The organism is Peribacillus sp. FSL E2-0159 (assembly GCF_038643155.1).
In the GTDB taxonomy this organism is placed as follows: Bacteria; Bacillota; Bacilli; order Bacillales; family DSM-1321; genus Peribacillus; species Peribacillus simplex.
Window position 1 is genome coordinate 1,474,289 of sequence record NZ_CP152053.1, and the last position, 57,671, is coordinate 1,531,959.

51 protein-coding genes and 2 riboswitches are annotated in these 57,671 nt (G+C 39.6%); of the genes, 32 read left to right on the forward strand and 19 right to left on the reverse strand.

Going from position 1 to position 57,671, the window contains the following annotated elements; translation table 11 throughout:
- The first annotated feature begins 861 nt into the window (after positions 1-861).
- Positions 862-1,101 carry a hypothetical protein gene (locus NYE63_RS07340; protein WP_342604646.1) on the forward strand — a complete coding sequence of 80 codons (240 nt, stop codon included), beginning with the start codon at positions 862-864 and terminating at the stop codon, positions 1,099-1,101.
- A gap of 80 nt (positions 1,102-1,181) precedes the next feature.
- Positions 1,182-3,482, forward strand: coding sequence for a PBP1A family penicillin-binding protein (locus NYE63_RS07345; RefSeq protein WP_342604647.1), 2,301 nt, complete (start codon positions 1,182-1,184; stop codon positions 3,480-3,482).
- Between the two features lie 225 nt (positions 3,483-3,707).
- On the opposite strand, the gene NYE63_RS07350 is transcribed toward NYE63_RS07345, so the two are convergent.
- From NYE63_RS07350 to NYE63_RS07365, 4 genes are all read right to left on the reverse strand, one after another.
- The gene (locus NYE63_RS07350; protein ID WP_260287446.1) at positions 3,708-3,986 is read right to left on the reverse strand and encodes a hypothetical protein; all 279 of its coding nucleotides are present in this window, start codon (positions 3,984-3,986) and stop codon (positions 3,708-3,710) included.
- Between the two features lie 5 nt (positions 3,987-3,991).
- Positions 3,992-4,939 (reverse strand): IS110 family transposase, encoded by a 948-nt coding sequence (locus NYE63_RS07355; protein WP_342604648.1) that lies wholly within the window; start codon positions 4,937-4,939, stop codon positions 3,992-3,994.
- 501 nt (positions 4,940-5,440) lie between these two features.
- Positions 5,441-6,673, reverse strand: coding sequence for an aminopeptidase (locus NYE63_RS07360; protein ID WP_342604649.1), 1,233 nt, complete (start codon positions 6,671-6,673; stop codon positions 5,441-5,443).
- A gap of 385 nt (positions 6,674-7,058) precedes the next feature.
- A complete protein-coding gene (locus NYE63_RS07365; protein ID WP_063232085.1) occupies positions 7,059-8,546 on the reverse strand; it encodes an aldehyde dehydrogenase family protein in 1,488 nt (495 codons plus the stop codon).
- A gap of 271 nt (positions 8,547-8,817) precedes the next feature.
- Between NYE63_RS07365 and NYE63_RS07370 the strand changes: the two genes are divergently transcribed.
- Entirely contained in the window at positions 8,818-10,023 is a 1,206-nt protein-coding gene (locus NYE63_RS07370; RefSeq protein WP_342604650.1) for an MFS transporter, read from the forward strand.
- A gap of 40 nt (positions 10,024-10,063) precedes the next feature.
- On the opposite strand, the gene thiE is transcribed toward NYE63_RS07370, so the two are convergent.
- From thiE to tenA, 5 genes are read right to left on the reverse strand one after another with little or no spacing between them, the layout of a single operon-like run.
- Positions 10,064-10,696, reverse strand: a complete 633-nt coding sequence (gene thiE / locus NYE63_RS07375) for a thiamine phosphate synthase (protein WP_342604651.1) — start codon at positions 10,694-10,696, stop codon at positions 10,064-10,066.
- Positions 10,677-11,492 carry a hydroxyethylthiazole kinase gene (thiM, locus tag NYE63_RS07380; RefSeq protein ID WP_342604652.1) on the reverse strand — a complete coding sequence of 272 codons (816 nt, stop codon included), beginning with the start codon at positions 11,490-11,492 and terminating at the stop codon, positions 10,677-10,679. Before thiM ends, thiE begins: the two co-directional genes overlap by 20 nt.
- Positions 11,489-12,295: a bifunctional hydroxymethylpyrimidine kinase/phosphomethylpyrimidine kinase gene (gene thiD, locus NYE63_RS07385; protein ID WP_342604653.1), complete on the reverse strand. Its 807-nt coding sequence runs from the start codon at positions 12,293-12,295 to the stop codon at positions 11,489-11,491. The genes thiM and thiD overlap by 4 nt, the downstream gene beginning before the upstream one ends.
- A complete protein-coding gene (thiW, locus tag NYE63_RS07390; RefSeq protein ID WP_342605701.1) occupies positions 12,264-12,785 on the reverse strand; it encodes an energy coupling factor transporter S component ThiW in 522 nt (173 codons plus the stop codon). Before thiW ends, thiD begins: the two co-directional genes overlap by 32 nt.
- Before the next feature lie 15 nt (positions 12,786-12,800).
- Entirely contained in the window at positions 12,801-13,490 is a 690-nt protein-coding gene (gene tenA, locus NYE63_RS07395; protein WP_063232080.1) for a thiaminase II, read from the reverse strand.
- Positions 13,491-13,580: 90 nt separating this feature from the next.
- A riboswitch (TPP riboswitch) is annotated at positions 13,581-13,685 on the reverse strand.
- 158 nt (positions 13,686-13,843) lie between these two features.
- A riboswitch (SAM riboswitch) is annotated at positions 13,844-13,948 on the forward strand.
- Positions 13,949-14,124: 176 nt separating this feature from the next.
- Between tenA and NYE63_RS07400 the strand changes: the two genes are divergently transcribed.
- Both NYE63_RS07400 and NYE63_RS07405 read left to right on the forward strand, forming a co-directional pair.
- Entirely contained in the window at positions 14,125-14,313 is a 189-nt protein-coding gene (locus NYE63_RS07400; protein WP_034314291.1) for a Fur-regulated basic protein FbpA, read from the forward strand.
- A gap of 254 nt (positions 14,314-14,567) precedes the next feature.
- On the forward strand, positions 14,568-14,762 hold the full coding sequence (locus NYE63_RS07405; protein ID WP_342604654.1) for an aspartyl-phosphate phosphatase Spo0E family protein: 195 nt from the start codon (positions 14,568-14,570) through the stop codon (positions 14,760-14,762).
- A 68-nt stretch (positions 14,763-14,830) separates the two neighbouring features.
- Here NYE63_RS07405 and NYE63_RS07410 read toward each other — a convergent pair whose 3' ends face one another.
- Positions 14,831-15,337 (reverse strand): N-acetyltransferase family protein, encoded by a 507-nt coding sequence (locus NYE63_RS07410; RefSeq protein WP_342604655.1) that lies wholly within the window; start codon positions 15,335-15,337, stop codon positions 14,831-14,833.
- Positions 15,338-15,555: 218 nt separating this feature from the next.
- Between NYE63_RS07410 and NYE63_RS07415 the strand changes: the two genes are divergently transcribed.
- Positions 15,556-16,257: a GDSL-type esterase/lipase family protein gene (locus NYE63_RS07415; protein ID WP_342604656.1), complete on the forward strand. Its 702-nt coding sequence runs from the start codon at positions 15,556-15,558 to the stop codon at positions 16,255-16,257.
- A 50-nt stretch (positions 16,258-16,307) separates the two neighbouring features.
- Here NYE63_RS07415 and NYE63_RS07420 read toward each other — a convergent pair whose 3' ends face one another.
- Positions 16,308-18,125, reverse strand: a complete 1,818-nt coding sequence (locus NYE63_RS07420) for an ABC transporter ATP-binding protein (RefSeq protein WP_342604657.1) — start codon at positions 18,123-18,125, stop codon at positions 16,308-16,310.
- A 213-nt stretch (positions 18,126-18,338) separates the two neighbouring features.
- Here NYE63_RS07420 and NYE63_RS07425 point away from each other — a divergent pair, with 213 nt between their 5' ends.
- The 3 genes from NYE63_RS07425 (at position 18,339) to NYE63_RS07435 (ending at position 20,109) form a co-directional block, all read left to right on the forward strand.
- Positions 18,339-18,821, forward strand: a complete 483-nt coding sequence (locus NYE63_RS07425; RefSeq protein WP_342604658.1) for a DinB family protein — start codon at positions 18,339-18,341, stop codon at positions 18,819-18,821.
- Between the two features lie 137 nt (positions 18,822-18,958).
- Positions 18,959-19,435, forward strand: a complete 477-nt coding sequence (locus NYE63_RS07430) for a M15 family metallopeptidase (RefSeq protein WP_342605702.1) — start codon at positions 18,959-18,961, stop codon at positions 19,433-19,435.
- Positions 19,436-19,566: 131 nt separating this feature from the next.
- On the forward strand, positions 19,567-20,109 hold the full coding sequence (locus tag NYE63_RS07435) for an acyl-CoA thioesterase (RefSeq protein ID WP_063232074.1): 543 nt from the start codon (positions 19,567-19,569) through the stop codon (positions 20,107-20,109).
- Between the two features lie 200 nt (positions 20,110-20,309).
- Here the strand turns inward: NYE63_RS07435 and NYE63_RS07440 are convergent, their stop codons facing one another.
- On the reverse strand, positions 20,310-20,945 hold the full coding sequence (locus tag NYE63_RS07440; RefSeq protein ID WP_342604659.1) for a Bax inhibitor-1/YccA family protein: 636 nt from the start codon (positions 20,943-20,945) through the stop codon (positions 20,310-20,312).
- A 494-nt stretch (positions 20,946-21,439) separates the two neighbouring features.
- Here NYE63_RS07440 and NYE63_RS07445 point away from each other — a divergent pair, with 494 nt between their 5' ends.
- From NYE63_RS07445 to NYE63_RS07480, 8 genes are all read left to right on the forward strand, one after another.
- Positions 21,440-22,465, forward strand: a complete 1,026-nt coding sequence (locus tag NYE63_RS07445) for an ABC transporter ATP-binding protein (protein WP_098371216.1) — start codon at positions 21,440-21,442, stop codon at positions 22,463-22,465.
- A complete protein-coding gene (locus NYE63_RS07450; protein WP_053534228.1) occupies positions 22,443-23,369 on the forward strand; it encodes an ATP-binding cassette domain-containing protein in 927 nt (308 codons plus the stop codon). Before NYE63_RS07445 ends, NYE63_RS07450 begins: the two co-directional genes overlap by 23 nt.
- Before the next feature lie 15 nt (positions 23,370-23,384).
- A complete protein-coding gene (gene opp4B, locus NYE63_RS07455) occupies positions 23,385-24,350 on the forward strand; it encodes an oligopeptide ABC transporter permease (protein WP_342604660.1) in 966 nt (321 codons plus the stop codon).
- Positions 24,351-24,366: 16 nt separating this feature from the next.
- On the forward strand, positions 24,367-25,272 hold the full coding sequence (locus tag NYE63_RS07460) for an ABC transporter permease (RefSeq protein WP_342604661.1): 906 nt from the start codon (positions 24,367-24,369) through the stop codon (positions 25,270-25,272).
- Between the two features lie 18 nt (positions 25,273-25,290).
- A complete protein-coding gene (gene opp4A, locus NYE63_RS07465; protein WP_342604662.1) occupies positions 25,291-27,054 on the forward strand; it encodes an oligopeptide ABC transporter substrate-binding protein in 1,764 nt (587 codons plus the stop codon).
- A 112-nt stretch (positions 27,055-27,166) separates the two neighbouring features.
- Positions 27,167-27,355, forward strand: coding sequence for a hypothetical protein (locus tag NYE63_RS07470; protein ID WP_034314269.1), 189 nt, complete (start codon positions 27,167-27,169; stop codon positions 27,353-27,355).
- Between the two features lie 31 nt (positions 27,356-27,386).
- Complete coding sequence (locus tag NYE63_RS07475) at positions 27,387-27,524, forward strand: hypothetical protein (protein WP_283901668.1); 138 nt, start codon at positions 27,387-27,389, stop codon at positions 27,522-27,524.
- A gap of 92 nt (positions 27,525-27,616) precedes the next feature.
- Positions 27,617-28,663, forward strand: coding sequence for a M42 family metallopeptidase (locus NYE63_RS07480; protein WP_342604663.1), 1,047 nt, complete (start codon positions 27,617-27,619; stop codon positions 28,661-28,663).
- Positions 28,664-28,799: 136 nt separating this feature from the next.
- On the opposite strand, the gene NYE63_RS07485 is transcribed toward NYE63_RS07480, so the two are convergent.
- Positions 28,800-29,222, reverse strand: coding sequence for a pyridoxamine 5'-phosphate oxidase family protein (locus NYE63_RS07485; protein WP_342604664.1), 423 nt, complete (start codon positions 29,220-29,222; stop codon positions 28,800-28,802).
- 184 nt (positions 29,223-29,406) lie between these two features.
- Here NYE63_RS07485 and NYE63_RS07490 point away from each other — a divergent pair, with 184 nt between their 5' ends.
- Together NYE63_RS07490 and cphA are read left to right on the forward strand one after the other, a co-directional pair.
- The gene (locus NYE63_RS07490) at positions 29,407-30,219 is read left to right on the forward strand and encodes a cyanophycinase (protein WP_342604665.1); all 813 of its coding nucleotides are present in this window, start codon (positions 29,407-29,409) and stop codon (positions 30,217-30,219) included.
- Complete coding sequence (cphA, locus tag NYE63_RS07495; RefSeq protein WP_342604666.1) at positions 30,216-32,837, forward strand: cyanophycin synthetase; 2,622 nt, start codon at positions 30,216-30,218, stop codon at positions 32,835-32,837. Before NYE63_RS07490 ends, cphA begins: the two co-directional genes overlap by 4 nt.
- Positions 32,838-32,952: 115 nt before the next feature.
- Here the strand turns inward: cphA and yidC are convergent, their stop codons facing one another.
- A complete protein-coding gene (yidC, locus tag NYE63_RS07500) occupies positions 32,953-33,738 on the reverse strand; it encodes a membrane protein insertase YidC (RefSeq protein WP_230160119.1) in 786 nt (261 codons plus the stop codon).
- 28 nt (positions 33,739-33,766) lie between these two features.
- The gene (locus tag NYE63_RS07505; protein WP_342604667.1) at positions 33,767-34,054 is read right to left on the reverse strand and encodes a hypothetical protein; all 288 of its coding nucleotides are present in this window, start codon (positions 34,052-34,054) and stop codon (positions 33,767-33,769) included.
- Positions 34,055-34,473: 419 nt separating this feature from the next.
- Between NYE63_RS07505 and NYE63_RS07510 the strand changes: the two genes are divergently transcribed.
- Entirely contained in the window at positions 34,474-34,899 is a 426-nt protein-coding gene (locus NYE63_RS07510) for a hypothetical protein (protein WP_342604668.1), read from the forward strand.
- Here the strand turns inward: NYE63_RS07510 and NYE63_RS07515 are convergent.
- Entirely contained in the window at positions 34,865-35,686 is an 822-nt protein-coding gene (locus tag NYE63_RS07515; protein WP_342604669.1) for a glycerophosphodiester phosphodiesterase family protein, read from the reverse strand. The two genes, NYE63_RS07510 and NYE63_RS07515, sit on opposite strands and share 35 nt — an antisense overlap.
- Positions 35,687-35,906: 220 nt before the next feature.
- Between NYE63_RS07515 and NYE63_RS07520 the strand changes: the two genes are divergently transcribed.
- Positions 35,907-37,223, forward strand: a complete 1,317-nt coding sequence (locus NYE63_RS07520; RefSeq protein WP_342604670.1) for an MFS transporter — start codon at positions 35,907-35,909, stop codon at positions 37,221-37,223.
- Positions 37,224-37,275: 52 nt separating this feature from the next.
- Here the strand turns inward: NYE63_RS07520 and NYE63_RS07525 are convergent, their stop codons facing one another.
- A complete protein-coding gene (locus NYE63_RS07525) occupies positions 37,276-37,692 on the reverse strand; it encodes an organic hydroperoxide resistance protein (RefSeq protein ID WP_063232059.1) in 417 nt (138 codons plus the stop codon).
- A gap of 191 nt (positions 37,693-37,883) precedes the next feature.
- Here NYE63_RS07525 and NYE63_RS07530 point away from each other — a divergent pair, with 191 nt between their 5' ends.
- From NYE63_RS07530 to NYE63_RS07540, 3 genes are read left to right on the forward strand one after another with little or no spacing between them, the layout of a single operon-like run.
- Positions 37,884-38,267: a GntR family transcriptional regulator gene (locus NYE63_RS07530; protein ID WP_342604671.1), complete on the forward strand. Its 384-nt coding sequence runs from the start codon at positions 37,884-37,886 to the stop codon at positions 38,265-38,267.
- Positions 38,264-39,163: an ABC transporter ATP-binding protein gene (locus NYE63_RS07535; RefSeq protein WP_342604672.1), complete on the forward strand. Its 900-nt coding sequence runs from the start codon at positions 38,264-38,266 to the stop codon at positions 39,161-39,163. The genes NYE63_RS07530 and NYE63_RS07535 overlap by 4 nt, the downstream gene beginning before the upstream one ends.
- On the forward strand, positions 39,138-41,111 hold the full coding sequence (locus NYE63_RS07540; protein ID WP_342604673.1) for a DUF6449 domain-containing protein: 1,974 nt from the start codon (positions 39,138-39,140) through the stop codon (positions 41,109-41,111). Before NYE63_RS07535 ends, NYE63_RS07540 begins: the two co-directional genes overlap by 26 nt.
- 88 nt (positions 41,112-41,199) lie before the next feature.
- Here NYE63_RS07540 and NYE63_RS07545 read toward each other — a convergent pair whose 3' ends face one another.
- Positions 41,200-41,403 (reverse strand): cold-shock protein, encoded by a 204-nt coding sequence (locus NYE63_RS07545; protein ID WP_061462203.1) that lies wholly within the window; start codon positions 41,401-41,403, stop codon positions 41,200-41,202.
- A gap of 895 nt (positions 41,404-42,298) precedes the next feature.
- Here NYE63_RS07545 and NYE63_RS07550 point away from each other — a divergent pair.
- The 6 genes from NYE63_RS07550 (at position 42,299) to nhaC (ending at position 52,606) form a co-directional block, all read left to right on the forward strand.
- Entirely contained in the window at positions 42,299-43,873 is a 1,575-nt protein-coding gene (locus NYE63_RS07550; protein ID WP_342604674.1) for a peptide chain release factor 3, read from the forward strand.
- Between the two features lie 1,195 nt (positions 43,874-45,068).
- The gene (dcuS, locus tag NYE63_RS07555; protein WP_342604675.1) at positions 45,069-46,670 is read left to right on the forward strand and encodes a DcuS/MalK family sensor histidine kinase; all 1,602 of its coding nucleotides are present in this window, start codon (positions 45,069-45,071) and stop codon (positions 46,668-46,670) included.
- Positions 46,667-47,374, forward strand: coding sequence for a response regulator (locus NYE63_RS07560; RefSeq protein WP_289324227.1), 708 nt, complete (start codon positions 46,667-46,669; stop codon positions 47,372-47,374). Before dcuS ends, NYE63_RS07560 begins: the two co-directional genes overlap by 4 nt.
- A 297-nt stretch (positions 47,375-47,671) precedes the next feature.
- Positions 47,672-49,366 (forward strand): NAD-dependent malic enzyme, encoded by a 1,695-nt coding sequence (locus NYE63_RS07565; protein ID WP_342604676.1) that lies wholly within the window; start codon positions 47,672-47,674, stop codon positions 49,364-49,366.
- A 121-nt stretch (positions 49,367-49,487) separates the two neighbouring features.
- Entirely contained in the window at positions 49,488-50,435 is a 948-nt protein-coding gene (locus NYE63_RS07570) for an AEC family transporter (RefSeq protein WP_342604677.1), read from the forward strand.
- Positions 50,436-51,226: 791 nt separating this feature from the next.
- Positions 51,227-52,606 (forward strand): Na+/H+ antiporter NhaC, encoded by a 1,380-nt coding sequence (gene nhaC / locus NYE63_RS07575; RefSeq protein WP_342604678.1) that lies wholly within the window; start codon positions 51,227-51,229, stop codon positions 52,604-52,606.
- A gap of 115 nt (positions 52,607-52,721) precedes the next feature.
- Here nhaC and NYE63_RS07580 read toward each other — a convergent pair whose 3' ends face one another.
- Complete coding sequence (locus NYE63_RS07580; RefSeq protein WP_342604679.1) at positions 52,722-53,915, reverse strand: FtsW/RodA/SpoVE family cell cycle protein; 1,194 nt, start codon at positions 53,913-53,915, stop codon at positions 52,722-52,724.
- An 805-nt stretch (positions 53,916-54,720) separates the two neighbouring features.
- Between NYE63_RS07580 and NYE63_RS07585 the strand changes: the two genes are divergently transcribed.
- Positions 54,721-56,280: an aldehyde dehydrogenase family protein gene (locus NYE63_RS07585; RefSeq protein ID WP_342604680.1), complete on the forward strand. Its 1,560-nt coding sequence runs from the start codon at positions 54,721-54,723 to the stop codon at positions 56,278-56,280.
- Between the two features lie 259 nt (positions 56,281-56,539).
- Positions 56,540-57,322: a TerC family protein gene (locus tag NYE63_RS07590; protein ID WP_342604681.1), complete on the forward strand. Its 783-nt coding sequence runs from the start codon at positions 56,540-56,542 to the stop codon at positions 57,320-57,322.
- Positions 57,323-57,671 lie beyond the last annotated feature (349 nt).

The following is a 57,671-nucleotide window of genomic DNA, read 5'->3' on the forward strand; positions in this document are numbered from 1 at the left end:
AGGCGATATATATTATAGTGTGCCTTCTTATGGTCCTTTTGTTTTCTATTGGTTTATGGGAAGTATCAAAGGTTTAGATAGGCAACTTACAGGTACTTTACTTCAATAAGGGAGGTTGCTGCGGCAACCTTTTTCTTACGGAACTAAGGGCCAGGTTAGTGCAATAAGACGGGTTGAAAATCCAGCTCTCTTTTAAGTCGCTCTTGAGACATATTATTCAGCTAAGAAAAGTAAAAAATAAAAATCCATCCCTGAAAAGCTTCAAGGATGGATTCAGACAAACACCAAGATCCTTAGGTTGTCTCTTGGATAATTCTAATTATGGCCTATAGATAGGTAAGTTATCCAGGTTATTACGTAAAACGAACATAATAAATAGAAAAAGAGAATGTGCTTAAACGGGAACAAAAGTCGAAGATCCAGCTGCCATAATTGGTGTTTTTTTTTTTGACTAAAGTGCAGATTTGGTCTTTATATAGAGGGAGGAATCGAGGATTAAATATTTTTGCCCCCTTAATACTAAGGTTCCTTTCGAATTAATATAAATGGACTGTGTAATGGACTGAAAAAAATGAAATTTTCTATACACGCTTTGATATATATCTTTTTAGACTGTATCTATGGTATTCATGAAATATTTATAGGTGGTACACAAAGGTATTTTTCAAAAATAGTATGAATGCTATCCATCATTTTATCAACATGGGTATTTGCTTCATATATAACGTCTTTGAAAGACAAAGCTGGTCGATAATTGCATTCTTATTCAGTATATAAATTTTAAGACTATTCGCTTCAAATAAGTAGACGTTTTTCCCTACTTAAGACAATCAGAGGTTGTTCTCGAAAGGGGGATTTAATTTGAAGAAATTTATTGTTTGTTATACCTTGGATAATGATATTAAACGAGAAAAAATATTAAAAGGGCCAGATGTAAAGAAGGAAGACGTTCTACAAGATGCATTAGATAAGATAGTACGAAGTGATTACTTTATTGCGAAAACCGACCAAGGAGAGTATAGGATAAATTCTTCCTTAATTCGTTATATACAGGTTTTGCATGAAATGCATTGTTTTAAATACCATACTGATCATCAATGACTAGTGAGTAAATAAAGGTTATTTCTTTGCATAGTTTTCTTAAATTTTGTTGAATAACTTGAATATGGGAGAGAAGATTAATGTCAGAAACGTATCGTTCTCGTCAGGAACGAAAACAAGTGGAAAAAACAAAACAAGATCAAAAAAAAGATAAAAATCCCCCTAAAAGAAGGTCTTTCTTGAATAAAGTTTTACTTTGGTTTTTACTGTTAGGTGTTGTTTCAATTGGAATAGGGGCAGTTACGGTTGCAGCAATGATTAAGGATGCCCCTAAAATAGATGCTTCAAAACTAGTCGATCCGCTTTCTACCAAATTATACGATAAAAACGGGAATTTCCTTTACGAATATGGTAAAGAAAAGCGGACAAAAATTGAATATTCTCAAGTTCCAAAAATGTTGGAGCATGCTTTCATTGCCACGGAGGATGCACATTTTTATGAACACAATGGCATTGATATAAAAGGAACTGCGAGAGCAATCTTCAAGAACCTAAAAGGGGATTTCGGATCTCAAGGTGGAAGTACGATTACACAGCAGGTCATTAAAAACTCCTTTTTGTCACCTCAGAAAACAATAAAGCGGAAGGTACAGGAATGGAGCTTGGCCTATCAGCTTGAGCAAAAGTATTCCAAACATCAAATCTTAATGATGTATTTAAATAAGATATACCTTGGAGACGGGACATATGGTGTAGCAGCAGCCGCCAAAAATTACTACGGAATCGATGCCGATCATCTAAATAAATTAACGCTTCCGGAGGCCGCTATGTTGGCGGGGCTCCCACAGAGTCCAAGTAATTACGATCCCACTGAACCCGAACATGTGAAGGCTGCAACAAATCGTCGTAATATTGTTTTAGAAGCTATGTATAAACAAGGGTATATTACGAAAAAGCAATTGGAGGATGCAAAGAAGGTTTCAGTTACAGCAGGACTTGTTCCAAAAACGAAACAGCAAGGAATGCCGTACGAGGCGTTTTTGGACGCTGTTGTAAAAGAAGTTGAAAGAAAGCTGAAAAATGTAGATATCAGTTCAGATGGATTATCTATTTATACGACGCTAGATCCAAAAGCTCAGACCTTTGCGGACAAAATAATGAACACCGATACGATTATTTCTTATCCAAATGACAATTTTCAAGGAGCCTTCGTATTTTCAGATACAAAAACAGGAGAAGTTCGAGCTATTGGAAGCGGTCGGAACCAATATAAAGCTTCCTTCCGAGGCAACAACTTTGCGGTTGATATTAAACGTCAACCAGGATCTACTTTCAAGCCAGTCTTTGATTATGGTCCGGCTATTGAAAATTCAAAATGGTCTACAGCACACCAAATTAATGATCATGAGATAACCTACTCAAATGGTCAGTCTATTTCTAACTGGGATCATCAATATCACGGAATGATGTCGATTAGAACAGCCCTTCAATGGTCATACAATATTCCAGCACTTCTTACCCTTCAAGATGTAGGGATGGATAAAGCACAAAACTTTGCAGAAAATCTGGGTATTACTTTTAATAATAATAAGGTGTACGAATCATATGCGATTGGAAGTAATACGGTTAATCCATTAGAGTTGGCAGGGGCATATAGTGCTTTTGGAAATAACGGTGAATTCAATACACCACATTTTGTTCGTAAAGTTGTCTATCCTGATGGCAGAGTTGTTAATTTAACTCCAAAGCCAAAACGTGCTATGCATGATTACACAGCTTATTTGGTGACGGATATGTTACGGACAGTCGTAAAATCTGGTACAGGAAAAACAGCAAATGTCCTTGGACTAGATGTGGCTGGAAAAACTGGCACAACCAATTTTGACAGTAAAACCAGAGCACAATATGGATATCCAACCGGTGCGGTAAATGATAGTTGGTTCGCTGGTTATACACCGCAATACACTATGGCGGTTTGGACTGGATATACTAAAAATGGTCCAGGTAATTATATGGATGGAAATTCAACTAAAATCTCGCACCAAATGTTTAAGGCCATGCTGGAAGCGTTTGGAACAGACCAAAGTAGCTTCCAGCAGCCTAGTGATGTATACCGGGTGAATAATGAACTGTTCATTAAAGGTGCAAATCCTGAAGAAGCTCCACCAGTTACAAAAAATAATAAAGAAAAACCATTTGATATTGGTGGAAATAAAGAGGATAAAAAACATAAACAAGAGGAAGAGAAGCATAAACAACAAGAGGAAAAGCAACAAACACAAGAGGAAGAGAAGCATAAACAACAAGAGGAAAAGCAACAAACACAAGAGGAAGAGAAGCATAAACAACAAGAGGAAAAGAAACAAAAACAAGAGGAAAAGAAACAAAAACAAGAGGAGAAGAAACAAAAACAACAAGAGGAAAAGCAACACAAACAATAAAGATTTTTAGGATGGGATCGCATTGGTTCCATCCTTTTTTATGAGACATAAGAGAATGTGAGGGTTTCTACTTAAACTATAGGGTACGTTAGCTGAAGATCGGGGCTGTCTATAAGGCAGCTTTTTTGTATGAAAACATAATAGTAAAAAAGCCATGCTAAAATAGACCCTCCATATTCTCATTTTTTTGATGGGCGTAAATGTACTATGTCGTTATTTAACTGGTTATGCAGTTTGTTGTTCAGATGGAGCGATTGTATAGCCTTTCTTTTTTAAGTATTCGATCATTTTTAATTCTTTGTTATTTTGTTTTTCTTCAAGGTAATTTGAGCCTAGTTCATGATAAGGTTCTCCTGTTTTTAAGATGTTGTAAGTAATCGTTAATAGTAAATGGGCAGAAGCGATTCGTCCCTTCATTTTTCCTTGCCGTTTGGTAATCCTTTTTCGATGTGAAGCAATTCGATTATTTTGCCGTGATGTCGCTAATACACATTCTACGGCCATCGTTTTTAAAGCTTTATTTCCTTGTGTGGTTTTACTCGTTTTTTTTTACCAGCACTTTCGTAATTTCCAGGACTCACACCAGCCCAAGAGGCAAGGTGTTTAGCTGACTTAAATACGGACATATCAACACCCATCTCCGCAATAAAAGTAGCTGCCGCAGCTTTGTTCACACCAGGTATACCATCCAATAATTCTACTTCCTTACGATAGGGGGACAGGAGTTGATCGATTTGTTTTTCCAATTCTTCTATGGTTTGTTCTAAAAAACTCATATGCTCCCAATGGTAACGCAACATATCACGATGATGACGGCGAATACGCCCATTAATTGCATTGGCAATGTCAGTAATACTTGCTTTTGTTCGCCAATCCACCATTTTTCGAAGACCATCGGTCTCTATTTTTTCACCGTTTAGAATCGCTTCAAGGATACGGCGTCCCGATACACCAAAAATGTCTGATAGTACGGATGTTAGCTTGATATTAGCATCTTGAAGAATTTTGTGAATGCGATTCTGCTCTGAGGTGCGATGATGAATCAATTTTTTTCGATAACGAGTAAGATCTCGTAAATCACGAATATCCTCCGGTGGAACAAAATTGCTTTCAATAAGTCCGCATCTTAGAAGCTTGGCAAGCCATTCGGCATCTTTCACATCAGTTTTACGCCCTGGAACATTTTTGACATGTCTGGCATTGGCAAGAACAAGGTGAAAAGAATCTTCGAGTATATTCCATATTGGTTTCCAGTAGACTCCAGTACTTTCCATCACAACATCGGATACCCGAAGGGTAGTTAACCAATCACTTAAAGCCAAGAGTCCTGTTGTTGTAGTTGAAAAAGTTTCAATAGAGGTATTTGGCTTTTTATCTAATGGACCAAATAATACACAGGCTACTACTGTTTCTTGGTGTACATCTAGGCCAGCACACCGTTCAATCATTGCTTCCATAGGAGAATCACCTCAATAAAAGATTAACAATACATATGACAGGAGATTTGTTACAAAAATTTTTGTATACGTACTAGCAGTACACTAAATGGTTCTTCAATACTGTCACAACCAGTTTCTTATACAGGGTATCTTCCATAAGATCCACCAAAAAAAGTTCAGCCTGGGTGTATTGTTATCATCCATTATCGTCAAGGGGTTAATGGGTTAGACTCTATTTTTGAGTTTAGATTTTCGTAGTAGATGGTGGCGGCGAGGAGCGCCGCCATAGGAGTTTCTTATGGAACTACCATTCCAAACGACTTAAAGCCCAAGCGAAAAAGCTAGAGTTGACATACATCCATCCAAATTACGCTAGACAAGTATAGCCACATGCCTCCTAGTATGCAGAAACACGTAGCTGATGAACTTGATAATTTGTTTAAAGTTAAAGAAATGTGACCAATTCTGTGACCACTCAAGGTTTTAGACCTTCAAAACCCCTCTATATCAACGCTTTATTTAAAACGCCCAATCCCCATTACGGAAGACAGGTTCCGAAGAGCCGTCCTGTTTGATGCCGTCGATGTTCATTTTCTCTGATCCAATCATGAAATCGACATGTGTAAGGCTTTCATTCAGTCCATTCTCTGCAAGCTCTTCTTGACTCATGTTTTTTCCGCCTTCAATACAGAAAGCATAGGAACTGCCAATAGCCAGATGGTTTGATGCGTTTTCATCGAATAATGTATTGAAGAATAAAACATTCGATTGGGAAATTGGTGAGTTGAATGGAACAAGTGCCACTTCACCAAGATAGTGTGAACCTTCATCCGTTTCAACCAATTGTTTTAGGATTTCTTCCCCTTCTTCAGCTTTAACTTCAATGATCCGTCCTTCCTTAAAGGTCACGGAAAAATTATTAATGATGTTGCCGCCGTAACTAAGGGGCTTAGTACTGGAAACTGTACCATTAACACCTGTTTTCAATGGAACCGTAAACACTTCTTCGGTCGGCATGTTAGCCATGAATTCATGACCCTGTACGTTAACGCTTCCTGCTCCGACCCAAAGATGTTTGTCAGGTAACTCAATTGTCAGGTCGGTTCCAGGAGCCGTGTAATGCAATTTTTGGTAATGCTTGTCATTTAAATAATCAACCTTTTCATGCAGGGTATCATCGTGTTTTTTCCAGGCCTCTACAGGATCCTTCACATCAACACGAACCGCTTTGAAAATGGCTTCCCATAGCATATCAACGCGTTTTCCTTCTGCCTCTTCAGGGAATACTTTATCGGCCCAAGCTTTTGAAGGGACGGCGACTATGGACCAGCTAACTTTATCGGATTGCATATACTGACGCCACTTTTTCAGCGCAGTCCCGGATGCTTTTTGGAAGTTGGCAATCCTTTCAGGTTTTACACCTTTCAATAAGTCTGGGCTGGAAGAGATGACGGATAGATAAGCAGCTCCGTTTTCTGCAAGTTCGATCGTTTCTTCTGCACGCCACTTTGGATACTCGTGGAACACCTCATCGGGAGCGAGTTCATATTTAGTGCGTGAAACGATATCGTCATTCCAATTAACAATGACATTACGCGCACCGTTTTCATATGCTTTCTTTACAATGAGACGCACAAGGTCAGCGCCCTCTAATGTTGTGTTTACGACCAGGGTTTGATCTTGTTGGATGTTTACGCCGACTTTTACGGCAAGTTCTGCATATTTTTCTAAATTCGTTTGAAAATCACTCATCATTTCAAAACCCCTTTTCCATTTTCTACATTATAATTGTACTTATTGTTCTATAAAAAAGAAACTTTTTACATCGTTTGTGAAATCTTATAGTTAATTAAACGAAGGAGTTCTTTATAACTGGCAACGAGCTGAAATCAATTCGGATCAGTTTAGGTTCATTCACTTTAGTACCAACCCCGGCATCATTATCATATGAGCACATAACCTCCCCAGCCAGCTCAAGCAGCAGCCGGTGTGCCTATCTTGCATTCTACCAAAATTATAGAAGGAAAGACTATTGAAAAGGTTTGAATAGTTGCATAATTTAATTATTTGGTACAGTGAATCAATGGACTGAAAGAAAGAGGGCCTCTTTGAGACCCTCTTCTTAATAGTCAAAAAATCATTTACCCAAATTGATCCAAACGCTTTTCACTTCAGAATAGTTGTCCAGTGCATAAGATCCCATTTCACGTCCGATTCCTGATTGTTTGTAACCGCCGAACGGGGAAGCGGCGTCGAACGCGTTATAACAGTTCACCCACACTGTACCGGCACGGAGTTTTCCTGCAACATAATGGGCATTGGCTATATCGCTAGTCCATAAGCCCGCAGCCAATCCATATTCACTGGCATTTGCACGGTTAATGACGTCATCTAAATCCTCGAATGGCATTGCAGCTATGACCGGCCCGAAAATCTCTTCTTTAGCAATCGTCATGTCCTCTTCGACACCAGCGAATATAGTAGGAGAAACAAAGTAACCTTGTTCACCCGGTTTATTTCCGCCGACAAGAACTTCCGCACCCTCGTTTTTCCCTTTTTCAATATAGCCCATTACCCGATTTTGCTGCTCTTGGGAAACAAGCGGTCCAATTTGAGTACTTGGATCTAAACCTGCCCCTTGTTTGATGTTTTTTGCATGGCTGGCCATATCGGCTACAACATTATCATAATGTTTCTTTTGAATATAAACCCTTGAACCGGCACAGCATACCTGCCCTTGGTTAAACATGACCCCATTCAAAGCTCCAGGGATGGCTTTTGAGAAATCCGCATCAGGTAGGATGATGTTTGGCGATTTCCCTCCAAGTTCCAATGTGACCCGTTTCAATGAATATGAAGCGGAACGCATGATCAATTTTCCAACTTCGGTCGAACCGGTAAATGCAATTTTATTTACTTGCGGATGGTCGACAAGTGCTTGTCCAGCGGTTTCACCAAAACCGGGAACGATATTGACGACTCCATCAGGGAAACCGGCTTCAGCCAATAAATCAGCTAGGTAAAGAGCGGATAGCGGTGTTTGCTCAGCGGGCTTTAATATGACCGTACAACCTGTAGCAAGTGCCGCTCCCAGTTTCCACATCGCCATAAGAAGCGGAAAGTTCCATGGGATGATTTGGCCTACAACACCAACAGCCTCGTGTTTCGTGTAGTTAAAGTAATTTCCGCTAACCGGAATGGTCTGTCCAACAATCTTGGTGGACCAGCCAGCAAAATATCTCATATGTTCTATAGCTAAAGGAATGTCGGCATTGGTAGTTTCACTGATTGGTTTACCATTATCCAACGTTTCCAATTGGGCAAGTTCAGTTTTATTTTCTTCCATTAAATCGGCAAGTTTATACATAAGCCTACTGCGTGCAGCTGCGCTCATTCTTGACCAAGGCCCCTCATCGAATGCTTTGCGTGCAGCTTTGACAGCTAAGTCGATATCTTCTTTATCAGCTTCATAAACATCGGCAAGTTTTTGTCCTGTAGCAGGATTAGGAGTGGAGAAGGTTTTTTTTGAAGCACTTTCTACAAACTGACCATTAATATAGAGCTTTTTTGGTCCTGTTAAAAATTTTTGCAGCTTTCCACTTACTTCTAACGTTAGATTTGTCATAATTACCCTCCTGAATTAAATGATTATCTTGGGCAAAACATGATGACTTATTGTTAACGCTATGATTTATGCCAATTTTTATGATAAATGAAAAAAAGGGAATATTCAATCTATAACATTCGACAGAATAACCAAGATTTCTTCATCATTTTAAAAATGAGATATTTTTTTGTCATGACATGTGTAATTACTATAGAAAAAATGAAAGTTAATAGTTAAAATGAATAAGGATAAAATAACAAGAAGGTCTAAAGTTCTTCAGGAGGAATATATGGGAAATAATGCGAAAATGATATCGCAGCGTAAGTTACTTGGTGTTGCGGGTCTTGGATGGATGTTCGATGCACTTGATGTCGGTATGCTTTCTTTCATCATTGTTGCATTAAAACAGGAATGGAACTTAACCAGTGAGCAGGTTGGCTGGATTGGGAGCATAAACTCTATAGGAATGGCTGTTGGAGCAGTTTTCTTTGGTGCGATGGCCGACAGGGTAGGACGAAAGAATGTCTTTATCATTACATTATTATTGTTTTCAATCGCAAGTGGCCTTTCTGCAGCAGTCAGTACACTCAGCTTGTTCTTGATACTGCGATTTTTGATTGGAATGGGACTTGGAGGAGAACTTCCGGTTGCATCGACATTGGTTTCTGAAAGCGTTGAAGCGAGTAAAAGGGGAAGGGTGGTCGTCCTGCTTGAAAGTTTTTGGGCAGTTGGCTGGATTTTGGCAGCACTCATATCCTATTTCATCATTCCGGCTTATGGTTGGCGGGTTGCATTGTTATTGAGTGCAGTTCCAGCTTTATATGCGCTGTATCTGCGCTTGAAACTGCCGGATTCACCGAAGTATACGGAACTTGAAAAAAAGCAGAGACCATCTGTATTAAGCAATATGAAAAGTGTCTGGAAAAAGGAATACTCACGTCAGACCCTTGTATTATGGATTCTGTGGTTTTGCGTGGTCTTTTCTTATTATGGGATGTTTTTATGGCTGCCAAGTGTGATGGTCCTAAAAGGCTTCAGCATGATTCAAAGCTTTGAATATGTTTTGATCATGACGCTTGCACAGCTTCCGGGCTATTTTTCAGCTGCATGGCTGATAGAGAAGATGGGACGTAAATTCGTTTTGATCACATACTTAATTGGAACGGCCGTCAGTGCCTTTTTCTTTGGATCGGCAGAGGGGTTAGCACTGCTGATAGTTTCCGGGATGTTCCTATCTTTCTTCAACCTAGGGGCATGGGGTGCACTTTATGCGTATACACCTGAGCAGTATCCAACAGCAGTTCGTGGTACAGGTGCTGGGTTAGCTGCAGGGATCGGGAGGATTGGCGGTGTTCTGGGACCGTTGCTTGTAGGGTATTTAGTTGCCGCAGGCACCCCGATTTCATCGATTTTCACCCTATTTACAATTGCTATTCTAGTGGGTGCAGTTGCCGTGGCTTTTGGCAAGGAAACAAAGAATACCGTTTTGACATAAACAAAAGGAAGGGGACTGTATTCAGTCCCTTTCCTTTTGTTTATTTAAAGTCTTTTATTATTTTTAAAAGAGATTCGGAGGCAGTCTTCGGACTATCTGCATTCATGATGGCCGAGACGACTGCGGTACCGGATAGCCCGCAATTAGAAAGAGCGGAAATGTTATCGGCAGTGATACCCCCAATGGCTACAGCGGGAATTGAAAGGCTTCGGCAAATTTCCTCCAGATCCCCAATTGCCATAAGAGTTGCATCTTTTTTGGTCTTGGTAGGGAAAACGGAACCGACTCCGATATAGTCTGCTCCATTTCGTTCAGCTTCGAGAGCTTCTTCAAGAGTGGAGACAGATACACCGACAATCATATCTTCAGGAACCATTTGTTTGACGACAGGCAGTGGAAGGTCATCTTGCCCAATATGAATGCCGTCCGCTGCAACCGCAAGTGCTATATCCACCCGGTCATTGATGATAAGGGGAATGGACAGCTCGTTCAATAACTGTTTTAATGCAGAAGCTTTTTTATAAAAGGAGAGTGAGGAATTATTTTTCTCTCTAAGTTGTACGATCGAGACTCCTCCTGATACCGATTCTGCAATTATTTTGGTCAATTTTTCTAATGCTATGGACTCTTCAGTAACTAAATACAGACTTAAATCAATTTGGGACTTCTTCATTTATTTTCACCTCATGCATCCAAATTTCCTTATCCATTCTCGATATTGCATCGATTAATCGCACACGAAACGTTCCAGTTCCTTCATCTTTTCGAAGGTTTGCAGCAGCTAGTTCCCCTGAAATACTCATGGTTGAGATACCGGCAATTGCCGCAGAATAGAAATCGTCAGTGACTCCGGAAAAAGTGCCGATAAGAGCAGTGGACATGCAACCGGTACCTGTAACATTAGTTAATAGGAGGTTCCCGTTGTCGATGATGGATGTATGTTTTCCATCGCTGACCGCATCCTTAGCTCCGCTGACCACGACGATGCTATTCAATTTATTTGCCGCTCGTGCAGCCAGCTCTGCATTGCTAATCGCAAGTTCCCCCGAATCCACCCCGCGTGTAACGGTATCCCCACCCATCAATGAAAGGATCTCACTCGCATTTCCGCGAATGATTTGGAAAGTAACCTTACTTAGGAGCTCTTTGACCTGCTCTGTACGATAGGAGGTGGCACCAACTCCCACCGGGTCCAAAATGACTGGGATATCCAGGGCATTTGCCGTCTTACCGGCAATCTCCATTGCTTCCAAGGCTTTATCATCGATCGTACCGAAATTCAGGACCAATGCATCTGCTAATTTGACCATATCCGCCACTTCTCTTGGGCTCGATGTCATTACTGGTGAACCACCGATGGCAAGGGTGGCATTTGCACAGTCGTTGACAGTAACAAAGTTCGTGATTTGGTGAACGAGTGGTTTTCTTTCTCTTACCTTCACGAATAAATCGGCTGCAGAAACCTTCATATTAAGTCACTCCGTTCTTTTTTTGAAAATGAATGAAAATGATGGACAGGTCCATGACCTTTACCAATTGAAAAGCTATTGCGTATCGCTTCAGAAATATAGGTCTTGGCCTGTTCAATAGACACTTGCAAAGGCAGTCCATTTGCCAGGTTTGATGTAATGGCAGATGATAGGGTACAGCCTGTACCATGAGTGTTTTTTGTATGAATGCGCTCTCCCTTGATCCAATGGAAGTCAGTGCCATCATAAAAAAGATCATTTGGATTGCCTGCTGCATGTCCTCCTTTAAGTAGAACGGCTTTGGGACCCATTTCTTGTATCGAAATGCATGCCCTATAGAAATCTTGTTCCGTCCGTATCGACAAGCCTGTAAGTACTTCCGCTTCCGGTACATTTGGGGTTACAAGTGTTGCAAGCGGAAGCAAATCCATTTTTAAGGCAGACACAGCTTTTTCGTCGAGCAAATGGTGGCCACTTTTGGAAATCATGACAGGGTCAAGGATAACGATGGCAGGCATGAAGGTTTTAAGGGACACAACGACTGTTTCCACTATTTCTTTTGATCCAAGCATGCCTATTTTTACTGCATCGACAGGAATATCTTCAAAGATAGCTGCAATTTGATCTGATATGATAGATGTTTCAATTGGCTGTACTGAACGGACTTCCATTGTATTTTGTGCGGTTACGGCTGTGATGGCAGACATCCCAAAGACCCCATGTGCAGAAAATGTTTTTAAATCCGCTTGTATTCCAGCACCGCCCCCTGAATCAGAGCCTGCGATGGTTAATGCTGTTTTCATAAAAAAACCCCTTCATATAATTATTTTTTAGAAGTATTTTAAGTAATATGAAAGCTAAAATCGCACCTGCGAATGAACTGAGCATGAAAGCCGGTAAAAAACCAAAAAGAGCAGCTTTTTCTCCCAATAGGAGGATGGCAAGCGGATAACAGGCTAGGGAACCGAGAATGCCGGTCCCGATCACTTCCCCAAAACAAGCGAATTTTAAGCTTTGTGTTTTTCGATAAAGGATGGCAGCCAAAAGTGCACCGATCATGCTGCCGGGAAAGGCGAAAATTGAACCGGTACCAGACATGTTTCTAATGATGGAAACTAAAAAAGCTTGAGTCACAGCATAAGCAGGCCCCAATAGAACGGCCGTCAGGACATTTGCCAGATGCTGAATAGGAAAGACCTTTGCAAATCCTGCAGGGATGAAAATAAATGAACTGGTCAGAGTCGTTATAGCCGTGATCATTGCAGTCAACGTCAGTTTCTTGATTGGATTCATCATCATGTCAACGACCTAAAGCGGCCAATCCTGCTCATTTTGAACCATATCCCAGAATAAATATTCATATCGGGAAGTAACCAAAAAGTGCTTTTCTAATCTAAGAAGTTCTTTTTCTGGCATCCCTTCCGTCAATTCTTCCAACAAAGCGATTAGCCACTTGTGCGCTTCCCCGAATTCAGGAGATGAATAGGACCTTATCCAATCTGCATAGCGATTGTTTTCCAATGCTGCTCCATTTTGTTCTTTTAATAGCAAACCGATTTCATAATAATCCCAAGCGCAGGGAAGGAGACAGGCGATCAAGTCTGCTAAAGTCCCATGCTGAGCTGCATTTAGCATGTAACCTGTATAGGCTAGAGTGGTTGGAGTAGGTTCTGTATCTTCCAACTCCTTGGAACTGATCCCGAATTCGGAAGCATAATGCCGATGAATATCCATTTCCACTTGAAGGGTTTCATTTAAAATACTCGCAAACTTTGCCATGGTTTCGATGTTATGAGCTTTGATGACACCTAAAGCAAAGAGCTTGGAATAATCCATGAGATAGATATAGTCCTGCTTCAGGTAATAGGCAAATTTCTTTTCAGGAAGAGTGCCATTTCCAATTGCCTGGACAAAGGGATGTGAATGGTTCCTTTTCCAAATCTCTTTTGCCCGTGCATGCAGTCTATCACTGAATGTTTCTAATTTAGTATTCTCCATTGTTCATCCTCCTTTAGAATGGATCCCCTTGTTAATAAAAAAACCCCGTTCCTGAATACGGAACGGGGTAGATGGATATTGTCTGTAAATGGACGATATCATCCACTTCCCTCCGCCGGTATGAGCCGGTTCAGGTTCAAAGGGTCCGGAACTAATTCCATCTCAGTCTTAAAAAAGACTCCCCTAGTGGTGTGAATTGTATGTAATTACTGACATCATATCAGAAAGACAAGAAAATGCAACCCGTATTTGAAAGAGCGATCACTTTATGTCCAGGGAAAAAGGGAGAACCAGGTAATTGACTTTTGATGATTATTAGGATAAAATCATTTCTACATCATTTATATATTGAATTCTTATCCAGAGAGGTAGAGGGACTTGGCCCAATGAAACCTCGGCAGCGGACCCGTTTTGGGAACTGTGCTAAATCCAACAAGCGTATGCTTGGAAGATAAGAAGAGCCGTACGGACACTGTCAGCCTCTTCTTGAATTAGAAGGGGCTTTTATTTTTGGGAAATAACGTTTAGTGACATAATAGAAAAGGTATATATAATTTGGTGAAAATCAAACAAGTTGATAAAGTTTAGCTATCTAGAAGCAGGCTCTAGGCTGACTAGGAAAGGAGCCATTTACATGGCAGAATTATTTAAGAGGATTGAACAGAGGAAGGCAAAGCTTATTGAAGAGTTATTGGCCAATGGAGTATACAAAACCTCTGATGAAAGGCACCTTTATGATGCCCCATTAAAAGTACTTGAAGATGAATATAAGATTGTTATAAATAGACCTAATAACGAGTCACCTTCTGAATGGATGACATAGTAAGCGATGGATTATATTTTGGGTTCTTGGTTAAGGGATATGATGTAAGCATTCGCAGTCTACACTAGTGGGTGCTTTTTTGCGTTTAATAGAAAATGACACAAAATATACATAATCAAAGAATAAAATAGGTGTTTTGTCACATTTATCCTTTAAAATAACACATTTAATTTCTGAAAAATAGTTGATTTTAACTAGTAGTTTCATTATGATAAAAGTGTAAAAAAATTGAATAAATGGGAGGTGACTATATAATGCCTTGCCGTAAGGTAACTATAGAAAAAGTAGAAGAGAAGAGACAAGAAATGATCAAATTGGCAGCAATTTACGGCCTATCAAGTCTGCTAACTGTTCAAGCCAGTCAAGAATTGGATACGCTATTAAATGCGTTAACAAGTAAAAGAGATTCTGAATATTTTCCCCTCAAGAAATCATATAGGTATTTTTAAATATGCCAATTCGACCTCGATTAATCTGAAAAAGCTACTGCTCAAGGCAATAGCTCTAAAGAATTATATTAAATATCGACACGTTTACCAAGAATGATCAAATCCCTCTCAATGCCATCCAGCTCGGCAACTTGAGGTAAATGTGCCCATTCTTCAAATCCGAATTTTGAAAAAAGCTTAAGGCTTGGTGTATTGTGGGCGAAAATGAAACCCAATAGAGTCTTAACACCTAATTTTGGACTCAATTCAATTGCCTTTTGAATCGAAATTTGACCGATTCCTTTTCCCCGGAAATAATCATCAATATAAATGCTGATTTCGGCAGTGGAATTATAGGCCGGTCGGCCATAAAAGGATTGAAAGCTCATCCATCCAGCAGTTTTTCCTTCTATAGTAATGATATATAGCGGTCTACTTTCTGAATGATGTTCCTCAAACCATTTAACCCTCGATTGGACGGATACAGGTTCCGTATCTGCCGTGACCATTCTTGAAGCAATTGTCGAATTATATATTTCAACAATTCTGGGTAGATCAGATAGTTCTGCCTCTCTAAACTCTATGTGTTCTTCCATGATTTAAACTCCTAACTATCATTTATTCAATCTCCAGAATGAAGGGAACTCCCGTTTTTTGTTAATGGACGGTGAATGACACCCAATCCATTGAAAGTTTTATATTATCATACACTCTTTACTCTTTATCTGACAATTCTTTTTTATGTTAAGACTGCGGATTTTTTGGGTATGTAAAAGATTAAATGCTTCTAGTAAAAAGACAAGAGGAGAACCAAATGAAAAAATTGGCAGGTTTATTGATTATAGTACTAGTTATATGTTTTGCAGCATATGAATTTCAGGCCTCGGAGTCGGAGGATGTGCAAAGGGTGATGGCTTTTGGAGATTCATTAACCTATGGAAAAGGGGATAAGGACGGGGAAGGATATATAGAAGGTCTGGAAGATGAATTGAATAATCCGGAATCGGAACAAAAAGTGAGTTTTTGGAATTACGGTATAAAAGGCCAGGAAACGGATGGGGTGATGAAACTGCTTGATGATTACCGCATTAAAACGAAACTTGATGAAGCCGATACTTTCATCGTTTATATTGGAACGAATGACTTGATCAATAGTAATGGAGGGGACTTGGAGAAAATAAGTGACCGAAAAATCAATGAGGGTAAACGGGAGTATATCAGCCATCTGAATAAGATTACATCGACTCTGATAGATGCAAACGATAAAGCGGATATTCTGGTAGTAGGACTATATAACCCAAGTAAAGGCAATCAAAAACTTGAAAAGCACATTCACGATTATAACCAGTCGATAAAGGGAATAGCGGATAAAGACAAAAGGATGTTATTCATTCCTACGAATGATCTTTTTGAAGATAAAAAGAAAACAGAGTATTTCAGTGATAAGTTACATCCGAATGAAAAAGGGTATCAGCTCATTACGAATCGGGTTTTGGAAAGTTATGATTTCAAATGAAAGTAAAAATGCACAGGAAGGCTTTCTGTGCATTTTTACTTGCTAAGTCGCTAGGAATTTGATATGGCTTTTAGTTGAGGGAACTGCAAGTCATGGAGCTGCTTGTATCTGCCGTTTTTTTGCAATAACTGTTCATGTGTTCCTTTTTCATGAACCTGCCCTTTTTCCAGAACGATGATTTGATTGGCATCATGAATGGTTGATAAACGATGTGCAATGACTATTGAAGTGCGATTTATCAATAAACGTGACAATGCTTCCTGGATCAAATGTTCGGATTCTGTATCCAAGGCAGCCGTTGCTTCATCGAGAATGATGATTTGCGGATTTTTCAAAAGTGCCCTGGCAATGGCAATGCGCTGTTTTTGTCCACCTGAAAGCTTGACTCCGCGCTCTCCAATTTGAGAATCATAACCATCAGGAAAGGCACTGATGAAGTCATGTGCATTTGCCGCTTTGGAGGATTGGATGATTTCATCATCTGTAGCATCAAGTTTGCCATATACGATGTTATCACGGATGGAACCGTTGAATAAAATGATATCCTGGGAAACAATTCCTATTTGTCCACGTAATGATTTCAGTGACACATCTTTGATATCATGACCATCCATTTTAATTGTTCCATCTTGCGGATCATAAAATCGGATCAAAAGGCTGGTGATGGTCGATTTTCCTGCACCAGAGGAGCCGACCAGAGCGGTTACTTGACCAGCTTTCATGGTCAGGTTTAGATTGCTGAGTACAGGAACACTCTCATCATAAGCAAAATCAACACATTGAAATTCAATTTGCTTTTTTATGGAAGGGAGTTCAATGGCATTTCCCTTGTCACTTATTTCAGGTTGTGTTTCCAATATTTCAGTTATCCTTTCAAAGGCGGCGGCTGATTGCTGGACAATGCTGATGACCCGGCTAAAATTGCGAACGGGACTCTGCAGTAACCTCAGATAGGCGAGGAAGGCCACGATTAATCCTATTGTGAATTCACCTTCCATCACTTGCCAAGCCCCGAACACAATGACTGCAACAAGACCGATATTGTTCAATAAATCAATAATCGGACCGAACATGGAACGTAGCCGAACGGACTTAATGTTTGCAGCCATATTTTCCTGATTACGCTCCGCAAACCGCCTTGATTCGAATTCTTCATTAGTAAAAGATTGAATGAGCCGCATTCCTGAAATGGAATCCTGTAACTGATTACTAACATCTCCTGCGGAACTTTGCACAGACCTAAATGACATCCTGATGCGTTTCCCGAATACCCTTGTGATATAGAACATGAAAGGGAATGTAAAAAGAAGGACAATGGTCAGCTTCCAGTTAATGAAAAGCATATATACCGCCACGGCAATGAAAGTCACCGTGTCAGTCAAGACTTGAAGCATGCTCGAAGAGATGAGCTGCTGCAGTAAATTGACATCATTGGTCAACCTGGACATTAAGTCACCAGTACGGTTTTTATCAAAGAATTTCATATCCAGTGTTTGAATATGGTCATACATGCTATTCCGTATATCCATAATAGCTGTTTGACCGACCTTGGAAACGATATAGCTGTTAAAGTAGTTCAGTAAAGCCAATACGATGGCAGCACAAAGAATTCCTGCGCCAATCCAGATTAACGAGTCATATCTTTTTTCGGGAATGATTTTATCAATCGTAAACTGCGTCAACTGGGGGATGGAGAACTCAAGCAATGAAATTAAAAGCATGATACATAAAACCAAAGTGCAAAATTTCCATTTGGATGGGACCCGATTGAACATTTGTTTGAGCATCAACCATATGCTTCCTTTTGAGGGGATTGCATGCATGGCACTGCGGCCTTTGTGGCTGAATGGAATATGTCCTCCACTCATAGCGATCACTCCTATTTAGACTGTCCTTGATGAATTTTGAAAGTCATTTGAATTAGGTGAATTTTACCTTAATGACTATCATAGAGCTTTTCAAAAAATAGACAACTTTTAATCGGTTCGTTTCTGTCAAAAAAGTATTATTATTTTACACTTTCCTATTGGACATGGAATAATTATAGGAGATTAGCGAGGCTTATAAGAGGAGATGCTAAAATGAATGAAAATGAAAAAATCAGGGAAGAACTTTTACATGCGGTCAACGGACTATCGGATGAACAGCTGAACGCCCATCCTGAATCAGGCCGATGGAGCATCATCCAGGTATTGGATCATTTATATTTAATGGAGAGGGCCATAACAAAGAGCATTTCCGATAAATTGAAAAGCGACGATAGCAATCCAGCTGTGGATAAACCGATCGAGCTTACTTTAAATCGTGAAGTGAAGGTCCAGGCCCCGCCATTTGTCATTCCGTCAGAATCATACCAAACTTTGAGAGATGTTAAAGATAAGTTGTCCGAATCCCGAAAAGCTTTTGTACAGGTCGTTGACCATGCAAAGGAAATTGATCTCGAACAAAAGTCTTTTCCACACCCTTTGTTTAAAGATTTAAGCTTGAAGCAATGGATCCCGTTCGTGGGACTACATGAAAAACGGCATTTATTGCAAATTGAAGAATTGAAAGCAAAGTTATAATAGAAGAAAAACTCATCCGTCTTTGGTTGAGTTTTTCACTTTCAGACAGTTATTCGTAAAGGAAGGATTTTTCAGTGAAAGCCACTTGGGTAAGGACATGTTTGGTATTGGCCTTTTTCGGATTGTTGCTTGGGCTCTTGTACAAATATATGCTTCCGCCAGATCTAGATGAAATCGAACAGACTGACGAGCTGAATCCTATCGTAGCCGAAAAAAAAGAAGAGCTCATTCAACAGGCTAATGACAAAGGCATCCTGGTAATCATTACTGCAGGGTTCCGGTCTTTAGCCGAGCAAAATGAACTCTATGAAAAGGGCCGAACAGGTTCGGGGAACATCGTAACGAATGCAAGAGGTGGCGAGTCGCTACATAATTTCGGTTTGGCGATAGATTTTGCCCTCCTTAACAAACAAGGCGAGGCCATTTGGGATATGCGTTATGACGGCAACGATAATGGAAAGTCGGATTGGATGGAAGTGGTAACCATCGCTAAAGAGTTAGGTTTTGATTGGGGAGGGGATTGGGCAGGGTTCAAGGATTATCCGCATTTACAAATGACATTTGGTTTGAGCCTGCGTGAGCTGCAACAAGGCAAGCGGCCAAAAGGGCGGTGAACGTGAGTGGCTTCATTATAAATCGCATAATTTTGACTAAAAGCAGGAAAATAAGCATGTGAATTGCTTTACAGGTAAGAATTCGATAAAGTGAACTAGTGAGAAGTCAGACATAAAGGAGTGCAGTCACCATGGAAGAAATAAAACATTGCCGGGACTCTTTGGTCATTAAAACAAGCCTTGTCCTCCCGCCGGATACAAATAATATTGGTACGATGTTCGGAGGCAAATTAATGGCATACATTGATGATGTAGCGGCTATATCAGCAATGCGTCATGCGCGAAGCAACGTCGTTACTGCATCAACTGATTCTGTCGATTTCCTGCACCCTATTCACGAAGGAAATGCAGTTTGCCTTGAAAGCTTCGTGACTTATACGGGCAGAACATCAATGGAAATCATCGTAAAGGTGATTGCAGAGGATTTAGTTACAGGAGATCGGAATTTATGCGTCATCTCCTTCTTGACATTTGTTGCCATTAATGAAGAAGGTAAACCAATTCCGGTTCCTCGTTTGGTTCCAGAAACAGAGATGGAAATGAATTTAAATGAATCAGCAAAACAACGGGCACAAATAAGGAAAAAAAGAAGGGAAGATACACAGTTCATTGCAAGTACTTTCGGTGTGAAACTGCCATGGACCGATCAATCAAAACCAGGATTATATAAATAAGATACGCATCCCTTCAGACGTTCTTATTAATGATTGAGACCAAATTCATTGTGATTTGGTCTCTTATTCATCTCCTATGGTTTTGGGAAAATCAGAACTCTCGTGAATTGGATTTTTACAGCGATTTGATGGGGAAGATATGTGAATAGACGCTTGGATAAGTCCAAGCGTCTTTCTTTTGTTACATTGTTGGGTTGCCTTTAGTCATCGCTTGCTAAAATACCAAAGAAGCGCAAGATGTTAATGAATAGGTTAATGAAATCAAGATATAGATTCAAGGCCATTAGCGGTACTTCTTCGGCTGCTACCCCGTAATGCTTCATTCGATTGAAATCATATAAAATATAACCACTGAAAACTAAAATCCCAATAAATGAAAAGACCAGCATGGCTGTAGAGCTTAATGGAGAGAAAATGTTGAAAATGCTAATGACCACTAAAGCTAATAAGGCCGCAAATAACATTCCTCCCAAGAAAGAAAGGTCCCTTTTGGTGGTTGTGGCATAAACCGCCAGTCCTCCAAATACGACTGTCGTCGTAACACCTGCTAGGATCACCACATTTGCCCCTGCAGCGGCTAGGTAGTGTGCGATGATCGGATAGGTAGTAATGCCAGAAATCAACGTGAAACTATATAAAAATGTGTAACCGATGGCTTTTTTCCTCCGCAATATGAATGCTCCAATCAACATGACGATCTCAAGTATCGCTAAGGGAAGAAACAAGGATGGCGGAACAAGAGTGCCGAGAGCCATCCCTAAAACGGAAACGGCAAGTGATAAAGCGAACGTCCGCATGACGGACGGCATATATGTTTGTACAGTTTGTGAATACATTCAATCACCCCATCATTTATTTTCTACCGTTTTCTACGAAACTGTTTTAAAAAGGTTTCATTGCATTTAATGAAAATTAGGTGTTTTTTTAAAAGTATTGAAATATATATGAAATAATTACCTTTTTTATGATATTCTTACAAATATACTAATTTTTCTGAAATATTAAAATACTTCAATCGGAACCATTCTGCGGTACGTAAAATGACAAGGTCAATAAATAGGTATGAACTTTAAAATAGTTATCTCGAAATAATAAAATATAAAATTATTGGTCCTACGCAATTAATCGGACTTCAAAACTTTACTGTATAACAGTTATAAAGGAAACGATTTTTTATTGCAGAAAATTATTCCTAAAGTTATAAAAAATGAAAAAAATGTGATTATTTTCTATAAAAACTATTGTATAATTGTAAAAAATTGATTAAAATTTTAAATAATTATCAGAAGATTAATTATTTTCCCGATAAAATAGTTTAGGGGGAGCAAGGATGAAGAAAGCTATTTTGCAAATAGAGAACCTAACTACCTCATTTCGAATCGGCAACAAATATCATGCAGCGGTAGATGATGTTTCGTTTACGGTGAATGAAAATGAAATTGTAGCAGTTGTTGGAGAATCAGGTTGTGGAAAGAGTGCATTGGCCTTATCTATCATTCAATTACATAATAAGCAGAGAACGAAATCCGAAGGAAACATCAATTATAAAGGTCAAAATCTACTAAAGTTGAATGATGTACAAATGAATAAAGTCCGGGGTAAGGAATTGGGTATGATATTCCAGGAACCTTTAACGGCTTTGAACCCGCTCATGACCATAGGAAAGCAGATCGAGGAGAATCTTGATTACCATACTGAACTCTCCAGTGCTGAAAAAAAGAACAGGACGATCGAACTTTTGACACAAGTGGGAATTCCATACCCTGAACGGACGTACAAGCAATATCCGCATGAGCTCTCGGGCGGAATGCGCCAAAGGGCAATGATCTCGATTGCCATTGCTTGCAATCCTGCACTGGTCATCGCCGATGAACCCACGACGGCACTGGATGTTACGATTCAAGCGCAAATACTTGATCTGCTGAAAGATATCCAGAGCAGGACAAAAATGGGGATCATCTTAATTACACATGATCTGAGCGTCGTAGCAGAGGTCGCAGACAGGATCGTTGTCATGTATGCAGGTCAGGTAGTGGAAACGGGAAGTGTTAAAGAGATATTCAACAATCCGCTGCATCCATATACGAGGTCGTTATTAAATTCGATTCCTTCTGCTGCAAACGAGAAAAATCGTTTGCACGTTATCGAAGGAATCGTTCCATCGATAGCGAAAATGGATCGGATAGGATGTCGCTTCCAAGATAGGATTCCTTGGATACCTAAACATGCGCATGAAGAGACACCCCGGCTTCACGATGTGGGTAACGATCATTTTGTGCGTTGTACCTGCTATAAAGAATTTTATTTTCAAGCTGAAGGAGATGCATCGGCCAATGACATTACTCAAATTAGATAATCTCAAAGTGCATTTTCCGATAAGGGGCGGTTTTTTTCGAAGGGTAGTCGATCACGTAAAGGCCGTGGACGGTGTTTCCTTTGAATTGCAGCAAGGGGAAACATATGGTTTGGTCGGTGAATCCGGAAGCGGCAAGTCCACGACAGGCAAGGCAGTGGTCAAACTGAATGAGGTGACATCCGGACAAATCCTGTTTGAAGGCAGGGATTTAGCATCTCTAAGTAGAAGAGAAATTAAACCATTCAGAAAAGATATCCAAATGATTTTTCAAGATCCGTATTCATCATTGAATCCGAAGAAGAGGGTACTGGACATCATTGCCGAACCGCTGAGGAACTTCGAACGGTTATCCCCTTCAGAGGAAAAGAAAATCGTACAGGACTTCTTGGACAAAGTCGGACTGAGTCCTGAATCGATTCACAAGTATCCTCATGAATTTTCAGGGGGGCAGCGCCAGCGGATTGGAATTGCCCGATCATTGACATTGAAACCTAAACTGATCATTGCGGATGAACCGGTGTCAGCATTGGATGTTTCCGTTCAGGCACAGGTATTGAATTTTCTTCAGGATCTCCAACAGGAGTTCAATTTGACTTATTTATTTGTCGGGCATGATTTAGGCGTGATTCGGCATATGTGTGACCGGATGGGGGTTATGTATCGCGGTAGATTGGTAGAGGAAGGCAAAAGCGAGGAAATCTATGAAAATCCCCAACACATATACACAAAGCGCCTGATTGCCGCCATTCCTGATTTAGAGCCGGAAGTTCGCGAAGATAAAGTGCAGCTTAGAAAAAAACTCACCTCAGAATATGAGTCTACCTACTCAAAATATTTCGATGAGAATGGACGTGCTTACGATTTGAAGCCAATCTCATCGACACATAGAGTCGCATTACAATAAGGAGGTGGAAGGAATATGTGGAAATTTATTCTAAGACGATTAGTAGTAATGATCCCGCAGCTCTTTTTATTGAGCATCATCGTTTTCATGATGGCAAAAGCAATGCCGGGAGATGCACTTTCAGGCCAGGAAATCAACCCTAGGGCCAATCCAGCCGAACTTGATAGGATCAGGGAAGAGCTGGGTTTGAATGACCCTTGGTACCAACAATATATAAGGTGGGCATCCAATGCAGTACAGGGGGATTTCGGTATTTCCTATACACATAAGACGCCCGTTATGGATGTGATCGAAGACAGGCTTTGGAACACGGTGTTCCTGGCGTTGGTCACGCTGATCTTTACATATATGCTTGCTATTCCATTAGGCATACTTAGCGGAAGGTATAACGATACCTGGGTGGATAAAACCGTTACGGGTTATAGCTATTTAGGGTTTGGCACGCCGATTTTCATTTTTGCTTTAATCATGTTATTCGTTTTCGGATTTGCCCTGGATTGGTTCCCTTCTGGCGGCAGTGTCGATTCAAAAGTGGATGAAGGTACATTCGCCTATGTTGTAAGCAAGATCAATCATTTGATTTTACCAGCTTTAAGTACAGCTTTAATTGCAACAACAAGTACGATCCAATATTTGCGAAATGAAATCATCGATAATAAAATCAAGGATTTCGTAAGGACAGCGCGTTCGAAGGGAGTACCTGAATCAAAAGTATATTCACGGCATATCCTGAGAAATTCCTTTTTACCGATAGCGGCATTCTTAGGTTATGAAATTACTGGATTAATCGGCGGCGCGGTCATAATCGAGACCATTTTTAGTTATCCGGGACTGGGGCAGCTTTTCCTTAGTTCAGTCAGTCTGCGGGATTTCAGCGTTGTCACGGCCATTGTCATGATGACGGGATTTGCCACTCTGCTTGGCACTCTTCTTTCGGACATCATACTTAGTGCGGTCGATCCGCGCATACGGATAGAATAGGAGCGGGGTGAGTCGTATGGAAATGAAAGTAGAAACCGGAAAGAACATACAAGTTAACGATGTGAGCCCTTCAGGAATCAAAATCATCTGGCAGGAAATCAAAAAGGATAAACTTGCCATGGGCTCATTGTTTATATTAGCAGCCATATTGCTTTTTGTTTACGGTGCGTCGTTCTTCATGGACGCCAAGGAAATAGCCAAGGTAGATTTTCTCTCCATTTATATGGAACCATCTTCAGACTATTGGCTTGGAACCGATTATGGTGGCCGGGATGTATTTGCACAATTGATAGTGGGTACCAGAAATTCATTCACAATCAGCTTATTCATTACCTTATTCACGGCCATCATCGGTTTATCATTAGGACTTCTTGCTGGCTACTTTGGCGGGGCAACCGATAATGTGATCATGCGGATTATCGATTTCGTAATTGCCCTACCGCAAATGATGTTCATCATCGTTGTAGTCACGATTGTACCGATCTTCAATGTATATGTTTTCATTTTAATCATGACGATGTTTTTATGGACAGGTAAGGCAAGGCTGATTCGTTCAAAGGCTTTGTCAGAGCGTGAGCTGGATTATATCCACGCCTCACAAACACTCGGGACGCCACATTGGAAAATCATCCTGTTTCAGCTTCTGCCCAATGTCAGTTCACTGATCATCGTTAACTTCATTTTGAACCTTGCTGGCAATATTGGCTTAGAATCCAGTTTGACTTTCTTAGGGTTCGGTCTTCCGGAGAGCACACCTAGTTTAGGGACGCTCATCAGTTATGCTCGTAATCCAGATGTTCTGGAAAACAAGTGGTGGATATGGGTACCCGCATCACTCATGATTTTAGTGTTGATGCTGAGTATAAATTTCGTTGGTCAAGCGTTAAAACGCGCCGCCGATGCAAGACAAAGAAGAGGATAAAAAAGGGGAGTGTATGATATGAAAATCAAAAGCTACAGTAAGGTATTAAGTGCATTGGCCATTTCGTCTCTACTGCTTGCTGCATGTTCGAATGATACGGAGAAATCGTCAACGAAAGAGAAAAAGGGGAAAGATGTCGAACAGGTCGATACCTCTAAATTCCCGACAAAGACGACTAATCAAGGAGAGCCCATTGAAGGCGGCCATCTAACATATGGATTGGTATCCGATACCCCGTTTGAAGGGATATTAAACAAAGTTTTCTATCAAGGCGAACCCGATAACCAAGTTATCACATTCTTTGATGAAGATTTACTGGATACAGACGAAAACTATGTTTTCACAAATGACGGTGCTGCTTCTTATGAAATATCAGACGATAATAAAACGGTAACACTTACAATAAAAGATAATGTTAATTGGCAAGATGGAAAACCTGTGACAGGTGCTGATTTAGAATATGCATATCTTGTCATGGGAAGCAAAGATTACAAAGGTGTACGCTATGATGAACAAATGGCTTTAATCGAGGGTATGGAAGAGTATCATGAAGGGAAAGCGGATAAGATTTCAGGCATTAAAGTGGATGACAAGAAAATCACTTTCACTTTCAAAAAAGCGAATCCTTCCGTCACGACTGGATTATGGACATATCCGCTTCATAAAGAATACTTAAAAGATGTTCCGATTGCAGAGTTGGAATCTTCGGATAAAATCCGTAAAAACCCGATCGGTTTTGGACCATTTAAAGTGAAGAAAATCGTTCAAGGGGAAGCGGTCGAATTCGAAGCGAATAAAGATTATTACCGCGGTGCACCTAAATTGGACAGTGTCACATTAAAAGTCGTGAATCCGTCTGTTGTCGTTAAGTCACTTGAAAATGGTGACCTCGATGTAGCGGAGGTCTTGGCTGAACAATATGAACAGGCCAAGGAATTGGACAATGTCGAATTATTGGGGAAAGTTGAATTGGCTTATTCCTATATTGGCTTCAACTTCGGCCATTATGATAAGGAAAAAGAAGAAAATGTTATGGATGAAAATCCTAAATTCGAAGACAAACGCCTTCGTCAGGCGATGGCATATGCCATCAATAATGAAGAAGTTGGCGAAAAGATGTTCAAGGGCCTTCGTTTCCCTGCCAATTCGGTCATTACACCGAACTTTAAATATAACAATAAAGATGTAAAACCATATGAATATAATCCTGAAAAGGCTAAAAAACTTTTGGATGAAGCAGGATTTGTAGATACGAATAATGATGGCATTCGTGAAGATGTGGATGGAAAAGAGTTCAAGATCAATTTTGCTTCCATGAGCGGTTCGGATGTTTCTGAGCCACTAGCAAAATATTATATCCAACAATGGGAACAAGTAGGCCTGGACGTCGAATTGCAGGATGGAAGGCTTCATGAGTTCAATTCATTCTACGACCTGCTGAAAAAGGATAATGACGAAGTTGATGTTTATTCAGCTGCATGGGGTGTCGCATCCGATCCTGATCCATCAGGAATATGGTCAAGGTCTGCAGAATTTAACTATACCCGCTGGGTGAATGAAAAAAATGATGAGCTTCTTGCTAAAGGGATTTCAGAGGAAGCCTTTGATGATCAATATCGGATCGATACGTATAATGAGTGGCAAGAATTGATTCATGAAGAGGTACCGGTCATTCCAACATTATTCCGTTATCAATTGGCTGGAGTGAATGAACGCGTTACAGGTTATGATTACCTCGCAGGCCGCCAATATCAGTGGCATAATGTAGGTGTAACGAAATAATTTAATGGCTGAATCCAATCGGCCGCCTTTATGGGCGGTCGATTTTTTTGCGTTTCAATGAAGTGGATAAAGGCTATATAGATAATAGTAAGTAATTGGAAGGGTGATATTAATGGAAGTGAGAAATCCTAATGAAACAAAGCGAGAGTTAGAAATATTGTTTACTGAATCGGTTGGCCGTTTACTGAAACCTCTTGAAGAGGAAATCATTGCTGACATTGTAGCCTATCCAGACGAAAAGAGAATTGCCTTCTTGGAATATATGAAGGAAATGTCCAACAAACAAAGACAGTTGAAGTAAGTTGAACTTTCATCATGAAGGAGGTTTTTTTATGGGGAACGAAGATATGAGCAGATACAAAGTATGGCGCGATAAGTGGAAAAGAAAAGTGAATATGGAGAATTTTGCGTTATATGGCATTTCAACGTTAGTTATGGCCATCTTGCCTGTCCTGGCCCATATGAGTTAAATCGATTAAAGGACCGTCTTTTGGCGGTCTTTTAATATGTTAAATGTTGCCATGAAAAGATATAATGAACAAAGAGGAAAGGAGAGATATGCATGAGTGTGATCGAAGAAAAAGAAATCGTATCTTACATAAAAGAATTGGTGTCCATACCTAGCCCCTCCGGCTATACAGAGCAAGCCATCAAATACGCGGCCGATTTCATGGAGCAGAGGAAGGTTCCTTACAAGATCACAAATAAAGGGGCATTGCTTGCTTCATTAAAAGGCGAAGATGATGGCAAACATCGTTTGCTGACTGCCCATGTCGATACTCTGGGAGCCATGGTAAAGGAAATCAAGGCGAATGGCCGCCTTAAATTGACAATGATCGGCGGTTTTCGATGGAACTCAGTGGAAGGGGAGTATTGTAAAATCCATACAGCTGACGGAGCAATTATCACCGGGACCATTTTAATCAATCAAACCTCTGTCCACGTATATAAAAATGCAGGGGATGCCAAGCGTGATGATGAGACAATTGAGGTCCGGATAGATGCTGTCGTGAAAACTAAAGCGGAAACGGAGGCCATTGGCATTTCTGTTGGAGATTTTGTCTCCTTTGAACCGAGAGTGGAAGTGACGGATACAGGCTTTTTGAAATCAAGGCACTTGGATGATAAAGCGAGCGTTGGCATCCTCCTTCATATCATTGACCTCATTTCCGCAGGAAAGATAAAATTGGCATATACGACCCATTTCCTGATTTCAAACAATGAAGAAATTGGCTATGGCGGTAATTCCAATATCCCTGAGAACACAGTCGAATATCTAGCTGTCGATATGGGCGCGATTGGTGATGGACAATCGACGGATGAATTCAGCGTTTCCATTTGCGCAAAAGACTCTTCAGGTCCTTATCATTATAAATTACGTCAGCATCTAGTCTCACTTGCCCAAGCAAATGCTGTCGACTACCGTGTCGATATTTATCCATATTATGGATCGGACGCTTCCGCTGCGATCCGGGCAGGATATGATGTCGTACATGGTCTGATCGGACCTGGGATCGATGCTTCACATGCCTTCGAGCGGACACATGTCTCTTCATTAAAACATACAGCCAATCTGATTTTACATTATATCCAATCAGAGTTGGTGTAAATGTTAAAAAAGCCCGCACTCATATTATATGAGTGCGGGCTTTTAATGGTTTTTTAGCAATATTTTTATTATAGTCGTGAGTTTAGCATAATACTCGTGAATTTGGTAAATTTACTCGTGAATGACAAATAATAATTTATAATGATAATTCTTGTGGAGGTTCACCATTGTTATTCATCAACCGGATGCTTTCCGGCTTAATCTGCAGGAGTATATAATTTGGATCTTTCGGACCTTCGAACCAATCTTCAAATGATTCATTCCATAATTTATCTTTCAGTTCCTGCGAATCGTTTATTTTCGAGGTACCTGAGATTTCCAGGTAAGAATCGCCTAATCCCTCATTATCATAGCCGATCAGGATATGAACATTAGGATTCTTTTCAATTTCATCAATTTTTTCCGTCTTTCCGCTCGTTGGTGTGTATAAAGTTAATTCATCGTTAAAAAATGTCATATAGCGTGAATGTGGTTTGTTGTTTTCAACTGTAGATAAAACTCCTATTTTATAATCACGGATGATGTTCAATACTTTTTCTTTTATTTGGTTTTGGCTCATTTTTACACACTCCTTTTATTTTTTTACTCTATTACTTTTCCTCTTTTTTCATTAAGTTAAACAAAATTCTGCAGTTTACCATTTTTATGAATGAAGACTGAAAGAAGTTGCCATACTAGTCATTATGTGTTTTGTTTAGAGCAATTTCATGATGTTAATCCATTTGTAAAGGTGAGTATGATTAATGAATTGTGGTGAATTACTTATCATTGGCGGGGCAGAGGATAAGTGCCTTGAAGGTGAAGTATTAAATAAATTTGTCGAGCTTGCAACCCATAGTGATGGCGGAATAGGAATATTGCCTACAGCGAGTGAAATTCCTGAGGAAGTGAGTACAGAGTATATAAAGGTTTTCAGGGAATTAGGCGTGGACAGGGTGGAAGTGATCAAGCTAGATTCAAGGCAGGATGCAGACGATCCGGCAATTTGTGAACAGCTGACATCTTTTTCAGCTATCTTCATTTCAGGGGGAAACCAAGGCCGATTGTCTGAAGTGATTGGAAAAACCAAATTCCACGATGCCCTTTCTAAAGCTTGGCATAAAGGAATGGTGATAGCAGGGACAAGTGCTGGCGCTTCCATTTTAGGTAAGCATATGATCGTTGCTGCTGACACGATGCTGAATGACAATAAGTTAAAGGTTGAAATTGGGGTAGGTTTCGGCTTCCTGGACGGCCTGATAATCGATCAACATTTTTCCCAACGTGGTCGCTTTGACCGTCTGTTAAGTGCGATAGCAGGCAATAGAGAAATTATGGGTATTGGCATTGATGAAAATACAGCAATTTTAGTTAAAGACGGACTTTTTGAAGTAGTTGGCCAACATCAAGTATTGGTTCTTGATGGCAGCTCCAGTGATTATATCAATATCACAACTTCTGATAATGGCAGTGAAGAGTTGACTCTTTCGGGATTTAACCTTCATGCACTAACCAGGGGATACCGCTTTGACCTGCTTACCAGGAAATTGTTGATGAAAAAGGGGATCCAACAATGATGATCAATCGAGTCCGTTATTTAAAAGGACCTAATTATTTTGCTTATACACCTACGATTTGCATTGAACTGGATATAGGGGAACTGGAACAGAAACCATCTGATTCAATACCTGGATTCAATGAAAAATTGTTAAAGGCGCTCCCGAACTTGGGAAGCCATACATGTTCAAAAGGGTATCGAGGCGGTTTCGCAGAAAGGCTGAGAAAAGGAACATGGATGGGACATATATTGGAGCATATAACGATTGAGCTTCAAAATTTGGCCGGAATCGAAGCCATTCGTGGTAAAACGATAATGATGGAAAAGAAGGGTTTTTATTATGTTACCTATGACTATCAGGAGCCTCACTCAGGTCTTCAAGCTTTTTTAGCAGCAAAAGATATCGTGGAAGCCATCCTGAATGGTGAAAAATTTATAAATGTACAATCTTATGTAAAACAAATAGAGCAGTTATATTATAAAAATAAACTGGGGCCAAGTACCGAAGCCATTTTTAGGGCAGCACAAGCAAAAGGTATCCCTGTCGAGCGAATGGGTGATGAAAGCTTACTACGTTTAGGAACCGGTACAAGGCAGAAGTATGTACAGGCGACAATTTCTAGCCAGACTTCGAATATTGCCGTTGAGAATTCATGTGACAAATCATTGACCAAATCAATTTTAAGAGGATGTGGTCTCCCTGTACCTGAAGGGGAAGTTGCCCATTCCATTGAAGAAATCTTTGCCTCGGCGGACAGGCTGGGTTTTCCACTGGTCATAAAACCGTATAATGGGAGACAGGGGCAGGGTGTCATCACCCATATCAAAAATAAGGATGAACTATTCAATGTAATCAATTGTTTGGAGTCGCATGTGGAGAAGTACATTGTCGAACGGCATATTGAAGGACATGATTATCGGTTACTGATAGTTAACGGAGAACTTATCGCCGCTAGTTTGAGGCTTCCTCCCTATGTTATTGGCAACGGTAAGGAATCGATACGCAGTTTGATAGAAAAGGAAAATAGTAATGATTTGCGGGGAGAAGGTCATGAAAAGCCGATGTCCAAAATCCCACTTACACATACCGTGACGTGTTACTTGGAAAAATCGAATCGGACGCTCGATACCATTCCGAATCAAGGGGAATTGGTTCAAGTTGTGGGCAATGCAAATCTTTCGACTGGTGGAAAGGCAATCGATGTAACGGACCAGGTTCATCCCACCATTAAGAATATGACTGTAGCTGCCGCGAAAGCGATCGGTTTGGATATAGCCGGAATAGATTTTATCTGTGAGGATATATCAAAACCAATCGAACATTCAAAGACTGCGATTATTGAAGTGAATGCTGCACCGGGAATTCGAATGCATCATTATCCGAGTGAAGGGAAAAAAAGGGATGTAGGCAAGGCCATTGTCGATTATTTATTTCCGACCCGGGAAGAGGCGGCTATACCGATCATCGCAGTGACCGGTACAAATGGAAAGACAACAACGACCCGGTTGGTTCATTATTTTCTTACTAATGAAAAAACAAAGGTGGGTATGACAAATTCTGATGGAGTATATATCGGAGATGAGGTATTGAATATAGGTGACTGCAGTGGCCCGATCAGTGCAAGAATGGTATTGGCCCATCCTGAAGTTGATGTAGCCGTATTGGAAACGGCCCGGGGTGGGATTCTGCGTGAAGGTCTGGCTTTTCGTAAATGTGATGTGGGGATCATTACCAATGTAAGTGAGGATCACCTCGGCCGTGATGGAATCGATACATTGGATGATCTCATAAAATTAAAGAGGCTGGTAGCCGAAGTCGTAATGAAAACAGGCTATTGTGTGCTGAATGCAGATGATCCGAATGTAGCTGCCATGAACGCTTATACAGATGGGGAAGTCATTTATACCTCTACTGATGCCACCCAGCCTCACGTGAAGGCTGCGATAAATGGGGGATGTAAAGTTTGGTACGTCAATGAACAAGGCGTGATTTGTCATTCATCTGATGGTGTCATCCATCAATTTATGGATTGCACTATAATTCCAATAACGATTTCCGGCATGGCACGTCATAATATCGCCAATTTACTTCAGGCGTTAGCCGCAGCCGAAACACAAGGCATTTCCATGGAAGAACTAAGAAGGAAGGCTGCTACATTTATGCCTGATACAAATTTGTCCAAAGGACGTTTCAATTTAAAAAAGTTGAAAGAGCGTACGATCATCATCGACTATGCCCATAATGAAGCAGGATTGAAGGCCATATTCGAAACAGTCAGTGCCTATAACAAAAATCGGCTTATCACTGTTTTGGCAGGACCGGGTGACCGTATTGATGAAGAGCTTATCAGGCTCTCCAAGGTGGCGGCTATGAATTCTGATCTGTTCATCATTAAAGAAGACGATGATTTGCGGGGAAGGGAACCGTTCGAAGTAGCCGGGCTGCTTCAGGAAGCTGCCGTAGAAGCTGGGTTACATAAAGATCGGACATTCATCGAACCTAATGAATTGGACGCATTCGTAAAAGCCTGGGAAACATCACAACCGGGTGACCTATTATTGTTCTTTTACACGGATTTCGAATATGTAGAGAGGTTTTTCGAAAAGGTTTCAACAAATCCATTGCCGAAGAAATAAAACAAAGTGCATTTCGCCCTGAAAATCCCTTCACTGTCCATCAAGGCAAGCAATTACGCGCGAAATTTCAGTGAAGTGGAAAGTAACTGTAAGAAAAAAAGCTAATCCAAATGGATTAGCTTTTTTTCATAACTGTTTCATTCGCAGCAGGGACAGTGGCATGGTCCTTTTTATATACCCGCTGAAGTACGATTGACTGAACAATCATGAATAAACCTCCGATTGACCAATACAGTGGCAATGCAGCAGGAGCGGAGAAAGAAATGAATAAAATCATTGCTGGTGAGAGCAGACTCATCATCTTCATTTGTTTCTGCTGTTCTTCCGGCATTTGTCTCATGGAAATGACCGATTGGAAGTAATAGATGACACCAGCGATAATTGCCATGGCAATATCCGGCTGGCCAAGGCTGTACCAAAGGAAACTATGGGTCGCAATTTCATGGGAACCTTGAATCGCATAATAAAAGCCCATTAGAATCGGCATTTGAATTAAAAGCGGCAGACAGCCCATGTTTAGCGGATTGACTCCATGTTTTTGGTAAAGCTGCATCATTTCCTGTTGAAGGGCTTTTTGTTTAGCCGGATCTTTCGTCTCTTTGATTTTCTGCTGGATTGCAGACATTTCCGGTTTCAGCCCATTCATCTTCGTTTTCATGCTAAGCTGTGTTTTATATTGCTTGGCTGTCAGTGGAAGCAAGACAAGGCGAATCAAAAATGTCATCATGATGATGCTTAATCCATAGTTGCCATTAAATAAATCAGCATTAAATTCTAGCATTTTTGTCATGGGGTTAACCAATGCAGTATGAAATGGACCGCTCGTAGCTGCTGAGCATCCTGTTAAAAGGGTCGTTGCCAGAAATAGGACGGCAATTAGAAACATGTTTTTCTTCTTCAATATAATTTCCTCCTCGAATTGTTAGTGGTTAAACAACGAAAAGGAGGCTTGGCTCATCGGAATCATCTGGTGAATCCTTTTGCCGGATAAATGTGAAAAAGCGCTGTGCACCGCGCCAGTCAAAAATGCTGCCTGCATGAACAGGGGATTTACTTTTATCTGTATGAACGGAAGCTTGATATTTGTCGTTCAAGAGCGATTGCTTTTTATTTAAGAAGTAAAACGCAGCCAGTGGAAAGACAAAGGTAAATAAGTAACCTGCCCATACCGCATGGCGAACGGTCTGATAATCGAATTCTAATAATAATTCCCACATAGGAATCCCTCGTTTTTTCTAAGATTTCTAAGATAAGAAAATTTGGCCTCCAAAAATGATTTAGGGCCTGAAATGACTTTTGACCTTATTGAGTTTAAATCATTAAGAACACTATATCAAATTCTAGTACAAGAAAGCTAAAAAATATAGGGATATTTTCAAAAAATAAACAGGGAATATTTTCTGGTGAATTAATTTGACGTTAAAGGTCAAGTAGAAACCAGATTCGAGTATTTAAGAGGTTGCACAAATGGTCATTCGTCTACATACGGATAAAAGGAAGTTCAATTATGAGGTGAAAAGGTATGAAACCCTACGATTCATTCAATCAAAAGAACCACAATAATGGTACTGAAAATAATTTCAAAATGCATATCACCCAAACATGAATAATGATTTCCCGGCAGCGCTATATCCATTTGAAAATCGGCAAAAGGATGAAAGAACTCCGCCTGGACCGCCTGGTCCATCCTACGGAGGGGGGCCAGCCGCCGCCACGGCCGCCGCACGGAGGAGGCCCGCCACATATAGCTCCGCCTTTATTTATTCCACAACTTCAAGATGGAATGTTTAAGGCTTATGACGCTGGTTCAATGAAAGGGTGTTTATACCAAAATACGAATGTTTGGCTTAAAATGGCCGTTCATTTTGGTTTTACCCCACATATGTCGGCTATAATTCAGTGGCGGGGTATCGATGGAGACGAAGTCAACAGCGATGGGCTTATTATGGAACGGACGCGCATGAGATACAATCATTTCAATGTTATTAAAAAAACAATCCGCATTGGCGGATTGTTTTTTCAAAGTTTCAATCCGAAAAATAATCAGGAAAATCGGAAATGATACCATCCAACTGCATCTTTTTGAACATGCGTATTTGTTTTTTATTGTTGACGGTCCATGTATATACTTTCATCCCATGCTTTTGGATTTGCATTTGCAGCTTCGTACTCAAAATCGTTTGCTTTGGATTTAAAAATGATGCAAACTCGGCAATCTCTTTTAATTTTTGGTCATTAATCCGCCGTTTTATCAAAACGCCCACTGGTATATCCGGCATTAATTGATGAAACCTTTTCATGGATTCCATATCGAACGAATGAACCATTATCCTACTTTTACTGGTTGAATATTCTTGGAATTTTCCTAATTCTTCTGCAAGTTTCTGTTCAATGCCGGGATAAGAAGATGGATGTTTTAATTCGATTAAGATTCCAACTTCAGACCCGAAATTCTCCAATACCTCACTTAGTAAAGGAATCTTTTCGTTTTTATAGCGAGAATGATACCAGCTTCCTGCATCAAGTTCCTTTAATTCGGCAGCCGTGTAATCACGGATGTTCCCTTTGCCGTTCGTGGTTCGATCCAGAGTGGGATCATGAAGAACCACAAGTACATCATCTTTACTAAGATTGATATCCACTTCAAGGAAATCTGCTCCCAATTCAATTGCTTTATTATAAGATGCCATTGTATTCTCGGGGCAATATCCAGATGCACCGCGATGTCCAATTTTAAGGGGGGAATGCTGCGTTATGAAGCTCTCAGGGAAATCACTCTTGGATCTTTTAGAATAGATAGCGAACAGGACAAGTATGGTTATCAAGATAATAAGAAAAAATGCAATCATCTTTCACACTCCTATTAGGCACATTAATTAAAACTCTTTGATATCCTTTACCCAAACTTAAAAGAAGATAAAGAAGTTAGCAGGACAGCCTCCTTTCATAATTTTACATGTTAGGCGGGAAAAAATCATGTTTTACACAATGTTATAATCCCGACTTAAAGGATTTATTGGAAAGGTATGGAATACATATAATTTAAGTATCAATAAGGAGGGAAAGCAGATGGAATTGCAGGTGAAACCGAAGTCTAAAAAATGGAAGGGGAATTTTGGTTTATATTTTTCCCTGCCCATTCTCTCTTGGGCGTTTTACGATTTTGCCAATACGATTTTTTCTTCTAATATCAATACGATTTTCTTTCCATTCTTCCTCCAGGAACAAATTGGGGAAAATGCCGTTCTTGACCAAATTGCCAGTACCTTCATATCTTACGCAAATGCGATTGCCAGTATGTTTCTTGTTTTGTTTTCCCCGCTGTTCGGTGTCATGATCGATCGAACGGGAAAAATGAAAAAATACATTATTATTTTCACACTCATTTCTGTTGTATGTACATTTTTAATGGGGGTATTTGGAGGGGCGCCATTCGATGGAAAGCTTCTGGGCATTCCAATTTCCTTAGCGATCGTCATTCTTTTATTTGTGATAGCAAAGTTTTTCTATCATTCGAGTCTTGTTTTCTATGATACGATGATGAGTGATTTAGGCACGAAACAGCAATTGCCGCTTATATCAGGATTTGGCGTGGCGGTAGGCTACCTTGGAACGTTAGTGGGCCTGTCAATCTATCCATTCATAAGTAAAGGGAGTTCACATGAAGCCTTTATTCCCACAGCCATTTTATTTCTGGTTTTTTCCCTTCCCTTATTCTTTTTTTTAAAAGAGTCTCCAAAACAGCAAAAAGCGAAACAACCTTTTTTATCCGGTTATAAGGAAATTAAATCAACATTTAAAGAGATGCAATCCTATCGATCGGTTTTTACCTTCATGATTGCTTATTTCTTTTTAAATGATGCAATTGCGACTACTATCGGCATGATGGCCGTATATGCCAAGACTGTTGTTGGATTTTCCTCAAGCGGATTCATTTTGCTTTACTTAGTATCGACAGTATCGAGTATAGCCGGATCGTTTCTGTTTGGATACATCACGCAGTCGAAGGGACCGCGGCTAGCTGTGACATATGTGGGAGTTCTGCTCTTGGTCGCTTTATTTATAGCGGTCTTTGCACAAACCGCTCTTTGGTTCTGGGTCGCAGGGAGTATGTTCGGCATTTCGCTAGGTTCGATGTGGGTGACATCACGGACATATATCATTGAATTGACCCCGGATGAGAAGAGGGGGCAATTTTTTGGACTATTTGCATTCTCTGGAAAAGTCTCTTCAATAATCGGTCCGCTATTATATGGAACGATAACGTTGGTATTCCATGACCTCGGTACATTGGCGAGCCGAATGGCATTAGGGTCATTGATCATCATGGCGGTAATAGGTCTGGGCTTTCTTTTGAAATTGAGGGGCTTGGAAGAAGAGAAATAAGAAAAAGGAATGGAGCCGGCCTTAATGCCGTATCCATTCCCTTGCATAAACTTTATACCAAAATCAAGGTGACATCGACGTTCCCGCGAGTTGCTTTTGAATAGGGGCAGGTCATGTGTGCTTTTTTGGCGAAGTCTTGGGCTTCTTCCCTGCTTAGGTCGGGAATCGAAACATCCAACCTTACAGCCAATTTAAAACCGCCGTCTTCCTCATCTTTACCGATCGTTACATTTGCCGTCACGGAAGTATCGACCTTTTTCTTTTCTTTTTGAAGAACAAGATTCAAGGCACTGTCAAAACATGCCGCGTAACCGGCTGCGAATAGCTGTTCAGGGTTTGTAGCGCGCTCACCGGAACCACCTAATTCCTTCGGTGACCTCACATCGAAATCCAGAATCCCGTCCTCTGATTTAACATGTCCCTCCCGACCACCGTGTACGGTAACTGTAGCTGTATATAATGGTTTCAATGAAAACAACTCCTTTGTTTATTCTTACTATAATTAGTTCCCTACTGTAAGTCTTGTTAAACAAAATGAAAGCGAGTTTATGGAGAGTATTGTTTAAAAATGGTATTAAATTGGTTTTAAATTGGAAGATATTGTTTTATAATGTACTGTATTAGGAGATGTAATACACCCATTTGCAAGGAGGGATAATGATGTTTGAGTTGGATGTTCAAAGTGGAAAGCCGATATATGAGCAATTGATGGATAAGTTAAAGGAACTAATGATCAATGAAGTTTTACAGGAACATAATCAGCTCCCATCCATACGAATATTGGCTCAGGAATTGACCATCAATCCAAATACAATCCAGAAAGCTTACAAGCAACTTGAATCTGACGGGTTTATATATACATTACCAGGCAAAGGGAATTTCGTGGCACCTCCTAAATCCTTGAAAAATTCATTGAAAGAAGAAGAGGTCAGAAACGAGCTTTCAAAGGTACTCGCTGAAGCTCTGTATATAGGAATTGATAAACATGAAATTTATAGAATAATAAAGCAAATCAGACCATTGGCAAAGGGGGGAGATTCATGATTCAAATAAAACAGGTGAGTAAATTATATGAAGGAAAAGAAGCAATCAAAAACGTCACCTTGGTCATACAAAAAGGCTCCATATTCGGGTTATTAGGTTCAAATGGGGCGGGGAAAACGACTCTATTAAAAATGCTTTCAGGCAATTTGATACAGGATGCAGGTAAAGTTCTTATTGATGGATCATATGTGTTTGAAAACCGTGAAGTGAAAAATCGTTGTTTCTTCCTCCCTGATACGCCTTATTTCCTGGCTAACTATACAATCATGCAAATGGCAGGTTTTTATAGCCATATTTATAGTGAATGGAATCAAGAACGGTTTTTTCAATTACAAGAAGTATTCCCGATACCCGTCCAAAATAAAATACATAAACTATCGAAGGGAATGCAGAGACAGGTTGCCTTTTGGCTCGCACTCTCGACGATGCCGGAAGTTCTCATCTTGGATGAACCGTTTGATGGATTAGATCCGGTCATGCGTAAAAATGTGAGACAGTTGTTGATTCAGGATGTATCGGAAAGGGATATGACGATTTTACTATCATCCCATAATCTTCGGGAAATTGAAGATTTAGCAGATCATGTAGGGATTTTGCATAGAGGTGAGCTTGTTATCCAAAAGGATTTGAATGACTTAAAAGCGGATGTACACAAAGTGCAAATTGCCTTTAAACATAAAATTCCCCACGGTTTATACCGCGGAATTCAAATTCTTAACAAGGAAAGGCGCGGCAGCGTTATCGTTTGCATCGTTAAAGGTGAAGAATCCATGATTAAATCGCACTTTAATCAGTTTCAGCCAGATATATTAGATATTCTCCCCCTTACTCTAGAGGAGATATTCATTTATGAAATGGGGGATATCGGTTATGTCATCCAGAATAACCTGGTTTAATAGAGAACTGATTATCTATATTTTCAGAAGCACTGGCTGGATTGGTTTCCTGTATCTCGTCGGCCTCATATTTGCACTGCCTCTGAAAATGTTAGCGATTATCTTGAAAGAGAACAATGAATATGTGGAATTCGAAAACCTTTTTTCCTGTCAGCAGATGATACAGTTTGTCTTGGTCATCGTTATTCCAGTATTACTTGCCATTTTCCTTTTTCGGTTTTTACAAATGAAACAAGCCTCAGACTTTATTCATAGTTTACCGATTACTAGACGCAGCATCTACGTTCATATGATTGGGACGGGAATTGGCTTCATGGGTTTGCCGATTTTACTTACAGGTTCAATATTGATATTATTCCACTCTGCAATTGATATAGAAAGGCTATATACCATGACGGATATATGGTCTTGGATGGGGACTACATTTATTTTGGAAGCTTTGATCTTTTCTGTTGCCGTTTTAATTGGAATGGTGACAGGATTATCAGCCTTTCAAGGATTGCTGACCTATATTTTTCTTGCTTTGCCTGTGGGGCTTTTTGTTTTGTTTACCGCCAATGTGAAGTTTTTGATCGCAGGATTTTCTGCAGATTATTATCTAAGTGCCAATATGAATGGCATCTCTCCATTATTAGCAGCAACTGAGATGGAAAAACTCACTTTTTTCTCTATTAATACATTAATTTATAGTATATTAACCTTTCTTTTTCTGATCAGCTCTCTTTTTCTCTATGAGAGGAGAAAGCTGGAGCATGTAACGCAGGCATTTGCTTACCCGAAGATTAAGCCATTATTTAAATTCGGCCTGACATTATGCTTGATGCTGTTTACAGGGCTTTATTTTAGCGAAACGACAGGCGAACCTGGGTGGATTTTCTTCGGGTATACCGTCGGTTCATTGTTCGGATATTATTTAGGGGAAATTGTCCTGCAAAAGACTTGGCGAATACGGGTCAACCTGAAAGGTTATGTAGCATTTATAGTGGCTATCATTGTACTGGCACTCATTATAAAAATAGATCCCCTTCAGTATAAGTCCAAGATTCCTGATGAAAAGATGATTAGCCAAATTTATATTGGCAATTCTCCTTTATTTTTTGAAGATGATGAAACGTCGGATAATGCTTCCAATTATCTTAAAGAGAAGGAAAATATAGAAGCGATAAGGTTATTGCATCAGGAAATTATCGAAAAGGGTAAAAAGGTTTCCATTGGTGAATTGAATGATGGACAATCCGTTTTTCTGATGTATGAACTTAATAATGGAAAACGGTTAGCAAGAGAGTATCATTTGCAAAATTACGACTCATACATGCCGCTATTGGCGAAAATTTATGAGTCGAATGAATATAAAAAAATGGTTAATGAGTTATTGAATGTTTCCGATGAAGACGTTTCTAAAATCAAGATAACGGCGAGCGGGCAAGTGGACAAATCAATAACGATCACGGACGGTCAACAGCTGGAAGCTGCCGTGCAGGCATTGTCGGAGGATCTGAATAATCAATCGTTCGCCCAAATGACATCTTCTTTTGGTGATTATGCTTCCATCGATATTCTTTTGAATAATAACAAATCCATTTATATGAATTGGGACTCTTCATATACTCAGTTTTCAAAATGGCTGGAAAGTACCGGACAATCGGAAAAAGCGCGGTTAATGGCTGATGATATCTCTTATATCCTGGTTGCGAAGACCGATTCGAAAATTTATCATTCGAATTCTGAAAGTGAACTTGCACAGCAGATTGAACAACAGCCAAATCGCTTGAAAATTAAGACCGCTTCGGAAATCGGGACGGCCATTGATAATGCCCAAATCGATTGGGGAGGAGAGTATTCAGCTGCCTTTTATTATAAAGAAAGCAGAGATGTGGACATCAAGAGTTTTTCCGGCGAACATGTTCCCGGTTTCATTTTGGATCATTTTAACGTGAATATGTCATGATGGATCAAATGGATAAAGGAAAGGATGCCGCCCAATATGGGTGGCATCCTTTTGCATTGCATATCCAATATGTTTTTGTATCTATGCTTTAGAGTTTTACGACGTTTTTAGCTTGAGGTCCGCGGTTTCCTTCTTCGATCTCAAATTCAACCTCTTGACCTTCATCAAGGCTCTTGAAACCTTCTCCTTGAATGGCGGAAAAATGAACGAAAACATCATCTTCGTTTGGTACTTCGATGAATCCAAATCCTTTGTCACTATTGAACCATTTTACTTTACCTGTTACTGTCATTCGATGAATCCTCCTAAAAAGTTAAAAAATATTAATGGTGATGATTTTACCTGGACGGTAAAGTCAATTTCACACATTATCCAGCACCCTCATTCAAGTTAAAATTATCATACGAAGATGCTTGATAATATGTGAATGCCCACAGGAAATATTAACCCACTAACCTCTGGAATTATTTCCAGTTTTTTAGTATATACCCATCTTTATAAAGGATAAAACAAATGGAAGTAAATTATACATTCCCATTTTGGGAAAATAATATTAGGAAGGTTTTATATGGGGAAGTATAACTTTATTGTCGCGCAGGATTTTCCTGGAATGAAATTTGATGGTGGTTGCGATGTCCATGAGGGAAAAGCCTTTACAGTTGAAATCAGGAAAACAATTTGGCGTTAAAGTTTTTCACGAAAATAATCGGGTATAGGATAAGAAAGAAAGGACTGATGAAAAATGAAGAAATTATTAAAAAGGGCCCTCATTTTTGCTGCTCCCATCATATTCAAAGAAGTAAAAAAACGCTGGAAAAACAAGCGGAATCAAAAAGCGATTAAAACTGCAAGGTAAATAAGTTAAACCATGAATAAATGAACGGTAACCATATGAATTAGATAAGGGGCGCTGATTAAGCGTCTTTTGTTTTGCCGTTTGAATAAATCCTCTTATCGTGATTCATTCACCTCTACATCTTTCCTTCATATCGTGTTAAAATAGTAAGGTTGATTGAAATGAATGCCGAGTAGCCAAGGCTTAAGCCTTATGATATATTTCTTCTTACATATATTGTGTATGATCAGGATTTATGCATACAAAGAAAGGTTGCCATTCCAATGTAAAAAATACAGTAAACCTCATATAAATTTTTTTTTGATGACTCCAATAATGAAAGGAACATTTTATGACTACTTTAAAAGACGAGGTTCAATCCCGACGGACCTTCGCAATCATCTCTCACCCGGATGCCGGGAAAACGACTTTGACAGAAAAATTATTGCTGTTTGGTGGCGCAATCCGCGATGCCGGAACAGTTAAAGCTAGAAAAACAGGGAAGTATGCAACCAGTGACTGGATGGAGATTGAAAAGCAACGGGGAATTTCCGTTACATCTTCAGTCATGCAATTCGATTATGATGATTTCCGTGTCAATATTCTCGATACACCAGGTCACCAAGATTTCAGTGAAGACACATATCGTACACTGATGGCTGTTGATAGTGCCGTGATGATCATCGATTCGGCAAAAGGTATCGAGGATCAGACGGTTAAATTATTCAAAGTATGCCGGATGAGGGGTATCCCGATTTTCACTTTTATTAATAAAATGGACCGACAAGGTAAAACGCCGCTAGAATTGCTTGCCGAACTCGAAGAGGTATTAGGTATAGAAACATATCCAATGAACTGGCCGATTGGGATGGGAAAAGACTTCGTGGGCATATACGACAGGTTCAATAATCGAATTGAACAGTTCAAAACTGAAGGTGAAGAGCGTTTCCTTCCGTTGAATGATGAAGGTGAACTCGAAGTGGATCATAAACTTAAGGATTCCCAGTTATATGAGCAAACTTTGGAAGAAATCATGCTGTTGACGGAAGCGGGCAATCAATTCTCTGAAGAAAACATTGCGAATGGAAAACTTAGTCCCGTATTTTTCGGTAGTGCTTTAACGACATTCGGTGTTCAGACGTTTTTGGATGCCTATCTGAAATTTGCACCAGCTCCACAAGCACGGATGACAACGTCAGGTGAAATGGACCCTATCAGTAATGATTTTTCTGGTTTCATTTTCAAGATCCAGGCGAATATGAACCCAAAACACCGTGACCGGATCGCTTTCCTTCGCATTTGCTCCGGTAAATTCGAGCGTGGAATGAGCGTCAACTTAAGCAGGACAGGGAAACCGATCAACCTTTCTTCTTCTACCCAATTCATGGCTGATGATCGGAACACCGTTAATGAAGCGGTAAGCGGAGATATCATCGGTTTATATGATACCGGTAACTACCAAATTGGCGATACGATTACAACAAGCAAAGACTTGTTTCAGTTTGAAAAGCTGCCTCAGTTTACACCGGAACTATTCATGAGGGTAACAGCTAAAAACGTCATGAAACAGAAACATTTCCATAAAGGAATTAACCAACTTGTACAAGAAGGGGCAATTCAGCTCTTCAAAACGGTTCGGATGGAAGAATATCTGCTTGGTGCGGTTGGGCAACTTCAATTCGAGGTATTCGAGCATCGAATGAGGAACGAGTACAATGTTGAAGTCGTGATGGAGCGCATGGGCAGCAAGATTACACGCTGGGCTGAGGATGAAAAGCTTGATGAAAATCTTCATAGCTCAAGAAGCATCCTTGTTAAAGACCGGTTTGATAAATATGCATTCTTATTTGAAAATGAGTTTGCACTTCGTTGGTTCCAAGATAAAAATCCTGACGTGGAATTATATAATCCAATGGATTTGAAATAATGGAGAAGCCCGTGTTATATACACGGGCTTTTTTCACTATCTGGAGCATGAAAAGACCTTACAAAACTATGTGGAATATTCTTTTAATGGGAAAAAGCATCAAGTTTGGATAGAAGATAAAAAATCAATCGGGCTTCTACTAAACCTGTTAAAACAAAATCACTTAGGCGGAGTATCAGCTTGGTACATTGGATCAGAAACCCCTGACATTTGAGATGTATATCATTTTAACCAATAGTTTAACTGAAAAACTTCGGATAGTAGAGGTTGTTCAGCTTGTAGAATAAGGTCCCTTTTAGGGTCTAAATCTGCAAGCTTTTTTTGTAATCAAAAATAACAGATTCCAGATAAAAGTAATATAAACAATAAAGACTGATGTTATAAATACATCTGTAGGATTTGCATGTATTTTCGATTTATAGGTTTCAATTGCCCCGTCTACATCCGCACTGATGTCTACGATTACTGAACCTTATTTCATAATCATTAACATATCTCTAGTAATTAAATAATCTTATCTATGTTAAGGACATTTTACACTATTGATGACTAAATTTAAGCCTTGAGTACTTTCTTAATACTTTGTTGATTTGAAATCTGTTGAAATTGCGGGTATTTTAATCATTACCCTCTGTTTTAAACATGTCGATTTTAGATAAACGGAAACAGGGAGATATAAGATGTTAGACAGCTGTATTTTTGAAAATTAATTAGTAACTAATTGGAAAGGTTAAATAAGAAAATCGTAGTAACTTTGAGAATTGTGAGAATTGATGGAATATTCCGCTAAATTTCTTGTGAACTGCATAATACTTATAGAAAACTTGTGGCTTTAACCGTGGTGCAGGAGGAGTATAGCAAATTAACTTATATTGAACTACCGAGGTATGTAGGGGTTAATATATGAAAGGAGATTAATGACGGTGCTAGTAAGATTTTGAATATTTATATCCAAGCCTACGAAGGTATAGTCTGATATTAGGAAAATATTGCAGATGAATCAGTATTTTTAAGGATACCATTGGCAAATGGTTAGGTTATATATATCTTATCACAATGATTTAAATCAATTGGCTACCTTTTTGGAACTTGATAAAGTACCGAAGAATTGTGTGATGTAAGCAAAATGAACATACTTAACATAAAAGTATCTTCCTTAAAGAATAGAGTTTTTAGACCAAAGAGGTGTGTAGAAGTGAAAAAAGGGAAATGGAGTCTACAGTTTACTATTATGATACTGGTGTGTGGGGTAGTAGCCCTTTCATTATTCATTACAGATATTCTTATTAGCCAAACAGTTGCGGATACTATAGAAAAGAGCCAGACTGAAAAAGCAGTAAATGTAGCACGTATGGCAGCACAAACGCCGCTTGTAATTGAAGCGTTAAGTGGAAATGAGAAAAATCAGGAAGTTCAGCAATTTACCAATAGGATAAAAAAATCGACAGATGTAGAATTTGTAGTAATAATCGATAATAATGGAATCCGGAAAACTCACCCCGATCCAAGTAAAATAGGAAAAAAATTTGTTGGAGGGGATGAGAAAGATGTATTAAGAGGTAGAGAGCACATTTCTATTTCCAAAGGAACTTTAGGCAGATCTTTGCGTTCTTTTACCCCTGTTTATGATTCAGAGGATAATCAAATTGGAGCCGTGGTGGTCGGTATTTCTCTTCAAAAAGTTAATGATGCTGTTTTAAAAAGCCGTTTTAATATTTATGTAGGAACAGTTTTTGGAATATTAACCGGAATTGCCGGCGCAATACTGTTGGCAAGGTATATAAAGAAAATATTATTTGGGCTGGAACCTTTTGCTATTGCGAAGGTTTTAAAAGAGCGAAATGCCATTTTACAATCAGTTCGGGAGGGAATCATAGCGGTAGATCAGAGTTCAACCATTACCCTCGTAAACAAAGCAGCTTTAAAGATATTTAAAAAAGCGGGTATTAATGAAAATCCAACGGGTAAAAAGGTAACTAGTTATATGCCTGACTCAAACCTGGATAGAATCCTAGAGACTGGAAAAGTCGAATTAGATAAAGAGCAGGGTTTAAAAGATAGTGTCTTACTAGTGAATAGGGTACCAGTATTTGTGAAGGATGAAATCGTAGGGGCCGTGGCTACATTTCGTGATAAAACAGAAATACATCTGCTGGCGGAACAGCTGACTGGAGTCCGCTTATATGCTGAATCGTTAAGGGCCCAGTCGCACGAATTCATGAACAAACTTCATGTAATACTTGGTATGGTGCATATGCATTATTATGATCAGCTTGCAGCATATATTAGTGATCTTGTTGACCACAGAGAAAACGAGATTGGCTTTATTACCAAAACCGTTAAAGATCCAGTACTAGCCGGTTTTTTAATTGGAAAACTAAGTTATGCCAGGGAAGCAGGTGCTAAGCTGGCATTATCCTCTGACTTTCAATTGCCAGAACCAGAAAATGCAGCTATTACTCATGAGCTAATTACGATAATAGGAAATTTGATTGACAATGCTATAGAAGCAGTAGAAAAAAGGCCCGTAAAACGAATTGAATTAAAGTTTGATTATGCAGATGATATTTTAACTATTGAAGTTCATGATACTGGAAAGGGAATATCTGATGCCAATCTTAATCATATCCTTCTAAAAGGATATACAACAAAAGGAGAGGACAGGGGGATTGGTTTATATTTGGTTAAGGCAAGCCTGGATAAGCTAGGCGGAGATCTCAATATTAGTTCAAAAGAAGGTCAAGAAACAACGTTTGTGGTTTATATACCATACAAAAGCAAGGATGATGTAGGATGATTAAGGTAATGATCGTAGAAGATGACCCGATGGTTGCAGAGTTCAATAAGCGCTATTTGAATCAAGTCGATGGCTACGAATTAGCTGCTGTCTGTTCCTCAGTGGATCAAGCTCTGAATGTATTGGAAAATCAAAGAATAGGGTTAGTTCTATTAGACATTTTCATGCCTGGGAAAAATGGACTCGATTTACTCTCACAAATTCGAGAAAGTGAAAAAGAGATAGATGTTATTGTCATTTCTGCTGCGTCGGACATTGAGAGGATTCAGAAAGCATTAAGACTAGGTGCTGTTGATTATTTAATTAAGCCGTTTGAATTTGAACGTTTTAACGCGGCCTTATCAGCATATCGGAACAAATCAGATTTTATTCAAGATAAAAATATGCTAAATCAAGAAGAATTGGATTATCGAATTTTGCATCAAGAAGAAATTCACTTACCAGAGGAACTACCGAAAGGATTAGCTCAAGATACCTTAAAGATAATATGGAATGTAATACTGGTATTAAAAAAAGCTCCTTTTTCAACAGAGGAAGTCGTAAATGTGGCGGGTATATCCAGGGTATCAGTAAGGAAATATTTAAAATTTATGAAGGATATCGGTGTCCTTGATGTTAAGGTAATTTATGGAACGGTTGGCCGACCAGTATCCCAACACAAGTTTAATGATGACAAGAGCCATATTATTCAACGTTATCTGTAAGCAGCCAAATGGCTGCTTACTTTTTTTAATTACATAATACTAAAATTAGTTAAATAACCTAGTGTCCTCCGTAAATGACTACTAAGATATAGACTGGCGATTGAGTTATTAAAAAATTTTTTCACAAGATTGAACAAATAAGCAGTAACGAGGAAATATTTAAGTTTTTATGTGCTGTATATTTATTTTCCTTTTTACAGTTTTTTTTTAGTAATTACACTTCCCCAGGGAAGAATATACTCTATTGCCTGGTAATGATCATTTTTAAATATACATTTTTAGGAAGAGGGAACGTCTATGACAGCTTATGAAAAGACAAAAAAGGGTTTGGAAACAACTTTAAGAGGAAAAGGTGTTCTGTCAAACCCTTTTATTAATAAAGGGGTTGCTTTTACTAAGGAAGAAAGAAATGAACTAGGATTGGTAGGCTTGCTACCATCCCAGGTGCTTACTCTTGAGGAACAAGTAAAAAGAGTTTATGAACAATTCTCCACTCAACCTAGCAATATTCGGAAGAATGGAATGTTATATGATTTATTTAATAGGAATGTGGTACTGTTTTACCGTCTACTTAAAGACCATCTAAGTGAAATACTGCCGATCATTTACACACCTACTGTAGGAGAGGCTATTCAACAGTACTCACAAGAATATCACCGTCCAGGAGGTCTATACCTTTCTATTGATAATATGGAGGGAATGGAAGATGCATTTAAAAACCTGGACCTTTCATCTGATGATATCGATTTAATAGTTGTTACAGATTCTGAAAGTATTCTTGGAATCGGGGATCAGGGAGTTGGTGGAATTAACATAGCCATTGGCAAATTGGCAGTCTACACAGCAGCTGCGGGAATTGATCCAAGCAGGGTGCTACCTATTGTCCTGGATGTTGGGACAGACAATGAAAACCTGATTAGTGATCCACTGTATATTGGTAACAGGTTTGGGCGTGTTCGCGGTGATGAATACACCGAATTCATTGATTTATTTGTTAAAAAGTCTCAAGCCTTCTTCCCAAGGGCATTACTTCACTGGGAAGACTTTGGAAATATAAATGCACGAAATATAATCGATAATTATGGCGACAAAATTCTCACTTTTAATGATGATATACAAGGTACAGGTGCAGTAACACTAGCCGCCGTAATGTCTGCCTTACAAGTAACTGGTGTTCCTTTAAAGGAACAAAGGGTTGTTGTTTTTGGTCCAGGTGCAGCAGGAATCGGTAATGCTGATCAAATGGTTGAAGCCATGATCCTAGATGGCGTTACCAGAGAAGAGGCATATGGTAACTTTTGGGCCGTCGATTATCGTGGATTGTTGATAGATGACATTCCAGATGTTTTGAAATTCCAAAAGTCGTATTGCCGGAAAGCTGAAGAAGTCGAGGAATGGAATCGGAATGAAGTCGGAATCATTCCATTATTAGAGGTAATAAAAAAGGTTAAACCAACCATCTTAATCGGCACATCTGGTCAAACAGGGGCATTCTCAGAAGAAGTTGTAAAAGAAATGGCAAAGCACGTGGAACATCCTATTATTATGCCGATGTCAAATCCGACTCCCTTAGCGGAAGCTGTTCCTGAAGACCTAATAAAGTGGACTCAAGGTAAAGCCTTAATAGCGACAGGAAGCCCGTTTGATGATGTTGACTATAATGGCGTGATTTATACAATCGGACAATCTAATAATGCATATATTTTCCCAGGACTTGGACTTGGTGCAATTGTCGCAGAAGCAACAAAAATCTCTAAGGGCATGCTTGCAGCAGCCTCATCTGCTGTTTCAAGATTATCGGATAGCAGTAAGCATGGAGCTTCTTTACTCCCTTCAATCAAACAATTGCAAGAGGTTTCTAAATCTGTAGCCATTGAAGTGGCAAAGACAGCCATCGAAGAAGGAATTGCGAAAGCGGATATAACAGATATTGAAAAAGCAATAACAGATTCCATGTGGAAGCCTGAGTACAAAACTATTCATGGGAAATAAAGCCAGTTTATATTGTTGTCACAAAAGAAAGGGGATCCGTTCTAGGGGAATCTCCGTATAAGTCAGCCTTAGTAGAATCTTTTAAATTGGACAATTTTTTGGAAAGAGAAGTGCATCTCTAGTGAATATTGGGAATATATTTTTAACATTAATACCAATCTTTTTTACAATTATTATTGGTTATTTGGGTGGCTATTTTAAAATTTTTAATTCAGAATCCTCCAAAGGGCTTAATACGTTAGTTACAAAATTTGCTTTACCTGCACACTTATTCATAGGGATCACAACAACCTCAAAACAAACCTTAATTAATCAATGGTCATTTTTCTTAACTATGACCATAGGTGTTATTGGCTTTTACATTATCCTTTTAATAGTGGCTCGTTTGGTGTTTAAATACGATTTGACTGCAGCATCTATGTTTTCATTAAACGCAACTCAGCCAGCCTTTGCTTTTATGGGGATTTCTGTATTAGGCAGTTTGTTTGGGGCGCAAGAGATAGCTATACCTATTGCAATTACGGGTATTGTGGTGAATGCCCTTCTGGATCCATTAGCAACAATAGTTGGTACGGTCGGACAATCCAGATTGGGTAAATCTAAAGATGAAAAAACAAACATTTTGGGTATCGTTTTGCATGGTCTTAGCGAACCGCTTGCATGTATTCCCTTACTTGCTGTTGTATTAACACTATTAGGGTTTCAGGCACCGGATATCATAAAAAATGCGCTTGATCAAATTGGGTCAGTGACATCTGGGGTTGCATTATTTGCTGTAGGTGTAACCGTGGGTATCCGTAAGATTAGCTTACGACCAATTGCTTTTGGTATTTCCATTTTAAAAGTTGTGGCTATTCCATTATATATGATACTGGTCGCTCATCTAATTGGCCTTGATCATGCAGATACAATTAAAGCTATTTTGCTAGTATCATTTCCTGGATCTGCTGTAGCAGCAATGATTTCAACTAGATTTGATTCGTTATCAACTGAAACAGCATCTTCATTTGTAATTAGTACCATTCTATCTTTAATTACATTACCTATCTATATATCCTTGTTAATGTAGCCTTCTAAGTATCCATCCTTCTTGGATGGATACTTTTTAACGGAAGTTTGTGAAATACTTAACAAACTTATTGTATAACATTATCCTTTTTTTGAAAAGAGGAGATGTTGGCCATTTTTATTTAAGGCTATGTTAAAGGTAAAGGTAAATTAATAAAATAGATAGATAGTTTAAAAGATTTGGGTGGCGTTTGAATAAAGGTATAAGCCCAGGAAAATGCGTCGCAAATAGTATCAATTGCAAAAATCACTATTAATCAAAATAAGATTATAATAAAAGGATTTGTGTAATTACACATTCGAATGCAGCAGTTGATGAAATTAAAAGTCTAAATCTTCGGTGTACAGGAATCATTTTTTTACTTACAAGAAGTGTTTGTACACATTAAAATTTTTATTAATCGCTAAGTTAATAAGCCAATTTATCTGATGATTAGGAACGGTTTGCTGTTCATTTAGGTGGGACTGCGACATACTGAAAGGGTTGTAGGGACATCGGTATTGGATAAAGACAGGCTCTTTGGGGGGCTAAGCAAAGAAGAGGACTTATTTCTTAGGGTATACTAGGCTGAACCTATACGAAGCGAAGTATGGGTTTTCGTTTTGTGATAAAAAGGAAATGAAGAATCGAATCCTACTAAAATAGATTATTATTCCTTTGACAATCTCCTGAAACTCCTTTATATTTAGCTAGTAACTTTAGCGCTTAAAAGCGTTTCAGTAATTATGAGGAGTGAAAAGGTCAGATCCTTACCTCAGAGAATACACAACATGAAAGCGGGGAAATACATCATGCGTCTTGAAGATGCAAAGCTAAAACTCTCCTTACCTGAAGCAATCGGGGTTTTGGCAGTTCTTTTCTTAATCATTGCAATTGGTATCATACATTATGGACTGGCCCCCCATATTCCAATAATAGCTGCTATCCTATTTCTATTTGTTTATGGAAAGATCAAGAAGCTGCCATTTTCGATTATGGAGGCGGCTATCGTCAAAGGTGCAGTTTCTGGTATGGGAGCTATCTATATATTCTTTTTCATTGGAATGCTAATTTCGATCTGGATGGCAAGCGGGACGATCCCTACCATCATGTACTATGGGTTTGACTGGATTTCTGGTGAATATTTCTATGCGGTCACATTTCTGGTGTGTTCGCTAATTGGGCTCTGTATCGGGAGTTCACTTACAACATCAGCCACGATCGGAGTTGCTTTCATAGGTATGGCGGCGGCGATGGATTTTTCGTTGGCAATTACAGCCGGTGCAATCATTTCAGGTGCATTTCTTGGGGATAAAATGTCTCCATTATCCGACTCGACCAACCTTGCTTCGGGAACGGTTGGAGTACCATTATTTGAACATATTAATAATATGCAGTGGACAACGATTCCAGGTTTTTTAATATCACTTATCATCTTTTACTTCCTTTCACCGAATGTCAAGCTGGCTCGTGTTGAGGAGGTTGAAGCCATGACCAAAGCCTTGGAAATGGAAACGAACATTAGTATATTGAGTTTGATTCCGTTTGTCATCGTTCTAGTCATGGCTTTGAAAAAGGTGTCGGCGATTCCAACATTGTCAGCAGGAATCGTTTCGGCGGCTGTCATTGCTTTCATACAAACGCCAAGTTTGACCGTTGCAAAACTAGCGGATATCTTATACGGCGGTTTTGTACTTAAGAGTGGAATGGATCAACTTGACTCAATCCTATCGCGGGGCGGCATTGAAAGTATGATGTTCTCCGTTTCAATGGTGTTGTTGGCATTGGCGATGGGCGGACTATTGTTTGAATTAGGAGTCATTCCTTCTATTTTAAATGCGGTCCAGGATTCATTGACGAGTGTAGCGAAAGTGATTTCAGCTACCGTATTTGCAGGAATCAGCGTGAATTTCCTAGTGGGGGAACAGTATTTGTCAGTTATACTGCCTGGGAAAGCCTTTCAGCAGAAATATGATGATTTAGGCTTGCAGCCAAAAACGCTTGGGAGGGTACTTGAAGATGCGGGAACAGTTGTGAATCCTCTGGTTCCTTGGGGTGTCTGCGGTGTATTCTTAACACAGGTATTGGGTGTTTCAACTCTTGAATATGCCCCATTTGCATTCTTCTGCTTACTTTGTCCTTTGCTAAGTTTGATTTCGGGCTTTACGAAAATAGGTATTCATTATAAATAAAAAACAGGCGGTCGTTTCGACTGCCTGTTTTTTTATATGAAATTCCATAGCTTTGAGAGAAGGGAAAACCCCCCTGACATGAACGGCAATGTCAGGGGGGAAAGAAGTTGATCGTTTATTTTGAAGACGCAATCTCATCTTTTGGGATGGACACGACCTTTTCTTTCTGTTCAAGTAAATTCATTCGCATTACGACATTTTGGTATATGCCCATTGAAAGCATGAGTAACAGTAAGGAAGAACCTCCATAACTGATGAACGGAAGGGTGATTCCAGTAATTGGAATAAGTCCGGTCGCACCGCCGATGTTGATGCCAACTTGAATGCCGATCATGGATGAAATGCCGATCAATAATAGGCTTCCAAATGGATCTTTACATTTTGCTGAAAGTACATATCCCCTTAGGACGATAAACCCAAGTGTCAATAGAACAAAGCCTACACCGAATATTCCAAGTTCTTCTGCAATGACGGAAATGATGAAATCCGTATGTGATTCAGGCAGGTACCCGTATTTTTGTACACTGTCACCAAGCCCCACACCTGTAAGGCCTCCTGATCCTATCGCATACAATGAATTCACGAGCTGATACCCATCTCCTCCCGCTTGACCAAAAGGATCTGCAAACCCCGTAAAACGAGACATCTTATTTTCAGAGAGAACGGATGAGAAATTTCCTGTCACGATTACTCCTAATGCAAATATGGCAACGAATATCGCAGTAATCAAAGAGAGTTTGAATATACTCTTAAAAGACATCCCGGATGAAATGATCATGGTACTTGAAATCAGGAAAATGACCGCTGCCGTTCCATAGTCAGGCTGTATTCCGATTAAAAAACAGATGAATACCAGAAAGAAAATCGGGGGGATGACGGCTTTATCAATACTATTGATACGTTCCTGCCTTTTTCCGTAAATGGCTGCCAGATAAATGATCATGGCTAATTTGGAAAATTCCGCTGGTTGGATCGATTTTGTCCCTACCTTGAACCAACTTGTGGCATTTCCTGCTGTGTGGCCGAAGATAAATAGCAGCAAAAGGATACCTGCCATTCCAAACATCATAGACATCAAGAACATTTTGTTTTTGTACATCTTATAAGGAAGAATCATCGTGACAATCATTGCCAGGAATGAAATGAGAAAGGCCGTTTTTTGTTTCTCAAAGAAGAAATCCATGGGCTGGCCGTATCGAGCGACAGCAGTAATCATGCTCGAACTGTAAATCATGACTAAACCAAACAAACAGAGTAATACGACAGCGATGAAAATAGGGAAGTCGTATGCTTTAATTATTCTTTTCACTTGTGCGCTCACCTCAAATATGTATGCGCGAAAAAATCGCCTTCTTATATAGTAACGGAAAATCGGTTATATAGATAATAATTTTTATTCGATAATATGAATTTATCCTCCATTACCCAACATTAAACACTAAAACCTGATAAACTTGTCTGCCGGATTTCTTTTTTGCTTAGCCGAATTCGGATTCCTATACATTACCTTCGATAGCAAACGTGAATACTCCTTTTAATAAAGAAAATTTTTTACTATATATTCCATTTTGGTGGTGCCATTATGGCTGGAAGATTACTATTTAAGGTTATTTGTGACAGAGACGGAGTTTTCACCAATTGAGTTGTAAAACGTGATGTGATGTAGTGGATACTGTTAACGAATTTGTTAGAGTAACTCATCTTAAGAGGTATACTTATTTTAGCACCGATTATGTGGCAGGTAATCGGGCAGGAATCCTGTGATGAGAGGGGACCGGTTGTAAACTTGGTTCCAAACGATTATATTATACAGGCTGTTGCGTCTCTGGCATTATATAAAGAGGGGTCAGGGAAAAGCCTCGTACGTTTAGTGAAGTTTATGAACGTTTCGCCCGTGAACTGTTTAAGAGAAGTAGTCAGGCGCTCTTATCAATCCGTCCAGCAATGAGTGGAAAAGCTATATTATTTAACTAGGAAAGGGCGTTTGACAGCACTGCAGTCCAGAAGTTTTGCTGCATTTCAGGGAAGGCTTTCCTGCTTTGTTCGATTTTTATTTAAAGCATAAAAATGATATGGAGTACCAATAAAAATAAGGTAAAGCAAGGGGAGTAGTTATGGAAGAAATACATGACAAGTTGGAAGTATTTTCTCCGGCAACAGGTGAGAAGATTGCGGAAATCGTCCCAACGCCATTGAAGTCGATTCCTCATATATATAAGAAATCAAGACATGCGTTCCAATCATGGTCGAATCTTCCCATCAAGGAACGGCTGCACTATTTAAAACGGCTCCGTTTATTGATGGTTGAAAAAATGGATGAAATAGCTGAAGTCATTTCAAAAGATACGGGAAAAGTGAAAATTGAAGCGCTGGTTGCTGACATCATGCCAACCATTGATGCAATCAAGCATATCGAGAAACATGCAGTGAAAACTCTTTCCGGACGGAAGGTCACCACTCCACTCATGTTAATTGGCAAAAAATCTTATATCCATTATATGCCCCGAGGAACGATTCTCGTCATTTCACCATGGAATTATCCGCTGCAGCTTTCCATGGTTCCCATTCTTAATGCTCTAGCAGCGGGAAATACAGTCATCGCCAAGCCATCAGAGGTAACTCCTTTAGTTGGGGTGTGCATCGAAAATCTGTTTCTTGAAGCTGGTTTCCCAGAAGGAACTATACAGTTCGCCCATGGGGGGAAAGAATTGGGTGCGGCATTAACTGAGCAAAAACCAGATTATATATTTTTTACTGGATCTGTAAGGACCGGAAAAATGATTGGTGAGGTCGCAGCAAGACACCTGATTCCAACGACACTGGAGCTTGGCGGTAAGGATCCGATGATCGTTCTGGGTGATGCTAACCTGGAACGGGCTGTGAACGGGGCTCTTTGGGGGGCTTTCACAAATAGCGGGCAGGTGTGCATGAGTGTCGAAAGGGTTTATGTGGAACGTCCGGTTTATAACGAATTCCTAATGCTTCTTAAAGAAAAAACGAAGTCCATGAGGCAGGGGGTGCAATCGAAGGATGATATCGGTTCAATGACTTTCCCGGCACAAGTTGATATTGTGGCTGGACACCTGGAGGATGCACTGAAAAAGGGAGCTGTACTTGAAACCGGAACACCTCCGAAAGAGTGGAATACGGGACAGACCCATTTCATTCCGCCGACAATTCTGTCCAATGTCGATCATTCCATGAAAATCATGAAAGAAGAAACGTTTGGACCCGTGTTGCCTGTTTTGCCTTTCGATACGGAGGAAGAAGTGATCGCCCTGGCAAATGAAAGTGAATATGGACTCAATTCCAGCGTTTGGACGATGGATAGGGAAAAAGCAAGCAGGATTGCGTCTAAGTTAGTAACCGGGGCGGTGACGATCAATGATGTGCTGATTACTGTTGCTAATCATCATTTACCATTTGGCGGTGCCAAACAAAGTGGGGTTGGCCGTTATCATGGCGAGCATGGATTGAAGATTTTCTGCCATGAAAAAGCGATTATGATCGATAAAGGTAAAAACGATACAGAAATACAATGGTATCCATATGAAGGGAAATACACGAGTTTTTTATCGCTGTTTCAGAATTACTTTTCTGCCAAACCGAACTGGATTCGTTTCGGCAAAGAATATTTGCGATTGATTAAATTATCAAAAGGGAACCGAAAATGAAATCCATTTATAAAAAAGATTGTTATTTTCATAACGAGCGCGTATACTATTAATATACTTAATAACTGATTTTCCTTTTCAAAGGGGAGTAGCGTTAGGGTTCGCCCTAAAACAAAGTCGTCATTACGTGAATGTTAAACATTCATCGGCTTTGTTGACATGATTTCATGTTCAGCAAGACCTTTGCCTATATGGCAGAGGTCTTTTTATTTTGCCAATGCCAATATGGAGGAAATACTAACTATTGGAGGTTGAACGGATGGAAGCATCAATATTATTGGAATATGGCTGGGTACTTCTTATCTTGGTTGGATTAGAAGGGATACTTGCTGCGGATAATGCGGTCGTCATGGCTGTCATGGTTAAGCATTTGCCAAAAGAACAACAGCGAAAAGCCTTGTTTTATGGACTGATGGGAGCTTTTGTTTTCCGCTTTGCAAGTTTATTCCTTATTTCCTTTCTTGTCGACGTGTGGCAAATTCAAGCAATCGGTGCGATTTATTTACTTTTCATTGCTTTTCAGAACATTTACAAAAAATACGCTGGTAAAGGTGAGAAGGAAATCACGAAGCCTAAAAAGCAATCTGGCTTCTGGATGACCGTAGTAAAGGTTGAAGCGGCTGATATAGCTTTCGCAATCGATTCCATGTTGGCTGCCGTCGCACTGGCTGTTACACTTCCTGCAACAGGCTGGATGAAAGTCGGCGGTATTGACGGAGGGCAATTCGCTGTCATGTTCCTCGGCGGTATGATTGGATTGATCATTATGCGATTTGCAGCAAATGGATTCGTGAAGTTGCTTCATCAACGTCCTTCACTTGAAACGGCAGCATTTTTGATTGTGGGTTGGGTTGGAGTGAAATTGGCGGTACACACACTCGCGCACCCTTCACTGGCTGTCATCGATCATCATTTCCCTGAATCAACTCTTTGGAAATCGATTTTCTGGGTCGTTTTGATTGGAATTGCAGCAGGTGCATGGATCATTTCAAGCAAAAAAGAAAAAAAAGAGAAAGAAGAGAAAAAAATACAGGAAGCTTAAAAAAACAGGCGTGCTAGTCACGCCTATTTTTTTTGCTTTTTAATGTATTTAGGGAGATGACCCTCAAAAGCGCAGGTATGTTTACGAATGATATGTTAAAAGATGTGAATATTAAATTCCGGTTATAAAAATGACAATTGTCCCATTGTATTGGACGGAAATCCGAAAAAAGATATTTTACTGTAATTGCACTGTAATAAACGAGAAAAAACTAAGTATTTTATCATGTTGATATATTATGTGATTTCATTTAAATCGCAAAAATAGTTCTTTTGGTACTGTCTTTTAGACTCCCTCCGCTTAAGATAAGTATGTTGATGCGTATTTTATGTTCAACAGGAGCGAGGTG

Bases quoted from the DNA above. Each gene is read 5' to 3' on its own strand.
- NYE63_RS07345 (WP_342604647.1), top strand. From the start codon at position 1,182: ATGTCAGAAACGTATCGTTCTCGTCAGGAACGAAAACAAGTGGAAAAA.
- NYE63_RS07350 (WP_260287446.1), bottom strand. From the start codon at position 3,986: ATGGCCGTAGAATGTGTATTAGCGACATCACGGCAAAATAATCGAATT.
- NYE63_RS07355 (WP_342604648.1), bottom strand. From the start codon at position 4,939: ATGGAAGCAATGATTGAACGGTGTGCTGGCCTAGATGTACACCAAGAA.
- NYE63_RS07360 (WP_342604649.1), bottom strand. From the start codon at position 6,673: ATGAGTGATTTTCAAACGAATTTAGAAAAATATGCAGAACTTGCCGTA.
- NYE63_RS07365 (WP_063232085.1), bottom strand. From the start codon at position 8,546: ATGACAAATCTAACGTTAGAAGTAAGTGGAAAGCTGCAAAAATTTTTA.
- NYE63_RS07370 (WP_342604650.1), top strand. From the start codon at position 8,818: ATGGGAAATAATGCGAAAATGATATCGCAGCGTAAGTTACTTGGTGTT.
- thiE (WP_342604651.1), bottom strand. From the start codon at position 10,696: ATGAAGAAGTCCCAAATTGATTTAAGTCTGTATTTAGTTACTGAAGAG.
- thiM (WP_342604652.1), bottom strand. From the start codon at position 11,492: ATGAAGGTTTCTGCAGCCGATTTATTCGTGAAGGTAAGAGAAAGAAAA.
- thiD (WP_342604653.1), bottom strand. From the start codon at position 12,295: ATGAAAACAGCATTAACCATCGCAGGCTCTGATTCAGGGGGCGGTGCT.
- thiW (WP_342605701.1), bottom strand. From the start codon at position 12,785: ATGAATCCAATCAAGAAACTGACGTTGACTGCAATGATCACGGCTATA.
- tenA (WP_063232080.1), bottom strand. From the start codon at position 13,490: ATGGAGAATACTAAATTAGAAACATTCAGTGATAGACTGCATGCACGG.
- NYE63_RS07400 (WP_034314291.1), top strand. From the start codon at position 14,125: ATGGCAGAATTATTTAAGAGGATTGAACAGAGGAAGGCAAAGCTTATT.
- NYE63_RS07405 (WP_342604654.1), top strand. From the start codon at position 14,568: ATGCCTTGCCGTAAGGTAACTATAGAAAAAGTAGAAGAGAAGAGACAA.
- NYE63_RS07410 (WP_342604655.1), bottom strand. From the start codon at position 15,337: ATGGAAGAACACATAGAGTTTAGAGAGGCAGAACTATCTGATCTACCC.
- NYE63_RS07415 (WP_342604656.1), top strand. From the start codon at position 15,556: ATGAAAAAATTGGCAGGTTTATTGATTATAGTACTAGTTATATGTTTT.
- NYE63_RS07420 (WP_342604657.1), bottom strand. From the start codon at position 18,125: ATGAGTGGAGGACATATTCCATTCAGCCACAAAGGCCGCAGTGCCATG.
- NYE63_RS07425 (WP_342604658.1), top strand. From the start codon at position 18,339: ATGAATGAAAATGAAAAAATCAGGGAAGAACTTTTACATGCGGTCAAC.
- NYE63_RS07435 (WP_063232074.1), top strand. From the start codon at position 19,567: ATGGAAGAAATAAAACATTGCCGGGACTCTTTGGTCATTAAAACAAGC.
- NYE63_RS07440 (WP_342604659.1), bottom strand. From the start codon at position 20,945: ATGTATTCACAAACTGTACAAACATATATGCCGTCCGTCATGCGGACG.
- NYE63_RS07445 (WP_098371216.1), top strand. From the start codon at position 21,440: ATGAAGAAAGCTATTTTGCAAATAGAGAACCTAACTACCTCATTTCGA.
- NYE63_RS07450 (WP_053534228.1), top strand. From the start codon at position 22,443: ATGACATTACTCAAATTAGATAATCTCAAAGTGCATTTTCCGATAAGG.
- opp4B (WP_342604660.1), top strand. From the start codon at position 23,385: ATGTGGAAATTTATTCTAAGACGATTAGTAGTAATGATCCCGCAGCTC.
- NYE63_RS07460 (WP_342604661.1), top strand. From the start codon at position 24,367: ATGGAAATGAAAGTAGAAACCGGAAAGAACATACAAGTTAACGATGTG.
- opp4A (WP_342604662.1), top strand. From the start codon at position 25,291: ATGAAAATCAAAAGCTACAGTAAGGTATTAAGTGCATTGGCCATTTCG.
- NYE63_RS07470 (WP_034314269.1), top strand. From the start codon at position 27,167: ATGGAAGTGAGAAATCCTAATGAAACAAAGCGAGAGTTAGAAATATTG.
- NYE63_RS07475 (WP_283901668.1), top strand. From the start codon at position 27,387: ATGGGGAACGAAGATATGAGCAGATACAAAGTATGGCGCGATAAGTGG.
- NYE63_RS07480 (WP_342604663.1), top strand. From the start codon at position 27,617: ATGAGTGTGATCGAAGAAAAAGAAATCGTATCTTACATAAAAGAATTG.
- NYE63_RS07485 (WP_342604664.1), bottom strand. From the start codon at position 29,222: ATGAGCCAAAACCAAATAAAAGAAAAAGTATTGAACATCATCCGTGAT.
- NYE63_RS07490 (WP_342604665.1), top strand. From the start codon at position 29,407: ATGAATTGTGGTGAATTACTTATCATTGGCGGGGCAGAGGATAAGTGC.
- cphA (WP_342604666.1), top strand. From the start codon at position 30,216: ATGATGATCAATCGAGTCCGTTATTTAAAAGGACCTAATTATTTTGCT.
- NYE63_RS07505 (WP_342604667.1), bottom strand. From the start codon at position 34,054: ATGTGGGAATTATTATTAGAATTCGATTATCAGACCGTTCGCCATGCG.
- NYE63_RS07515 (WP_342604669.1), bottom strand. From the start codon at position 35,686: ATGATTGCATTTTTTCTTATTATCTTGATAACCATACTTGTCCTGTTC.
- NYE63_RS07520 (WP_342604670.1), top strand. From the start codon at position 35,907: ATGGAATTGCAGGTGAAACCGAAGTCTAAAAAATGGAAGGGGAATTTT.
- NYE63_RS07530 (WP_342604671.1), top strand. From the start codon at position 37,884: ATGTTTGAGTTGGATGTTCAAAGTGGAAAGCCGATATATGAGCAATTG.
- NYE63_RS07535 (WP_342604672.1), top strand. From the start codon at position 38,264: ATGATTCAAATAAAACAGGTGAGTAAATTATATGAAGGAAAAGAAGCA.
- NYE63_RS07540 (WP_342604673.1), top strand. From the start codon at position 39,138: ATGTCATCCAGAATAACCTGGTTTAATAGAGAACTGATTATCTATATT.
- NYE63_RS07545 (WP_061462203.1), bottom strand. From the start codon at position 41,403: ATGACAGTAACAGGTAAAGTAAAATGGTTCAATAGTGACAAAGGATTT.
- NYE63_RS07550 (WP_342604674.1), top strand. From the start codon at position 42,299: ATGACTACTTTAAAAGACGAGGTTCAATCCCGACGGACCTTCGCAATC.
- NYE63_RS07560 (WP_289324227.1), top strand. From the start codon at position 46,667: ATGATTAAGGTAATGATCGTAGAAGATGACCCGATGGTTGCAGAGTTC.
- NYE63_RS07565 (WP_342604676.1), top strand. From the start codon at position 47,672: ATGACAGCTTATGAAAAGACAAAAAAGGGTTTGGAAACAACTTTAAGA.
- nhaC (WP_342604678.1), top strand. From the start codon at position 51,227: ATGCGTCTTGAAGATGCAAAGCTAAAACTCTCCTTACCTGAAGCAATC.
- NYE63_RS07585 (WP_342604680.1), top strand. From the start codon at position 54,721: ATGGAAGAAATACATGACAAGTTGGAAGTATTTTCTCCGGCAACAGGT.
- NYE63_RS07590 (WP_342604681.1), top strand. From the start codon at position 56,540: ATGGAAGCATCAATATTATTGGAATATGGCTGGGTACTTCTTATCTTG.